The organism is Desulfobacterales bacterium (genome assembly GCA_034003325.1).
GTDB lineage: Bacteria > Desulfobacterota > Desulfobacteria > Desulfobacterales > JAFDDL01 > JAVEYW01.
In genome coordinates this window covers 376,940-423,453 of record JAVEYW010000001.1, presented here as the reverse complement: position 1 = coordinate 423,453, position 46,514 = coordinate 376,940, and the positions used below count along the sequence as shown (strand labels likewise).

General features: G+C 51.4%; 48 protein-coding genes (1 of these 48 cut by a window edge). 18 read left to right on the top strand and 30 right to left on the bottom strand.

Annotation, left to right across the window (positions count from 1 at the left end):
• Nucleotides 1-123: 123 nt before the first annotated feature.
• The 3 genes from RBT11_02065 to RBT11_02055 all read right to left on the bottom strand — a co-directional run bounded on the left by RBT11_02065 (nucleotide 124) and on the right by RBT11_02055 (nucleotide 2,620).
• Complete coding sequence (locus RBT11_02065) at nucleotides 124-1,122, bottom strand: alpha-ketoacid dehydrogenase subunit beta (protein ID MDX9785533.1); 999 nt, start codon at nucleotides 1,120-1,122, stop codon at nucleotides 124-126.
• A gap of 33 nt (nucleotides 1,123-1,155) precedes the next feature.
• Nucleotides 1,156-2,118, bottom strand: coding sequence for a thiamine pyrophosphate-dependent dehydrogenase E1 component subunit alpha (locus RBT11_02060; protein ID MDX9785532.1), 963 nt, complete (start codon nucleotides 2,116-2,118; stop codon nucleotides 1,156-1,158).
• Between the two features lie 247 nt (nucleotides 2,119-2,365).
• Nucleotides 2,366-2,620 (bottom strand): hypothetical protein, encoded by a 255-nt coding sequence (locus RBT11_02055; protein ID MDX9785531.1) that lies wholly within the window; start codon nucleotides 2,618-2,620, stop codon nucleotides 2,366-2,368.
• Nucleotides 2,621-2,922: 302 nt separating this feature from the next.
• Here RBT11_02055 and RBT11_02050 point away from each other — a divergent pair, with 302 nt between their 5' ends.
• A complete protein-coding gene (locus tag RBT11_02050) occupies nucleotides 2,923-4,968 on the top strand; it encodes a methyl-accepting chemotaxis protein (GenBank protein ID MDX9785530.1) in 2,046 nt (681 codons plus the stop codon).
• Between the two features lie 342 nt (nucleotides 4,969-5,310).
• Complete coding sequence (locus RBT11_02045; protein MDX9785529.1) at nucleotides 5,311-5,922, top strand: PEP-CTERM sorting domain-containing protein; 612 nt, start codon at nucleotides 5,311-5,313, stop codon at nucleotides 5,920-5,922.
• Nucleotides 5,923-6,063: 141 nt separating this feature from the next.
• Here RBT11_02045 and RBT11_02040 read toward each other — a convergent pair whose 3' ends face one another.
• From RBT11_02040 to RBT11_02015, 6 genes are all read right to left on the bottom strand, one after another.
• Complete coding sequence (locus tag RBT11_02040; protein MDX9785528.1) at nucleotides 6,064-8,418, bottom strand: tetratricopeptide repeat protein; 2,355 nt, start codon at nucleotides 8,416-8,418, stop codon at nucleotides 6,064-6,066.
• Nucleotides 8,419-8,589: 171 nt separating this feature from the next.
• Nucleotides 8,590-8,892: a hypothetical protein gene (locus tag RBT11_02035; GenBank protein ID MDX9785527.1), complete on the bottom strand. Its 303-nt coding sequence runs from the start codon at nucleotides 8,890-8,892 to the stop codon at nucleotides 8,590-8,592.
• Nucleotides 8,893-9,050: 158 nt separating this feature from the next.
• Nucleotides 9,051-10,298, bottom strand: coding sequence for a hemolysin family protein (locus RBT11_02030; protein MDX9785526.1), 1,248 nt, complete (start codon nucleotides 10,296-10,298; stop codon nucleotides 9,051-9,053).
• 110 nt (nucleotides 10,299-10,408) lie between these two features.
• Nucleotides 10,409-11,863, bottom strand: a complete 1,455-nt coding sequence (locus RBT11_02025) for an RtcB family protein (protein MDX9785525.1) — start codon at nucleotides 11,861-11,863, stop codon at nucleotides 10,409-10,411.
• Nucleotides 11,864-11,905: 42 nt separating this feature from the next.
• Nucleotides 11,906-12,343, bottom strand: coding sequence for an archease (locus RBT11_02020; GenBank protein MDX9785524.1), 438 nt, complete (start codon nucleotides 12,341-12,343; stop codon nucleotides 11,906-11,908).
• Between the two features lie 55 nt (nucleotides 12,344-12,398).
• Nucleotides 12,399-12,932: a tRNA (cytidine(34)-2'-O)-methyltransferase gene (locus tag RBT11_02015; GenBank protein MDX9785523.1), complete on the bottom strand. Its 534-nt coding sequence runs from the start codon at nucleotides 12,930-12,932 to the stop codon at nucleotides 12,399-12,401.
• A 178-nt stretch (nucleotides 12,933-13,110) separates the two neighbouring features.
• Between RBT11_02015 and RBT11_02010 the strand changes: the two genes are divergently transcribed.
• The 8 genes from RBT11_02010 to RBT11_01975 all read left to right on the top strand — a co-directional run bounded on the left by RBT11_02010 (nucleotide 13,111) and on the right by RBT11_01975 (nucleotide 20,659).
• The gene (locus RBT11_02010; protein ID MDX9785522.1) at nucleotides 13,111-13,962 is read left to right on the top strand and encodes an amidohydrolase family protein; all 852 of its coding nucleotides are present in this window, start codon (nucleotides 13,111-13,113) and stop codon (nucleotides 13,960-13,962) included.
• Between the two features lie 104 nt (nucleotides 13,963-14,066).
• Entirely contained in the window at nucleotides 14,067-14,918 is an 852-nt protein-coding gene (locus RBT11_02005; GenBank protein MDX9785521.1) for a protein-glutamate O-methyltransferase CheR, read from the top strand.
• A gap of 65 nt (nucleotides 14,919-14,983) precedes the next feature.
• Entirely contained in the window at nucleotides 14,984-17,242 is a 2,259-nt protein-coding gene (locus RBT11_02000; GenBank protein ID MDX9785520.1) for a chemotaxis protein CheA, read from the top strand.
• A gap of 56 nt (nucleotides 17,243-17,298) precedes the next feature.
• Nucleotides 17,299-17,778, top strand: coding sequence for a chemotaxis protein CheD (locus RBT11_01995; GenBank protein ID MDX9785519.1), 480 nt, complete (start codon nucleotides 17,299-17,301; stop codon nucleotides 17,776-17,778).
• Nucleotides 17,775-18,623 (top strand): HDOD domain-containing protein, encoded by an 849-nt coding sequence (locus tag RBT11_01990; protein ID MDX9785518.1) that lies wholly within the window; start codon nucleotides 17,775-17,777, stop codon nucleotides 18,621-18,623. The genes RBT11_01995 and RBT11_01990 overlap by 4 nt, the downstream gene beginning before the upstream one ends.
• A gap of 103 nt (nucleotides 18,624-18,726) precedes the next feature.
• Nucleotides 18,727-19,152 (top strand): response regulator, encoded by a 426-nt coding sequence (locus RBT11_01985; GenBank protein MDX9785517.1) that lies wholly within the window; start codon nucleotides 18,727-18,729, stop codon nucleotides 19,150-19,152.
• The gene (locus RBT11_01980) at nucleotides 19,109-19,585 is read left to right on the top strand and encodes a chemotaxis protein CheX (protein ID MDX9785516.1); all 477 of its coding nucleotides are present in this window, start codon (nucleotides 19,109-19,111) and stop codon (nucleotides 19,583-19,585) included. Before RBT11_01985 ends, RBT11_01980 begins: the two co-directional genes overlap by 44 nt.
• Nucleotides 19,586-19,609: 24 nt before the next feature.
• Nucleotides 19,610-20,659, top strand: coding sequence for a chemotaxis response regulator protein-glutamate methylesterase (locus tag RBT11_01975; protein ID MDX9785515.1), 1,050 nt, complete (start codon nucleotides 19,610-19,612; stop codon nucleotides 20,657-20,659).
• Between the two features lie 16 nt (nucleotides 20,660-20,675).
• Here the strand turns inward: RBT11_01975 and RBT11_01970 are convergent, their stop codons facing one another.
• Nucleotides 20,676-21,359 (bottom strand): YkgJ family cysteine cluster protein, encoded by a 684-nt coding sequence (locus RBT11_01970; protein MDX9785514.1) that lies wholly within the window; start codon nucleotides 21,357-21,359, stop codon nucleotides 20,676-20,678.
• Between the two features lie 343 nt (nucleotides 21,360-21,702).
• Here RBT11_01970 and RBT11_01965 point away from each other — a divergent pair, with 343 nt between their 5' ends.
• The 5 genes from RBT11_01965 (at nucleotide 21,703) to rpmB (ending at nucleotide 25,399) form a co-directional block, all read left to right on the top strand.
• Entirely contained in the window at nucleotides 21,703-22,809 is a 1,107-nt protein-coding gene (locus RBT11_01965) for a DUF362 domain-containing protein (GenBank protein MDX9785513.1), read from the top strand.
• A gap of 263 nt (nucleotides 22,810-23,072) precedes the next feature.
• Complete coding sequence (gene trxA, locus RBT11_01960; protein ID MDX9785512.1) at nucleotides 23,073-23,399, top strand: thioredoxin; 327 nt, start codon at nucleotides 23,073-23,075, stop codon at nucleotides 23,397-23,399.
• A gap of 12 nt (nucleotides 23,400-23,411) precedes the next feature.
• Nucleotides 23,412-24,338 (top strand): thioredoxin-disulfide reductase, encoded by a 927-nt coding sequence (gene trxB / locus RBT11_01955; protein ID MDX9785511.1) that lies wholly within the window; start codon nucleotides 23,412-23,414, stop codon nucleotides 24,336-24,338.
• 1 nt (nucleotide 24,339) lies between these two features.
• Nucleotides 24,340-25,044, top strand: coding sequence for an outer membrane protein assembly factor BamD (locus tag RBT11_01950; GenBank protein MDX9785510.1), 705 nt, complete (start codon nucleotides 24,340-24,342; stop codon nucleotides 25,042-25,044).
• 163 nt (nucleotides 25,045-25,207) lie between these two features.
• A complete protein-coding gene (rpmB, locus tag RBT11_01945; protein ID MDX9785509.1) occupies nucleotides 25,208-25,399 on the top strand; it encodes a 50S ribosomal protein L28 in 192 nt (63 codons plus the stop codon).
• Here rpmB and RBT11_01940 read toward each other — a convergent pair.
• The 3 genes from RBT11_01940 to ispG form a co-directional block, all read right to left on the bottom strand.
• Nucleotides 25,396-27,543 carry a bifunctional (p)ppGpp synthetase/guanosine-3',5'-bis(diphosphate) 3'-pyrophosphohydrolase gene (locus tag RBT11_01940; GenBank protein ID MDX9785508.1) on the bottom strand — a complete coding sequence of 716 codons (2,148 nt, stop codon included), beginning with the start codon at nucleotides 27,541-27,543 and terminating at the stop codon, nucleotides 25,396-25,398. The two genes, rpmB and RBT11_01940, sit on opposite strands and share 4 nt — an antisense overlap.
• Before the next feature lie 21 nt (nucleotides 27,544-27,564).
• Nucleotides 27,565-29,085 (bottom strand): proline--tRNA ligase, encoded by a 1,521-nt coding sequence (gene proS, locus RBT11_01935; GenBank protein ID MDX9785507.1) that lies wholly within the window; start codon nucleotides 29,083-29,085, stop codon nucleotides 27,565-27,567.
• A gap of 174 nt (nucleotides 29,086-29,259) precedes the next feature.
• Complete coding sequence (ispG, locus tag RBT11_01930) at nucleotides 29,260-30,327, bottom strand: flavodoxin-dependent (E)-4-hydroxy-3-methylbut-2-enyl-diphosphate synthase (GenBank protein ID MDX9785506.1); 1,068 nt, start codon at nucleotides 30,325-30,327, stop codon at nucleotides 29,260-29,262.
• Between the two features lie 188 nt (nucleotides 30,328-30,515).
• Between ispG and RBT11_01925 the strand changes: the two genes are divergently transcribed.
• Nucleotides 30,516-30,947: a hypothetical protein gene (locus tag RBT11_01925; GenBank protein ID MDX9785505.1), complete on the top strand. Its 432-nt coding sequence runs from the start codon at nucleotides 30,516-30,518 to the stop codon at nucleotides 30,945-30,947.
• 41 nt (nucleotides 30,948-30,988) lie between these two features.
• On the opposite strand, the gene RBT11_01920 is transcribed toward RBT11_01925, so the two are convergent.
• The 17 genes from RBT11_01920 to rpmF form a co-directional block, all read right to left on the bottom strand.
• A complete protein-coding gene (locus tag RBT11_01920) occupies nucleotides 30,989-31,615 on the bottom strand; it encodes an MBL fold metallo-hydrolase (protein MDX9785504.1) in 627 nt (208 codons plus the stop codon).
• Between the two features lie 92 nt (nucleotides 31,616-31,707).
• On the bottom strand, nucleotides 31,708-31,974 hold the full coding sequence (locus tag RBT11_01915; GenBank protein MDX9785503.1) for a hypothetical protein: 267 nt from the start codon (nucleotides 31,972-31,974) through the stop codon (nucleotides 31,708-31,710).
• Between the two features lie 5 nt (nucleotides 31,975-31,979).
• Nucleotides 31,980-33,356, bottom strand: a complete 1,377-nt coding sequence (locus RBT11_01910; GenBank protein MDX9785502.1) for a TrpB-like pyridoxal phosphate-dependent enzyme — start codon at nucleotides 33,354-33,356, stop codon at nucleotides 31,980-31,982.
• Complete coding sequence (nusB, locus tag RBT11_01905; protein MDX9785501.1) at nucleotides 33,346-33,831, bottom strand: transcription antitermination factor NusB; 486 nt, start codon at nucleotides 33,829-33,831, stop codon at nucleotides 33,346-33,348. The genes RBT11_01910 and nusB overlap by 11 nt, the downstream gene beginning before the upstream one ends.
• Nucleotides 33,832-33,834: 3 nt before the next feature.
• A complete protein-coding gene (ribE, locus tag RBT11_01900) occupies nucleotides 33,835-34,308 on the bottom strand; it encodes a 6,7-dimethyl-8-ribityllumazine synthase (GenBank protein MDX9785500.1) in 474 nt (157 codons plus the stop codon).
• A gap of 64 nt (nucleotides 34,309-34,372) precedes the next feature.
• Nucleotides 34,373-35,587 (bottom strand): bifunctional 3,4-dihydroxy-2-butanone-4-phosphate synthase/GTP cyclohydrolase II, encoded by a 1,215-nt coding sequence (locus RBT11_01895; protein ID MDX9785499.1) that lies wholly within the window; start codon nucleotides 35,585-35,587, stop codon nucleotides 34,373-34,375.
• Between the two features lie 76 nt (nucleotides 35,588-35,663).
• The gene (locus RBT11_01890; GenBank protein ID MDX9785498.1) at nucleotides 35,664-36,302 is read right to left on the bottom strand and encodes a riboflavin synthase; all 639 of its coding nucleotides are present in this window, start codon (nucleotides 36,300-36,302) and stop codon (nucleotides 35,664-35,666) included.
• Entirely contained in the window at nucleotides 36,283-37,392 is a 1,110-nt protein-coding gene (gene ribD / locus RBT11_01885) for a bifunctional diaminohydroxyphosphoribosylaminopyrimidine deaminase/5-amino-6-(5-phosphoribosylamino)uracil reductase RibD (GenBank protein MDX9785497.1), read from the bottom strand. The genes RBT11_01890 and ribD overlap by 20 nt, the downstream gene beginning before the upstream one ends.
• On the bottom strand, nucleotides 37,389-37,868 hold the full coding sequence (nrdR, locus tag RBT11_01880; protein MDX9785496.1) for a transcriptional regulator NrdR: 480 nt from the start codon (nucleotides 37,866-37,868) through the stop codon (nucleotides 37,389-37,391). Before nrdR ends, ribD begins: the two co-directional genes overlap by 4 nt.
• A complete protein-coding gene (locus RBT11_01875) occupies nucleotides 37,868-38,344 on the bottom strand; it encodes a cytidine/deoxycytidylate deaminase family protein (protein MDX9785495.1) in 477 nt (158 codons plus the stop codon). The genes nrdR and RBT11_01875 overlap by 1 nt, the downstream gene beginning before the upstream one ends.
• Nucleotides 38,345-38,377: 33 nt before the next feature.
• The gene (gene glyA / locus RBT11_01870; GenBank protein MDX9785494.1) at nucleotides 38,378-39,694 is read right to left on the bottom strand and encodes a serine hydroxymethyltransferase; all 1,317 of its coding nucleotides are present in this window, start codon (nucleotides 39,692-39,694) and stop codon (nucleotides 38,378-38,380) included.
• Nucleotides 39,645-40,091 (bottom strand): ribose 5-phosphate isomerase B, encoded by a 447-nt coding sequence (gene rpiB / locus RBT11_01865; GenBank protein MDX9785493.1) that lies wholly within the window; start codon nucleotides 40,089-40,091, stop codon nucleotides 39,645-39,647. The genes glyA and rpiB overlap by 50 nt, the downstream gene beginning before the upstream one ends.
• Nucleotides 40,092-40,472: 381 nt before the next feature.
• The gene (gene fabF, locus RBT11_01860; GenBank protein MDX9785492.1) at nucleotides 40,473-41,780 is read right to left on the bottom strand and encodes a beta-ketoacyl-ACP synthase II; all 1,308 of its coding nucleotides are present in this window, start codon (nucleotides 41,778-41,780) and stop codon (nucleotides 40,473-40,475) included.
• A gap of 197 nt (nucleotides 41,781-41,977) precedes the next feature.
• A complete protein-coding gene (acpP, locus tag RBT11_01855; protein ID MDX9785491.1) occupies nucleotides 41,978-42,208 on the bottom strand; it encodes an acyl carrier protein in 231 nt (76 codons plus the stop codon).
• A 34-nt stretch (nucleotides 42,209-42,242) separates the two neighbouring features.
• A complete protein-coding gene (gene fabG / locus RBT11_01850; protein ID MDX9785490.1) occupies nucleotides 42,243-43,007 on the bottom strand; it encodes a 3-oxoacyl-[acyl-carrier-protein] reductase in 765 nt (254 codons plus the stop codon).
• Complete coding sequence (locus tag RBT11_01845; protein MDX9785489.1) at nucleotides 43,007-44,677, bottom strand: acyl-CoA dehydrogenase family protein; 1,671 nt, start codon at nucleotides 44,675-44,677, stop codon at nucleotides 43,007-43,009. The genes fabG and RBT11_01845 overlap by 1 nt, the downstream gene beginning before the upstream one ends.
• Nucleotides 44,678-44,683: 6 nt before the next feature.
• A complete protein-coding gene (gene rpmF, locus RBT11_01840) occupies nucleotides 44,684-44,866 on the bottom strand; it encodes a 50S ribosomal protein L32 (protein MDX9785488.1) in 183 nt (60 codons plus the stop codon).
• A 241-nt stretch (nucleotides 44,867-45,107) separates the two neighbouring features.
• Between rpmF and RBT11_01835 the strand changes: the two genes are divergently transcribed.
• Together RBT11_01835 and gltX are read left to right on the top strand one after the other, a co-directional pair.
• Nucleotides 45,108-45,242, top strand: coding sequence for a hypothetical protein (locus RBT11_01835; protein ID MDX9785487.1), 135 nt, complete (start codon nucleotides 45,108-45,110; stop codon nucleotides 45,240-45,242).
• A 168-nt stretch (nucleotides 45,243-45,410) separates the two neighbouring features.
• Nucleotides 45,411-46,514, top strand: partial view of a glutamate--tRNA ligase gene (gene gltX / locus RBT11_01830; protein ID MDX9785486.1) — the 5' portion only. Its footprint extends 306 nt past the window's final position; 1,104 of the gene's 1,410 nt are visible here — the first part of the coding sequence; the start codon lies at nucleotides 45,411-45,413; its stop codon lies off the right edge, out of view.

Below are 46,514 nucleotides of genomic sequence, written 5' to 3'. Positions count from 1 at the left end.
GCCGATGGTACTGCCAGGGCAGCTTGGTGGGAGAGTAGGACGCCGCCGAAAAAACTCCTATAAAAGCCCGTAGAGTAATCTGCGGGCTTTTTTTTTGGGTTCTTCTTGTCACAGCGGGGCAATTCATCCGCTTCCCCCGGATTGTGGGACGATTTCTTTTACCGACGAAATCAGGCTCTCCTTGCTGGGAATGTAAAAGCGCTCCAGGGGCGGACTGGCAGGAACGGGGATATCCGGACCGGTCACTCGTCGCAGTGGTGCTTTCAAGCTGTCGAAAGCCTCTTCCATCACCACAGCCGCCACTTCGCCGGCAAAGCCGCCGGTTCGCGTGGCCTCATGCAATACGACCAGGCGACCGGTCTTGCGGACGGAATCAAGGAGAGTCTTCTTATCCATGGGCACAAGGGTGCGCAGATCCACTATTTCCATGTCAATGCCATCCCGTGCTATCTGTTCGGCCGCCTTCAGGGCCACGCCCACCATCTTGGACCATGTGACCACGGTAACATCTGTTCCCTGACGCTTGATGTCGGCCTGCCCGATGGGGATCAGGTACTCCTCGTCCGGAACCGGTCCGGGGACAAAGTAAAGCATCATGTCTTCGATGAAAACAACGGGATTCGGATCCCGGATAGCGGACTTGAGAAGCCCTTTGGCATCGGCCGGCGTGGCGGGCATGACGACCTTCAGCCCCGGGCAATGCGCCGGCCACGCTTCCAGGTTATGTGAATGCTGGCAGCCGGCACCGAATCCGGCACCGCTTTTCATGCGCACGACAAGCGGGAAAGAAGATTTTCCGCCGGACAGGTATCGCAGCTTGGCGGCATGATTCACGATCATATCCGAGGCAAGGGTGAAAAATGGATTGAAAATGATTTCCACCACTGGCCTTAGCCCGGCCACTGCCGCCCCTACCGCCAACCCAGCGATCGCTGCCTCTGAAACGGGAGTATCTTTCACCCGTCCTGCACCAAAATCTTTCAATAAGCCGGCGGTTGGAAGCATCGGGCTGCTATGGATGCTCACCCCGATTCCTTCTCCGGCCAGAAACACATCAGCGTCGCGCAGCATTTCTTCTCTCAGCGCTTGATTTATGGCCTGTCCCATTCCAAATGTCTGCATGCGTTCGTTCCTTTCATTATGGAATGTTCTCAATTAAGCAAAGACATCCTCAAGTGCCTCGTGTGGCTCGGGATAAGGACTCTCCTCTGCAAAGCGTATCGCATCCTGCACAATGGCATCGATTTGGGTTTCCATTTCCCGCAGTTCGTCCTCACTGATAAGCCCCTGGGCAAGCATATCGCCGCGCAGTTTGGGAATGGGGCATAACGCTTGCCATGCCGCAATCTCTTCCTTGGGCTGATAGAGTTGATGGTCAGTTTCGCCATGGCCTCGCCAGCGATACGTCTTGTATTCGATCAGCGTGGGACCGTCTCCGGCAACGGCGCGCGCCCGGGCTTCCAAGGCCGATTCGTAAACCGCCAAGGCGTCATTGCCATCGACCACAACGCCGGGAATGGCATACCCGGCGGCCCGGTCTGCGATGTTTGGCGCGTTGGTATGGGCATCATAACGCTGGGCGCCGGCGTACAGATTGTTTTCGCACACCAAGAGCACTGGAAGCCTCCAGACACTTGCAAGATTCAGCGCTTCGTGAAAGGAGCCCTCATTGGCAGCGCCATCTCCGATAAAACAGACGGTTACACATTTTTCCTGCCGGTACTGCTGGGCAAAGGCATTGCCGGCGGCAATGGGGGGCCCCCCGCCCACCACGGTGGTCGTACAGAGGGCATTGACTTCCGGAACCGCCAAATGAAGGGTTCCGCTTTTTCCCTTATTACACCCGGTTCGCTTGCCAAATATTTCAGCCATCAGCGCTCTGGGATCAGCACCCTTGGCCAGCAGGTGGCTGTGGCTGCGGTGATTGGTGATGATCACATCCTTTGGTTGAAGCGCCGCACATACCCCTGCACCGACTGCCTCCTGCCCCGTGCAAAGGATCATCATTCCTGGAATTTTTCGCTCGATTTTGCACAATTCCGTCAACTGCTCCTCGAACTTGCGGGAAAGCAGCAATGACCGGAGCATTTCCATCTTTTTCTGCTTGGATATCTGCATGGGCCTCCCTGAAGATGAATAATTTGACTGGATAATCAAGGGCTTTGACTGACACAACCCTTTATTTTTTAACACAACCTTAATATTTTTACCACTGAATAAACACAGTACCCCAACGACCGTGTCAGCGTAAGCAAGGAAAGAAGGCTAAATTTTGAAAAAACGTCAGTCTTGTGGTGGAATGCCTTTGGGATAAAAACAGGGTCGGTAGATCCTATCTGGATTTTCATCTCTGGATGCTGTTTGCTTAATCGTTTCGAGTTGTCGGATCGGGAATTATCTCGGCTTGTAATGCATCAAGCCAGGCTTTATTATTTCTCAACAATTCGAAGTCTTGTAAACACTGGCCACTGACAATTCCTTGATGACGCGCATCGATATCGTAGCGTATGTTGGCGCTTGAAAACATCGGCTTGAGCTGGTTTTCCCAGCTCCTTTTTCCCAATCTTTTTGAAATTTTTTTCTTGCGTTTTGCCAGTTTTTTGGAGATATTTCTTTTCACTCAAGAAGCTCCTTTTGGTGTATGAATTTTTAGTAGAAGCAATTCTTTAACGCACTATTTTTAGGGGCATTTCGAGAACTTTTTTACTTACTACGCCTTTAATAGACGCTTATTCTGGGGTTAGCCAGGTTGCAATACGGGGAAGGATGAGTGCCAGTATATAACCCCTTTGTCTTATAGTCGATAAATAAGATATCTCTTTTTGATATAACCAGAACATTTTGGTAGATAAAAGCGCCATACGGGATGACTTTGGGGCGTGATGTCGATACGTTGACATTTTACACCGCACAGGGGGGGGGATGAAGCTTCACATCAAGACTCGCATGATCATCAATGGGGTGGTGTCCGTTCTCGTTTCCATTCTGCTTGCCATGGGCGTTGTGTATTTTCTAGTCCAAAAACAAAGCCGTGCCGGTGCGAATCATCGAATCGAGGAAGCTCGTCGGGTTCTTTCCGGACAACTTCAGAACAAGAAAAAAGCTTTGGAGCGGGCTGCCGGCAATTTAAGCGGCCGGGAGGCGCTCTATACCAAGCTATCGACAATCCAGAAGTTAATATTGACCGGTGAGGAATTTTCATTCACCGGAAAAGAATTGGTGATGGAATTAAGTGAGGCGGTTTCCGTGCTGGGTGTTCGAAAGGCGTTTATATATGGCGCGGATGGGAAATGGGTCGGCGCCATGATGTCTGATGGGAAGCAGATTCAGTTGTTTGCAGCCCCTAAGCCGGGGGAGGCCACGAGCTTGAAAGCCCAAATACAGTCAGGCAAATTTGCGCTGCACAATGACTTCGCCGAGTCGACCGAGCCGCCTCCCTTTCCCTTGAATATACCGCTTCCCTTACCGAAAGAGCCCGTCACCCGTCTTTATTCCAGTGAAAATGAGCTATGGTTGAGCGTCAGCGTGCCTGTCATCAGTCATGAGGGAACTGAAACACATCATGGGCAATTGATGGTGGCCATTGCCTTTGACCAGCAATTTGTCGCCCATGTGGCCACGATTACCGGTGCGCAAATCAATATTTTTCTCAATGGGGCGTTGTCGGCCGGCGTTCTGAGTGCCTATAAAACGTTGGATAAAGACGCCCGATCCTTAACGCCGGGTGCCGAGGCGGACGGCTTTGAAGGGGCTGTGGCCCTTCGGCGGGACTTCTCCCTGGCGGCGGAAAGGTATTTTGAGGGTGTCTATCCATTGGTGGAAAAAGGTGAAAAAATAGGTTCGGCCAGCATTTTGCTTTCAAGGGCCGAAACGGATAAAAACGTTCGTCAGATGCTCTTGTGGCTGGTCACTATCGCGGGAGCCTGTCTGCTGGGTGTCGCACCGATCACCTGGTTTTTTGCCCATAAAATTACAGCCCCTATCAATTCTTCCATTGCCGGCCTCTCAAATGGTGCCGAGCATATTTCGGAAGCCGCCAGGCAAGTTTCGAGCGCCAGCCAATCGCTGGCGGAATCATCGTCCGAACAGGCGTCTTCGATTGAGGAGACGAGCGCGTCCCTTGAAGAGATGTCCAACATGACCAAACAAAACGCCGGGCATGCCCACGAAGCAAAAGCCATGATGGGAGACGCCAGCCGGGTTGTGGACAAAGTCAATTCAAACATGATTGAAATGACCCGCGCCATTGGCGAAATTACCCAAAGTAGTGAAGAAACCGGAAAAATCATCAAGACGATTGACGAAATCGCCTTTCAGACAAATCTGCTGGCGCTGAACGCGGCCGTTGAGGCGGCCAGGGCGGGCGAAGCCGGTGCCGGATTTGCCGTTGTGGCCGACGAGGTCAGAAACCTGGCGATGCGCGCGGCGGCTGCCGCCAAAAACACCTCCGATCTGATTCAAAACACCATGAAGGTGGTCAAAACCGGGAATGAATTGACCCATCTGACACAGCAAGCCTTTCAGGAAAACATCGATATCTCATTGAAAATAAGCCACTTGATCGATGAGATTTCAGAGGCCTCTCAGGAGCAGGCGCAGGGCATCGAGCAGATCAACCGCGCGATTGTCGAAATGGATGACGTCAGCCAGCGAAACGCCGCCAACTCCGAGGAATCCGCCGCCGCCTCCGAGCAAATGAGCGCCCAGGCCATGCAAATCAAAGGGTATGTTCAGGATCTTATCAAAGTGGTGGAAGGCTTTGCCGACACCCAAGCCGCCGAATCCAAAGCGCCCCTAAAGAAAACTCAGCGTACTGACCGTCCAATACCAAGCAGTGCCCGCCCCCGATTGAGCAAACCCGCGGCAAAGCCGGTTCAGAAGGCTGAGCAAGCGCCCCGCACCCAATCGAAAGAAGTTTGCCCGGAAGAAGTGATCCCTTTTGATGAAGATGAATTTAGGGAGTTTTAGTTACATAAAAAAAATTAAAAAGATTTAAATCTGCCTGGGTAGTTTCACTTACAACTGTGTAATCGATGTAATATTATTATGTAATTGAGGTGATAACTTGCGCCGTGCTGCTTGATTGTATCAACACTCTGGAAGGAAATTCCGCTGCGCCTATTTTGATTTATTAACAATAATTACAAATCTATAGTCACTAAAATGAATAAATTTTTCTTGGGATGACCTTTTTTATTGGTTGGCGTGCATTGTTTTTGCATGTTAGGTTTGCACTATTCTCTTCGATTATGTTTATTCGTTTACAGCAGCAGGTTATTTCTTTTGTCATGAGGAATGGAGATTAATAAAATGAAAAAGAAGCTCTTGTTACCGATTTTGGTTTTCTGGTTTATCTTGTGTGGAGCAAATGTTGCGTTTGCGGATGTTTATTTAATGGCTAAGGTTTCCGGGAATACCCCAACAGAAATTAATCCTCTTGGCGGGCCCGAAGTAGATGAAGAGAGAGTAACGGCTTTCTTAAATGCTATTTTTAACTCTGATTATTTTAAAAACAACAATCCGGACATAGACCCGGTAAGAGAACAAATCGAATATTATGCCAAGTTTGATATTGATGAAGAAACGCTTGATAGGGGCAATGCTTACCCGGATGCCGAGCTTACGTTGGATTATTCCAACAAAACAGCCGGCACCTGGCAAACCGGCGATTTAATCAGTTTTTACGCAGTTAAGGCGAATAATAATTATTCACTTTATTACGTTACACCTGCAGATGATTCCGGAACATGGGCAACTGAGGGGCTATTCAATAACAATGGAAAACTCCAAGACATGTCCCACTTTGCTGCCTGGGTATGGAATTCACCAGGAGGCGAGAGCCCTGTACCTGAGCCCGCGACTTTATTCTTAATGGGTGTGGGGCTAATTGGACTTGCCAAATTTCAGAGAAGAAAAAAATGAAACCCCTTTAAAAATTGATGGGATAAAAAAGGCGGGCTGTATGTGCCCGCCTTTTTTATGTCGCAAATTCTGGTTGAGGCGGTTCAATACGCCCGATCAAATGGCATTCAAGAAGACTGCCGGGGGAGACCGTCAATGAGCTCACCCATCGAACAGGATCTTTGCCTCGTCCGCACCGATGAAATTCGGATCGAGTGATAGGGCTTTTTTTATATGAACCCGCGACGTTTTAAATTCTCCTCTTTTATAATATGATAGCCCCAGATGGTAATGGACGATGGCGTTTTGGGGATTTATCGCAAGACTTTGTTCAAACTCCTCAATGGCTTCGACATAATTGCCTTGCAGATGAAATATCCACCCCATGGTGTCCCGGGCGCTGGCATCTTGCGGCATTTTTCGTACGGCCAACTGAGCAAATCGGTATGCCTCGTCCAGTTTCATTTCGTTGCCCGAAAGAATGAACGCCAGGTTGTTGGCAGCCGGACCATGGTTGGGTTTAATGGACAATGCGCGGCGGTAATAGTCTTCCGCTTTTTGGTTTTCTTTTCGAAGGTAATGGATGTTCCCCATCGCCATGACGGCGGCCACGTTTTTCTCATCCAGCCGCAGCACCGTTTCATAATGTGCCATCGCCTGGTCCGTTTTGTTTTCCTCTAAATACAGCCGGGCAAGTGTAAAATGAGGCGTGAGAATGTTTGAATTACCGGCAATTGCTTTTTGCAAAGAATGAACAGCTGCGGGTTTGTCGCCTCGGGCCAGATATATAGTACCTTTGATCGTCTCGAGTTCCGCCAAGCGGGCAGGGTCATTCGATCGGTTTTTTGAATGGGTTTCGCATAGGGTTAATGCCTCCTCGAACCGCTTTTGACGAATATAAATATTAACCATTAACTGAATGGGTTGAATATTTCCTGGCACCGTTTCATGTGCTTTTTTAAACGCCTGAAGCGCATCCGCCGGTCGATTGGTCATGCTGTAAATAGTTCCCAAACGAATAAGCCAGTCGCTATGGTTTTTATTTTTTGCGATGGCTTTTTCACATAGGTCGATGGCGCCTTGCCAATCTCTCTTCAATACCTTAAGGCCGGTTAGTAGAATGATGGCTTTCTCATTGTTGGGGGCTTGGGACAAGGCCGACTCGATTTGTTCGCGGGCCGGGTTTTCTTCCCGACGCCTTAGATAGAGCTCGGCCAGCAGCAATTTCGCATGCAGCATGCCGGGTTCCAGTTCCAATACTCGTTTTAAATTATTGATTGCAAGTTCTGCTTCCCATGCCTCATTGTCGCCGAAAAATCCAGCGGCGGCTTTTAGAAGATCCGATTCGGACGTGAGTCCCGCGTCTTTCCCGGCTATCAGGGATAAGGCTTTAAAATAATATGCCAAGGCATTGTTCGGAGCCGCTTTGATGGCCTGATCTAATCGCTCGATTGCCGCAGCATAGTTACCGTCAAGGAAATAGACTCTACCGCGAATATAATTGGCTTGTTCATGTTGCGGATCCTTTTGAAGCGCCATATCGGCATATTCTTTGGCGTTTTCAAAATGGGTTAAATCAAAATGCGTCTTGGCGATGAAAGAAAGAATAGTAGGATCGTCCGGTTTTTTCCCCAACGCGGAATGCAGCTTTTCCAGCGCTTTGTCGTTCAATTGTCTTCTGGCGTAATAAGTGCCCAGATTCATCAGCGGCGCAGGATCTCGGGTTTCTGCTGAAGCAACCGCCTTTAGGTATACGCTTTCCGCCATCTTCCACTTTTGGTGATGCTCAAAAAATATCCCTAATTTAGCCAGATAGTCATATCTGCGTTTCGAGATTTCGATTAGCCGGTTAAGCAGGGGCGGAACCTTTTCCCATTGATTCCGGTCTGCCGTCAGGCGAATTAATTCCAGGTAGGCAACCGGCTCTGAAGGATCGATGGACAAAACGCGCTGAAACGCTTTTTCCGCTTCCTCGGCGTTACCCTGATCAAGCATCAACCCTCCCAACAGCAGCTGCGTTTCCTTGTTCCCATCGTTGATGGAAACAGCTTTTTGTAACGTCATTATGGCCGCATGCGTATTTTTTTCCTGAATTTGTATGCCGGCAAGAAGGTTTAACACCTCGATATCATCGGGTGTCTTTTCCATGAGCATTTTTACTATTTTTCTTGCTTCCAGAATGTCGCCTCTGGTTAGAAATATCTGCCCCATTTTCATCTGCGCCTGCAGATTTTCCGGGTTGGCGGATACGGCATTTTCAAAGGCTTGGGCTGCCAGGCCCCTCTGGTTTAGGGTTATGTAGGTTTCACCCAGATCATAATGGGCCATATCATCATTCGGATCTATCTGGACGACATTTTTTAATTCAAGCACAGCCTCGTTGTATTTTTTCTCTGCAATAAATTGATGTGCTCTCTCAAGGTGGTTGGCTTTTTGTTGCGACTTATCTCCGCAGCCCAGCAATGCCGCAATGATGATGAGGGCGTATGGGATTGCGAAACATATTCTTTTCTTCAATTTCACCTTCCTTGGTTTAACAATGACATTGTTAAGCACAAAATTTTCCCCGAAATTTCATGATCCGGCCAAAGGCAAAGGCGCCTGACCTATTATAGCGTATACGGATAAAAGGATAGCATGGCTGCGGATTGAAGGTTTATAGGTCGTTAGATATGTTATTGCTGACAGCTAATGAACAACGTTGATTCCGCCTTTTCCGTATGGCGCCCCGGAAAAATCTTCCCCTCCTGTTTCGCCGGATTTTCGGTAATTCGAATCCTGAAAGAAAGTTATTTCCCAGGACCAAGTCACTGAATCATGTCGAAGGATATACACCGATTGATCCACACCCCGAACCTTGAAATATCGGTGATCCGGACCAGTCCAACGGTCGATGATGTCTTTAATTTCAATTCGCCGCTCTCCCAACTGGAAACTGCTGGGAGTCTCTTCACCGCGATATCCGGAATAGCATGAAACGCGAATTTTCATGGCAAATCTCCCGTTCGCTGGAACAATATTGAGTGTAACCCGCGATGCACTATAAAGAAAACAGCCGTTAGTGTCAAATCGGCCTTTGTAACCTCCCGAATCGGTTTATGTTAAACCCTTATCACCTCCAGCTGCCCAGCTTTCAGCAAGGCCGAGGATCAAGGGGTTGACGTTTTGCCGGCTTGGGACTCAGTCCGCTTGACGAGATATTGAAGAATCCGGTTGCCCTCAATTTTTTTGACGACGACAGTAAAGTTATCAAAAGGGATTTCATCTTGCAGGGCCGGAATTTTACCGATTCGATCGAGAATATAACCTGAAAAGGTGTCGTATCCCTTTATATCCGGAATATTCATATCGAGGGTTTCATTGACTTCTTCAATGTCGGTTTTCCCCAGAACAAGCCATTCATTTTCATTTAGCGGCACGATGTGAGGTTCTTCCTTGTCGGTCTCATCGCTGATTTCGCCCACGATTTCTTCAATCACATCTTCCAGGGTAATCAGACCGGACACGCCGCCGTGCTCATCCACAATGACGGCCAGATGTTGTTTTCTTTTTTTAAACTGCCGCATCAAAGACGCCAGTTTTTTGTTTTCGGGAACAAAATAGGGTTTTTTCATCAAGGCTCTTAGATCGGGCGGAGCATCCGATATCGCCCGGTGCATAAAAAGATCCTTAACGTGAAGCACGCCGATGATGTTATCGACGCTGTCTTCGATGATGGGAATCCGGGAATAGCCGGATTGAAGAATGGCTTTTAAATCGATGCAATCGTGCACATCGAGCACAAACATATCCTTGCGGGGGGTCATGATCTCGGATGCGCTGGTATCGTCGAACTCGATAATATTATGAATCAGCTCTTTTTCCTCTTCCTTTATTTCCCCTCCCTCTTCCACGACCTCCACAAAGGTCAGCAATTCCTCTTCGGTCAGGGCAGGCGGCCGCTTAATTCTTCCGGTGATTTTAGGAATAAAATTGAGGAAAATAATGACGGGGAAAAAGATCAGCGAGCACCAATAGACGGGGAAAATCAAAAACCGGGCCAAGAGAAGGTTGTTTCGGGTGGCAAACGATCTGGGTAAAATTTCACCGAATACGAGGATTAAAAAGGTCATCACGCCGGTGGCGACACCAAGGGCTTTCCCGGGAAAAAGTTGAAGGCTCAAGGCGGTTGCAATGGCCGCCGCGCTGATATTAACCAGGTTGTTGCCGATGAGAATCGTCGTTAGCAGCCGATGGGGATCTTCTTTCATTTTGTAAATAAGCCTGTCCGCACGTCGATTGCTCTTGCCGTAATGCCGGGCCTTGACTCGGCTGATGGAAAACAGTGCGGTTTCTGCGGAAGAAAAAAAACCGGATAAAATGAGTAGCAAAAACAACACCAGCAACTGAAAAGTCATAACGCGAGGCGTCTCCAAAATCGTTTGGTTAATGGCCCTAAAGGCTCGTTACTGTCGGATAATATATTAAATTTTTTTGTTACGTCAATAGGGTTGACCCGTTCAAGCGCTCATCCCTTGATGACCGCGATGGGCGAAAGCCGGGCCACCTTTTTGGCAATACCGGCATTGTGAACAATGGAAACCACTTTGTCCACATCTTTATAGGCGATAGGCGCTTCTTCGGCCAAACCCGAAAGACTTCCCGATTGTACGAGAATGCCATCGGCTTCCAGTTTTTTTCTCAATTCGGCGCCCCGAACCATTTTTTTCGCCTGATGACGGCTCATCCGCCGGCCCGCGCCATGACAACACGAGCCGAAGGTCAAGCGCATCGCGGCTTCAGTGCCGAGCAGCACCCAACTGGCCGTTCCCATGGAGCCGGGCACCAAAACGGGTTGCCCGATATCCCGATAATCCGGGGGTACCTCGGGCGCGCCCGGCCCAAAGGCACGGGTTGCCCCTTTTCGATGAACGCAGAGCGTTAGTTTTTTGCCCTCAATGTCATGGGTTTCAATCTTGGCCATGTTATGGGCGATATCATAAATTTGATACACTTTGTGCGCTTGGATTTTGCCCGCCAGCGCCAGGGAGAAACTTTCGCGAATGCGGTGGGCCAAAACCTGCCGGTTGGCAAAGGCGAAATTGGCCGCTGCGTTCATGGCTGCCAGATAATCCATGCCTTCGGGACTGCTCACCGGCGCGCACACCAGTTCCCGATCCGGCAGGTTGATGCCGTATCGGTGTACGACGTTTTGAAACCGCTTCACATAATCACCGCAAACCTGGTGCCCCAGCCCGCGGGAGCCGCAGTGAATTTGAACCACCACCTGTCCGGCAAAAAGACCCATGCGGTCAGCGGCTTTTGAATGAAATATTTCATCAACGACATCGATCTCGATAAAATGGTTGCCGGCCCCCAAGGTTCCCATCTGGTCCCGTCCCCGGTCTTTGGCGCGCGAACTGACCGCTTCGGCCGATGCGCCGGCGAGGCATCCCTTTTCCTCGGTTCTCTCAAGATCGGACGCCGTGGCAAAGCCTTTTCCCAGCGCCCACCGGGCACCCTCATGAAGCACGCGATTCAGCTCCTTGTCGTTGAGACGAAGGATACCACCTTTTCCGACCCCGCTCGGGCAATGGGTATCAATAAGGGATAATAACGGTGAGAGATAGGGAGCTATCTCTTCACGGCTGATGCGGGTGCCGAGCAGACGCACGCCGCAGTTGATATCATAGCCCACCCCGCCCGGTGAAATAACGCCGTCCGGCAGTTGCGTGGCCACGACCCCGCCGATCGGAAATCCATATCCCTGATGAATATCCGGCATGGCCAGCGCGGGCGCCACAACGCCGGGCAACACGGTGGTATTGACCAATTGATCGAGACTGTTGTCTTTTATCAGATCCCCGATCAATGCCGGGTCCGAATAAAACCGGGCGGGAACCCGCATGTCCTTGCGAAACGATGCGGGCACTTCAAAGCAATTCGCATTGATTTGTAAAATATCCCGTTGGGTAACCATCATGCGCTCTCCGTGTTTACGCGTTGGGTTCGCCGGTGCGGCAAATTACACATCAAATACCACCGTGGCTTCCAGTCCCCGGGCGGTTTGCTTGATGGCAAGGTTATGATAGGTGACCGCTTTTATGGTGCGCTTCAAGGGACCGGATAACCGGCCCGAGACGGTGGCGGTCAGGCTGGTTTCCGAAATCGAGTGAATCAAAAAGGAATTAAAAACAGCCCCTTCCGATTCCGCCCAGTAGGCCAGTTCGCTTAACCATTCCACCAGCAGACCTTCCGCATCCGGCGCTGATACCGATACGTCACGACGCTCGGGGACGGATGCAGCCATTGGGGCATCGCACATCAACGCGCTCATGCCGGCCGCAGCATTGCGCATGAGCGCGTCAAGGTCTTTTCCACGAACGCGCAAGGCCAGATCCGCCGTATGAATCATCTCTTTAACGCCACTGGAAGCGTCTTTTCGGTATTTTTTCTGAATCATGGTGACAGGTTTCCGACAAAATGGAACGAGAGGGTAAAAAGCCGCCGAAATTACATCAGGGAATCACCGGTGCATCGGTGGTTACGTAAGCGTGCAACGGCGCGCAAGTGCGCATGGATTCATAGAGGCTGATGCCGACGGCGGTGGACAGGTTCAGGCTGCGAATGGCGGATGTAATCGGTATATAATAAGAACGGTCCGGGTAGCGGGAAAGAATCGTTGCCGGAAGCCCCTTGGTTTCAGAACCGAAGATCAGAAACAGCCGTTGCGGGCTGGGCATGGCCCAAAACGGTTTGGTTCCGATCTTTGAAAACAGAACTACTTCCTCTTTCATAACCGACAAATGCCGGACAAATGTATCGAAATCCGGCCAGATGCCGGGATTCACATGGCGCCAATAATCAAGACCTGCCCGCTTCACCTGTTTATGGTCCAGCGAAAAACCGAGCGGCTCTATCAAATGCAGGCGCGCGCCTCCGCCCAGGCAAGTCCGGCCGATGTTGCCCGTATTCCAATGAATTTCCGGCGCAATCAGGACCACATGGCGTTGCATGGCGGGTTCTGGTGACTGATATGAAGATGGCGCCATTAAAGAAAAAACCTCGAAAGATATGCTTGCGTAATATCCGAATTATCGGCACAATGCAACCATCGAATGCTGCAGCGGACCGATCCATTGTTGAAAATATTCCAAGCCGGTCTTAAAACTGTTTCAGGTTACGCTGCCATCCATCAGAAGCAAAAGACCGGGTGTAAAGAGGCCGCCAATGATCATCGACTTTCATACGCATATTTTCCCAAAGGAAATCAGAACCCAACGGGGCGCATACTTTGATGGTGAACCGGAATTCAAACTGCTTTATGATTCCCCGAAATCAAGTCTTGTCGGTGCCGACGAAATCATCGCGGCCATGGACCAAAACGGGGTGGATAAATCGGTAGTGTTCGGTTTTCCTTGGCACCAATCAAAACATTTCATTCGGCATAATAATTATATTCTGGAGGCGATTTCCCGCTACCCGGACAGACTGATCGGCTTTTGTTGTTTGGATCCGTTTCATCAGGGGGCTTCCGCCGAGGCGGCGCGTTGCCTGGCGGCCGGGTTGAGCGGCATTGGTGAGCTGGCCTTCTACCAGACGGGGTTTGACCCCGAAACCGTGTCGCGATTGGCGCCGCTCATGGCACTTAGCCTGGAGAACAACACGCCCGTATTAATTCATACCAATGAGCCGGTCGGCCATATGTATCCAGGCAAAGCGCCCGTCCAGCTAAGCCAAATTTATCAAATGGTGAAAGCCTTTCCGCAAAATCCCATCGTTTTGGCGCATTGGGGCGGCGGTATCTTTTTTTATCAGCTGATGAAAAAGGAAGTCAAAGACGTATTGGCGAATGTCTATGTGGACACGGCGGCCTCTCCCTTCCTTTATGATCCGGCCGTTTTTGAAATCGCCGTTCGGATTATCGGCGCCGGGAAAATTCTTTTCGGCAGCGATTTCCCGCTGCTGCCGCCGGCAAGATACTTCAAGGCGCTTGATCCTCTTGAGTTAACTTCGGCGGACCGGAAGAAAATCTGCGGCGCAACGGCTGCAATGCTTTTGGGATTGAAAGAGGAGGTTTAAATTCGAAAATTGCTGCGCCAATAATAAATTGACAAGCCTTTTCATTATGCTTTATTAATCATCCCACCAATAACGGATTCAGATCAAAGGGAAAAACCACCACTTTGAATTTTCGCCCCGCCATGACCTATTCAAACCTCACTGAAAAAGAATTTCTGCTATTTAAAAATCTTGTGTACGACAAATGTGGCATTAATCTGCATGAAGGCAAAAAAGAACTGGTTCGAGCGCGGCTTGGAAAACGGCTTCGGGAACATAAGTTTACCCATTTCAACCAGTATTATCAGTTCCTGATGGAAGAAGATGACTCCGGTCAGGAATTGGTGAGAATGCTGGATGCCATTTCAACCAATTTGACCAGTTTTTTCAGAGAATCCAAGCACTTTGATTTTTTACAACGGGAGGCGTTACCGGATTTGATGAACACCTCCCGAGCACTTTCCTCAAAAGGCATCCATCTGTGGAGCGCTGGCTGTTCCAGCGGTGAAGAGCCTTATACGCTCTCTATTTGCCTGCAGGAGCACATGGCGGCAACGCAGGTTTTTGACTATAAAATTCTGGCAACTGACATTTCAACCCGGATGCTTTCCGTGGCCGCGGCAAGCGTATACCATCAAAACCAAGTCGGCAATATGTCTAAGCAGTTATTACAAAGATATTTTCAGCGGGGCCAGGGAAAATGGCTTCAGCATGTTCGGCTGAAATCCGATATAAGAAAAACCGTTGAATTTAAGCGGTTCAACTTGATGGAACCGTTTCCGAACAAGAATTTTTTCCACATCATTTTTTGTCGGAACGTGATGATATATTTTGATAAAAAAGTCCAAGAAGCCGTGGTTAATAAATTTTATGATGCACTTGCGGATGGGGGCTATTTATTTATCGGCCACTCGGAAAGCTTGATGGGTACCCGCCATCAATTTCAATATATCAAGCCGACAATCTATAAAAAATAATTGGCACTTTTGATCTAAAAAATTAAAGTTCCGGCGGCACTTGGCATACACTCAGGAGTGAGAGAATGGAAAAAATCAAATTAAATCTTGAAAAACTTGCGTTGCGCGTCGTTACCCTTGAAGCCGGGGATATCCCGGCCATGGGAGAAATTTTAAATTCTCTTGCATCACTAAGCCAAGAGGCGCCATCTTTGAACAATGATCAATTTTTATGTATTCTCCTTGGCTTAAAGGAATACACGGAACGTCTTATCCTGGACCAGGAGAGCGATGTGAAACCCGTCGAGGATGGGATTACGACCCTTCAGGAAATCTATCGGGCCGTCGAAAAAGGGGAAGATTATCGTCAGGACGCAGAGGCGTTGCTAAATCGGTTGGGCGTATCAATTTTGCCGCCGCCGGCAAAGACGGATGCGGAACTCAAAAACGCCGAGTCACAGATTTTCTCCACGCCGGACAGCCTGGAGAACGATATTGCCGCTGAAAAGGAGGCGAGCCGCCAGCGAGCGAATTTGAATGAGGAAGATATTCAAATCCTCGGTGACTTTGTTTTGGAATCGATGGAAAATCTTGAAAGTATAGAAATTAATCTGGTCGACCTGGAGCAGGATCCGACAAACTCGGAAACGATCAACGCCATCTTTCGTCCTTTCCATACCGTGAAGGGTGTTTCAGGGTTTTTAAATCTCAAAAAGATCAATAGGCTATCCCATTGCACCGAGAACCTGCTCGATAGTGCTCGGCAAGGGGAATATAAAATTAACGACGCGATTGTGGATGTGATTCTTGAATCGGTTGATTTTCTCAAACGACTTGTCAATCAAGTGGAGGCAAGCGTTGCGGAAGGCTCTTCAGACCTGGAAGGCGGTATCGATGTTGAGGGGATTATCGTTAAGGTCAACGATGCCCATAAAGTGGCCGTATCGGAAAATATTCCGCTTGGCGAGCGACTGATTCAAAAGGGCGTGGTGAAAGAAGAGGCCGTTGAGACCAGTCTGGAAAAGCAAAAGACCGAGCCCCAAAAAAAGATCGGGAAAATCTTAATCGAGGAAAAATCGGTTGCATCCAAAGAGGTTATCTCTGCGCTTCGGGACCAGAAAAAAGCGGGCATCATCGAGCATCAAGTCAAGGTGGATACGCATAAGCTCGACAACCTGATCGATCTGACCGGCGAGCTCGTTATTTCCCAGTCGATGCTGCGGCAAAACACTTCGATTCAAGGGCTTGCTGATCAGCAGCTTCATCAGAACTTCAGCCAGTTGAACCAGATCGTATCGAGCCTGCAAAAAATTACCATGTCCATGCGAATGGTGCCCATCAAGAATACGTTTCAGAAAATGGTGCGCCTGGTTCGAGACTTGGCCAGAAACAGCGGCAAACAAGTCAACCTCGAAATGACCGGAGAAGAAACCGAGATCGATCGAAATGTCGTGGAGGAACTTTATGAACCCATGGTTCATATGATTCGAAATTCGGTGGACCATGGCCTGGAGACGCCTGCGGAAAGACGGGCGATGGGTAAAAATGAAAAAGGATTGGTCCATCTGCGGGCTTATCATAAGGGCGGCAATATTATCATTGAGATTGAAGACGACGGCCGGGGGTTGAATAAAGAGCGAATCATCGAAAAAGCAATCAGCACCGGATTGATCGAATCCGAAGCCGGCATGTCGGATTCCGAAATTTTCGAGCTTATCTTTCATCCGGGCTTTTCCACTGCCCAGCAGATCACGGATGTTTCCGGCAGGGGCGTCGGCATGGATGTGGTGAAAAAAGGAATCGAAAAACTGCGCGGACGCCTGGATGTCCAGTCGACTCAGGGTCAGGGAACGACGGTGATCATCAGCCTGCCGCTGACACTGGCGATTATTGAAGGCATGCTGGTTCGGGTCGGAAAGGAACGCTATATCCTTCCGACCATGGCCATTCTTGAATCCTTTAAGCCGAAAAAGAAGGACTATTACACGGTTAAAGGCAAAGGCGAGATGGTGATGGCCCGGGGAAAGCTGATTCCGTTGATACGAATCGATTCCTTGTTCGGCATCGAGGGGGACGCAAAAGATCCGTGGGATGGCTTGGTGGTGGTGGTGGAGAACAAGGAAGAGCAGCGGGGGTTGCTCCTTGACGAGCTTTTGGGGCAGGAAGAAATTGTGATCAAAAGCCTTGGAGAGGCGTTGAAACACACCAAGGGGCTTGCCGGCGGCGCGATACTGGGCGATGGGCGCGTGGGATTGATTCTGGATATGGCCGGACTCTTCGAAATTTCAGAAAAGCAGCCGTGGAATGAACTTGTTAAAAAGGCCAAAGTTTCGACAGCGGATTAAGGTAAAAGGCGCAGGCAAATGATGGGCTTGGCGAAGAAATCAAGCGGGGAGTTTTAGTGAACATAATCGTAGGTGTTTCAGATATGAAGGCCAGCAAGGATCCGGACGCCGTGCTGGTGACTTACTCGCTCGGCTCATGCATCGGGGTGGCGGTTTATGATCCGGTCGCGAAAGTCGGCGGTCTTTTGCATTATATGTTGCCTGAAGCAAGCCTGGATGAAGAAAAAGCAAGGAATAACCCCTTTATGTTTGCCGACTCCGGAATCCCGCTTTTGTTTAAGACAACCTATCAGTTGGGCGCGGCAAAACAGCGCCTGCGAGTGGTGGTGGTGGGGGGCGCCCAGATTCTGGATCAAAAAGGGTTTTTTAATATCGGCAAGCGAAATCACATGGCCCTTCGAAAGTTATTCTGGAAAAACAAGGTGATGACCGATTACGAAGAAGTCGGCGGCAATGTCAACCGAACGATTCGGTTGAACATCGGCACAGGGGATATGCTGTTGAAGGTTTCAGGCCAAGAGGAAAAAAAGATATGACCGCTATTCAAGAGTTGATTAAAGAAATCAAAAGCTTGAAGCCAATTCCGCAAATTGCCAATCAAATTATGCAAATTGCGGAAGATCCCGATGCTTCCCTATCGGAAATCGCGGATATTATATTATTTGACCCGATTATTACGGCCAACCTGTTGCGGACCTGCAACTCGGCGTATTTTGCACTTCCCCGCCGCATCGATTCCGTTCATGAGGCGGTGTCATTGCTCGGCCTTGAGCAGATTGTGGATGTGGTGCTGCTCAAAAGCGGGGTGGAAAATTTAAAGAACAAGCAGGAAGGTTACGGCTTAAATGAAGGCGATTTATGGCGCTATTCGGTTTCTTCGGCGTTGATCGCCAGGGAAATCGCCACACGCAAAGGTGTCAAGAACAAACAACTTATTTTTACGGCGGCGCTTTTAAAGGATATCGGCAAGGTGATTCTAGACCGATTCGTGGCCGGTGCGTTTCACAATATACAGGAATTGGTTCAGCAAAACGGTTATAGTTTCATGGAAGCGGAAAAGAAAGTAATCGGCGTGGACCATGCCGAACTGGGCGGCCTTGTCGCGAGCAGCTGGAATTTCAGTGAGAAAATGGTTTACATCATTCGCAACCACCATCTGGCAAATGAAGCGGCCCGACAGGATTTGGAGTGCAGCATTGTATACCTGTCGGACATTCTTTGCATGATGATGGGCATTGGCGTCGGTTCGGACGGCCTTGCCTACCGGTTTCATGATGATGTCATCAAATCGCTCGGGTTTTCGGAAAAGGAGTTGCTGGAAATCATTGCCGGCTTTGGCGAAAATATGTCCAAAGTCGAAGATCTTATTCGTTCGGTATAGTCGGGAGCCCCTGGTCGAAGGGGTGTAATGGAGATGAACATGCGGCGGTTAATGCATATCCTGAACACATATGAAAAATTGGCAAGCAAGTGCGGGGGAAGCTATGGCATTTAAAATGTTGGTGGTCGATGACTCGCTCCCCATGCGGTCGATTGTTATTCGCACAATCAAAGCATCGGGTTTTTCGGATGCCGAATTTTTACAGGCCGGCAATGGGAAAGAGGCGCTGGAGATATTGGCGAACGAATGGGTCGATCTGGTCGTAACCGACTACAATATGCCGGATATGAATGGCATGGAGCTTATCCAGGAGATGAAAAAGGATGATATCCTTCATGCCATACCGGTGTTGGTGGTCACCACCGAAGGCAGCCAGCAAAAGGCGGGGGAGTTTATCGAAAAGGGAGCGGCGGGCTATGTCAAAAAACCGTTCACGCCTGAAGCGATCCGCGACCACATTACCAAGATATTAGGAGAAGTGGGAGATGAAGGAAGCGCTGAAGAAGGCGATGACGACCTCGATTTCTGAGGTACTGGAAACGATGTTTTTCATGACCATTGATGTCAATGAAAACGCCGCGACGGAGGCATTTCTCGGAAAACCGGGAGAGCATCCGTTTGCCAGCAGAATATATTTTCAGGGTAAATTGTCCGGATATTTTCTTCTCATGATACCGGAAGAAATTCTTCGGGTGATGACCGAGACGTTTATGGGGGTGGATGCGGCCGATGTTACAGTAACGCATTTGAACGGCACGATTCAGGAAGCCATCAATATGATTGCCGGCAACACCTTCAGCACCTTTGACAACACCGCCGTTTTTGATCTCGGCATTCCGGAATTAATTGATTTTAATTTAATTCCAAGCCGTTGTCCGAAAGAGACCCCGGAAGATCATTTCTTATTGGTTGAAACCTTTGCCGGCAACCTTGGCCTGAAAATCTGTTTCACGACCGAATGACGTTTACGGATTTTGATGGGGCATATGGAAAAAAACATAAAAGTATTAGTGGTGGATGACTCGGCCATCGTGAGAAAGGTGTTTACCGAAGAGCTTTCCAAGGAAAAAGGTATCGAGGTAATCGGTTCGGCCCCGGACCCTTATATCGCAAGGGATAAGATTGTGAAGCTGAGGCCCGATGTCATTACCCTGGACATCGAAATGCCACGAATGGACGGAATTACGTTTTTAAAAAAGCTCATGCGGTATTTCCCGCTGCCGGTCATCATTGTCAGCTCTCTGACCCCCAAAGGCAGCAAATTGGCGCTGGAGGCGCTCGCCAGCGGTGCGCTGGAAGTGGTCTCGAAACCATCGGCATCTTATTCCGTCGGTGATATGAGTATTCAACTGGCGGATAAAATCAGGGCTGTGGCCCAGATTAAGGTGGCGGCCAGAACCGCCGAGGCGGCGGCGTCCACAAAGACTTCGGAGCGCAAGGTCGCTGTCCATGCAATGCTGGAAACAACCAATAAAATCATTGCGATCGGCGCCTCAACGGGCGGAACGGAAGCGCTAAAAGCCGTTTTGCTTCGGCTGCCGTCCACGACGCCGGGCATTTTGATCGTTCAGCACATGCCGGCCAAATTCACCACCTCGTTTGCCGAACGGTTAAATGATCTGTGTGACATGACGGTAAAAGAGGCCGAGGATGGTGATTCGGTATCAAACGGCGTGGCGCTGATTGCTCCCGGAAATTATCACATGCTGCTCAGGCGAAGCGGCGCACGGTATTATGTCAATGTCAAACAAGGCCCTCTGGTTCACCATCAACGGCCGTCCGTGGACGTGCTGTTTCAGTCGGTCGGTGATTATGCGGGCAGCAACGCCCTGGGGATTATTCTGACCGGCATGGGCGCAGACGGTGCGGATGGCTTGCTGCATATGAAAAATTGCGGCGCCCGGACCATTGCGCAGGATGAAAAAAGCTGCGTTGTTTTCGGCATGCCGAAGGAAGCCATTAAACTCGGTGGTGTCGACAAGATCGTGCCGTTGAATGATATCGCTCAAACCGCAGTCAACATGCTGGCCGGCTGATCGAACCGGCTTCTGTTTACCCGATCCGCTGTAACGTCGCGATAATATCTTTCAGCGCCTCGCGGTGTGCATCCGGAACCATGAGGCAAGGCATGGGCCGGTTTGCGATCAGTCCCCCCTCGTCACCGGAAAGCATCGCGGATTCGTATTTTTGGCGATTGGCCTTTTCGGCCATCCATGGGATTAAATCAATCAGGTTTCCGGTCAGTCCATTCCGATCCGCATGTTCAATGACCTGCATGAACACCGTGTTGACCGTCAGCACAAAGGAGGGGATTTCCGCGCATCCGATAGCACTGCATTTTTGGCTGGAAAGAAGACACCGGCACCCGAAGGGGCGAAGGGAATAGATCGAGCAGGCCGCCTGGTGAAGAAACGGGCATTTACCCCATGACGGGTCGCTTTCTTCCTCGGGGACCGGCTCCCCCCGCAGGCACAATTGGGCTAACCGGTTGGTGGTGATGGTGGGCCGAAAGCGTTTTTGCCCTGATAGCGATTCTAACTTATGAAATAAGGTTGTATCCCCTTTTCCCGTCAAGTGTGCGACAAGTGAATACGCTTCCAGGGTGGTCAGCGTCACATTACAGGTGCAGCAATCCGAGCAATATTTTTCGCAAACCATGTTCAGTGTGGCGGTAAACTGATCGTACACCGCATAAATCCGGTTCAGTATCTTTATTTTTTGTTGGATGGGCGCCATTTCATCTCCATGAAGGGGGCCTTGCTTTCATCGGGACTTCTCCGCAGGGCAATCGCATGTAACCCCTAGCCCGCTTCAGCCTTGAGAAAAATCGGATTCCAACTGCGGCAAACTCACGCGGCAACGCGTTCAAACAGTGCCGCAGCTTCCATCCGATCCCCCTCAAGGCTTTCGCTCCCGGCAGTCCATTTCTGCATGCGATTGCCCTGAACTTCTCCGGCAATCGTCTTGACAAGCCTATCCCTGGCCCATTACAAAACAAAAGGGCTTTTCGCCTTTATAGCATGTTTGCCTGCATACGCAACGCATAACGCTTTATCACCCTTAATAACCGGAGGTCGGTATGACGAGTCCCGTGTATTTCATTGATTTACGCGCCACTTACCAGGAAAATGTATTGAATAAACTCGGCCGTCTGATGGAAACCGCCGGACTATCGAAGTGTCTTGCGCCCCGGGATCTTGTGGCCGTAAAACTCCATTTCGGAGAGCCGGGCTGCACCGCGTTTGTCCGTCCCGTCTTTGTCAGAAAGATCGTGAGTGTCATTAAGGAAAATAAGGGCGATGCCTTTCTCACGGACGCCAACACGCTCTATGTCGGAAAGCGCAGTCTTGCGCCGGAGCACTTGACCTCAGCCGTTCAAAACGGGTTTTCTTATTCCGTGGTGGAGGCGCCGCTCATTATTGCCGACGGGTTGCGCGGTAGCAGCGAAACGGCGGAGCCCGTGTCGGGAAAGCATTTTAAGCGCGTTTATATCGGTGCGGAAATTGCGAACGCGGATGCGCTCGTTTCCGTTGCACACTTTAAAGGGCACGAACTCACGGGCTTTGGCGGCGCACTGAAAAACATCGGCATGGGCAGCGCCAGCCGACGGGGCAAATTGGCTCAGCACGCCGCAGTAGCGCCCAAAATCAAGCCGAAAAAATGTGTCGGCTGTGGTGATTGCGTGGTTCATTGCGTGTCCGGCGCCATTTCGCTGGTGAAAAAGAAGGCTGTCATCGATCCCGAAAAATGCATCGGCTGTGGCCAGTGTATTATCGTGTGCCCGAACGAGGCGCCCGCGATTCAATGGGATGCGTCCATGGCGGTGTTTCAGGAAAAGATGATCGAATACGCATGGGGGGTTCTCAATAGGAAGAAAAACAAGGTGTTATGCTTGAATTTTTTAACTGATATTTCGCCGGCTTGCGATTGCGTGCCGTTGAGCGATGCGCCGATCGTCAAAAATATCGGCGTGCTGGCAAGTACGGACCCGGTGGCCATCGACCAGGCGTCTGCGGATCTGGTCAATGGCGAGCCGGCATTGGCAGGCACCTGCCTGGAAAAAAACCATCCGGCGGGAGCGGATAAATTCAAAGGACTATATCCCGAGATCAACTGGGAAATTCAGCTCGACTACGCTGAAAAGATGGGCTTGGGAACACGAACCTATCAACTGAATAAAATATAGTGATGCAACCGTTGGAAATTGCATCCTGCTTGTCCGCGGCACGAACCAGAATTACGCTCGGATATTCCGCATTCGTTGCAGCGAGGGTGGCACCTAAATCCAAATCGTGAGCAAATATAACATATCCATACTGCCATCTCTTTGCTGTGCGCATGGCCGGCGATTAACTTTGACGGAATCCCGGTGTTCCTGTTGACAATGCGCCGGTGAACGCTTATAACCTACACAATTGAGAACTTATTTAACTGAAAGGGATATTCACAATGGCGGAAGGTTTGCTTGAAATTGATGACGCGAGTTTTGATTCAGAGATTCTTCAATCTGACAAACCTGTATTGGTAGATTTTTGGGCGCCGTGGTGCGGCCCCTGCCGGGCAATTGGCCCTATCGTTGAAGAACTCGCCGGCACTTACGGCACACAGATAAAATTCGCAAAATGCAATGTGGATGACAACCCTGTTACACCGGGCAAATATGGTATCAAAGCCATTCCGACCCTGATCTTTTTCAAAGGCGGACAGGTAAGTGAACAAATCACCGGCATGGTCGCCAAATCAAAGCTGGAAGAGGTTATCACCAAACTGATTTAACAAATGGATTAAATGACACAAGTCGAATACGATCTGCTCATTATCGGCGGAGGTCCGGCCGGACTAACCGCCGGTCTTTATGCGGCTCGCGCCCGGTTGAAGGTCTTGCTTATTGAAAAGCTCGTTCCGGGCGGCCAAATGGTCATCACCGACCGAATCGATAATTATCCGGGGTTTCCCGAAGGCATTAGCGGCCCGGAATTATCCCTGCTTATGAAATCACAAGCAGAGCGCTTCGAACTGAACATCGAAACCAACGAGGTGCTTTCCCTTGAAATAACCGGCCAGGTCAAAACGGTGCGTGTCAGCGATCGGGCGATTAAGAGCAAGGCGATCATTATTGCAACGGGCGCCTCGCCGAAGCACCTGGGCGTACCCGGAGAAGCTGAGTTTTGGGGAAAGGGTGTTTCCACCTGTGCCACCTGTGACGGGCCGTTTTATACAGGCAAAACGGTGGTCGCAGTGGGCGGCGGCAATACTGCACTGAAGGAAAGTGTTTTTCTGTCCCGGTTTGCGGAAAAAATCTATCTGGTTCATCGCCGGAATAGCTGGCGGGCTGAAGCGATTATGCAAGAGCGTGTCCGTGCTATTGACAAAATCGAACCGATCTGGAACACCGTATTAACCCGAATCGACGGGGAAGGGATAGTAAAAAGCGCCACTGTAAAGAACCTGACCACCGGCGATACGCGGGCGCTGAATGTCTCTGCTTGTTTTATCTGGATCGGCATAAAACCCAATCTCTTTTCCGTTGGAAATGTGATCGGTACGGATAAAGCGGGTTTTATTTTAACGGATCCGCTGATGAGGACCTCTTTGCCCGGTATCTTTGCCGCGGGAGATATTCGGTCGGTTCCCACGCGCCAAATCGCCGGGGCCGTAGGCGATGGTGCCATGGCGGCGCATTCGGCACAACAATATATCGAAGGTAATGTGTAATATGACAAAACGCTTAATGGCGCTATGCCTTACATCCCTGCTGGTTTTCACCGGTTGCGGATCAAGCCAGCCAAAACCTGAGGAAAGAACCGCCGCCGAGCTTTATGATGAAGGCATCGCCGAATTGGAAAGCGGCGGCTATCAACTCTCGATAGAACTTTTTACCAAAATCAAAGACTGGTATCCTTTCAGCAAACACGCCGTAACGGCTGATCTGAAAATAGCGGATGCCCACTTTGGTTTGCAAGCCTATGACGAAGCGGCAATGGCCTATGAAAACTTTGCCAGCCTTCATCCTCGAAACGAGGCCGTGCCATATGCCATCTATCGGATCGGCAACTGCTATCTTGAACAGGTGAACGGGATTGATCAGGATCAAACCTACGCCAAAAAGGCGCACGATTCGTTTCAGCGCCTGCTGAATCAATTTCCGGACAGCGAATATAAACACCCTGCTGAAGCTGCCATTAAAATTTGCCGCAAAAGCATTATCGCAAATGAAATATACGTTGCGAAATATTATCTGAAAATGAAAAATTACAAAGCGGCGTTGATTCGGTTTAAAGATGCCTTGAACATGTATCCGGATATCGGCGCGCAGTTTGACGCACTCGGGTATATCGCCTCGTGCGAAACCGCGCTGGCCCAAGCCAAATCGGAAGGAACACCTGCGGAGGCATCCCCGGAAGCACCGCAAACCAATTAGATTTCACGGGCTAAAAAAACCTTTACAGGCTTGGTTTTTTAATGTAAAAGCCCACATCCTCGTTCAGCTGGTTGAATCTCTGTGATAATTCTCGGTGAATGGTGGACAACTAATTGATAACACAAAAAAACGATTCCCATTCGGGAATTCAAGGAGATAAAAAATGTCAAAACAATGTGATATTTGTGGGAAAAAGCCTCTGGTCGGTTGCAGCGTAAGCCATGCCCATAACGTCAATAAGCGCCGGTTTAACCCAAACCTTCAGCAAGTTCGCGCCAATATTAACGGACACGCAAAGAAAATCACCGTTTGCACCAACTGCATTCGTTCCGGTCGCGTGACAAAAGCGGCCTAACCGGCGATCCGGTTGACGCGCTGCACCTGCTTGACCCGTCTAATTGCCGCCATCACCGATTCCAGTTGTGCCGTATTTTCCACTATAACGGTAAAATCGAGCACCACCGGTCCCATGCCGCGAGAACCGGCATCAGCGGCCAGAATATCGGCACCCTGCTTGCTGATAACTGCGGCCACATCCGCCAGCAGGCCGATTCTGTCCTCTGAACGAACCCTGATTTTTACCGGATAGGTTTCCCTGGACTGCCCGCTCCAGGAAACTTCTATTCGCCGATCCGGGTTCATTTTCATGGCGTTCACACAACCGATCCGGTGAACGCTCACCCCATGGCCTTGCGTTATATATCCCACGATGTCATCCCCGGGGACCGGCCGGCAGCATTGGCCGAACCGGATCAGAATATCATCGATCCCCTTAACCAACACACCGGATCTGTCCTTTTTCTTTTTGACCGGGCGGTTGAGTTTGTTTAAAAGGGTTGGGGCTTCTTCCTCAAGCGTCTCTTTGGGTTCAAATTTTCGCACCACCTGCAACGGCGTGATTTTGCCATACCCCACGCCGGCAATCAGATCCTCGACTTGCTTGAACCCGAACCCGGCAACCACTTCCGCCATTTTTTCCGATTTCACCAGGGTATTGAAATTCAGCCGCTGTTTTCGAAAGGCTTTTTCCAATATCTCCCTGCCCAGTGTCAGACTTCGCTCCATATCCTGGGTTTTGATCCATTGGCGGATGCGGCTTCGGGCCTTAACGGTCTTTACGAAATTCAGCCAGTCCTTGCTGGGATGATGGCCCTTGGTCGTCAAAATGGACACCATCTCGCCGGTTTTCAGCTCATATTGCAGGGGCACCATGCGCCCATCGACTTTCGCACCGGTACAGGTATTTCCCACCTCGCTGTGAACCATATACGCAAAATCAACGGGGGTGGCGCCCTTGGGCAATGTCTTAATCTCACCGTCCGGCGTGAACACATACACTTCGTCCGGGAAAAGATCGATTCGGACATTTTCGAGAAACTCGACGGGGTCTTGAAAATTCGCCTGATTTTCCACCAGATTTTGAATCCAGCCGAACACGCTGGTCATTTTTTCATCGGCCGGTTTTCCCTCTTTATAGCGCCAATGCGCGGCGATCCCCGATTTGGCGACCTTGTCCATCTCCCAGGTTCGAATCTGCACTTCCAGCCGCTCGCCGTAAGGACCGATCACCGTAGTGTGCAGTGACTGGTACATGTTGGGTTTGGGAAATCCGATATAATCCTTGAATTTTTTGGGAATCGGTTTCCACATGGCGTGAATATGCCCCAATACCTCGTAACATTGGGGAATTGTGTCCAGAATAATCCTTAAGGCAAAGATATCGTAAATCTCTTCAAAGGGCAGGTTCTGAGTCACCATTTTATGGTAGATGCTGTAGAAATTTTTGTATCGGCCCTGTATTTCGCACTTCAGGTTGTTTTCCCGCATCTTGTGTTGAACCAGGCCTTTGACTTTCCGAATATATTTCTCCCTCTCGGAAAGATCCTTATTGATCCGGCTTTCAATATCCGCGTAGACATCTGGATGAAGGTATTTAAAGGCCGTGACATCCAACTCGTTTTTGATCCAGTATATGCCGAGCCGGGCGGCAATGGGCGAATAAATATCCCGTGTTTCAGATGCCATGCGAATTCGTATGGGTTCGTCGTAATACGGCAGGGATCTCATATTGTGAAGCCGGTCGGCCAGCTTGACCAGAATCACGCGAAGATCATCGGCCATGGCCAAAACCATTTTTCGAATATTTTCAGCCTGTCTGGCCCGAAGAGAGTCTCCAAGGGGCAGGCCGCTGATCCGGGTGACGCCCGAGACGATGCGCAACATTTCCGGACCAAACATCTCCCGAAGCGTTTCAGGAGTGGTGCGTGTTTTTTCCAGCACATCGTGCAGCAACCCGGCCGCCACGCTGATCGCATCGAGATTCATCTCCGCCAGAATTCGGGCAATCTCCAGGCAGTGCGACAGGTAAGGCTCGCCGGACACACGCGTCTCGCCTTCGTGAACCTTGGCCGCAAAGATGTAAGCGCGCTCCACCAGGGCAATATCGGTTTCCGGAAAATTCTCAAGCAACCGATCGGTTATCTCTCCAATTCGAACCATGAATCAGGCGTCTTTCAATCGTTAATAGGCTTTTGCGAAAATCACCCGGCCGGGGCTGGGTTTTCCGCAGTAAATGCAAGTTCCCGGTATTTTTTGAGCCGAAAAGGGGAGGCACCGGATGGTGACGCTCAAGTCTTCCTTGATGGCCGCTTCACAGGCGCTTTCCCCGCACCAGTGAGAAGACGCAAACCCGCCGTGAATTTCGGGCTTTTCCTGGTTTTTCGGTGTAAAAAAATCGTAAAACAAGCCGCGCTCATCAATGTCATGCGTATTGTTTTTAAGAAAACCGGCTGCCCGGTTAAAAAGATTCTTCTGAATGTCATTCAGAAGATTCGCGATGTCGGCAACAAACTGTTCCCGTTTCATGCTGGTCTTCTCTCGAAGGCCTTTATCTCGTCGGGCAAAGAAGACCGCGTCCTCTGCCATGTCTCTCGGGCCCACTTCCACGCGCACCGGAACCCCTTTTTTAATCCATTCCCACCCCCTGGCGCCACCGATCTCCCGGTCATCAATTTGCACCCGGACCGGCTGATCATGATACCGTTGCGCTTTTAGTTCCTCGGCCAGCCGCGTCACATAGGCTATGACATCGGCCCGCTCCGTTTCTTTTCTGACGACGGGTAACAGCACGATATGGGCGGGCGCCACCCTTGGTGGCAATATAATCCCGTCATCATCCGCATGCGCCATGATCAGCCCGCCGATCAGTCTGGTGGAAACACCCCAAGAGGTGGTCCAGGCGAATTCTTCCTTGCTGTCCGCGTTCTGAAACCGAATATTGGACCCCTTGGCGAAGTTTTGGCCCAGAAAATGGGATGTCCCGGCCTGAAGCGCCTTTTTATCCTGCATCATGGCTTCAATACAATAGGTGTCCACGGCGCCCGGAAACCGCTCGGAAGCGCTTTTGGCTCCCGGAATCACGGGAATGGCCAAATAGTCTTCCGCCATCTTTCGATAGACTTCGAGCATCATCAGCGTTCGTTGTTCGGCTTCTTCGGGGGTGGCATGAACCGTATGGCCTTCCTGCCATAAAAACTCGCTGGTTCTTAAAAAGGTTCGCGTCCGCATTTCCCAGCGGACCACATTGGCCCACTGATTGATGAGCAGGGGTAAATCCCGATAACTGCCGACCCATCTGGAAAACGAATCCCCGATAATCGTCTCTGAAGTCGGACGCACCACCAATGGTTCGGCCAGCGGGCCGGCCGGGACGAGTCCGCCATCGGGTCCCTTTTCCAGGCGATGGTGCGTCACCACGGCGCACTCTTTGGCAAAGCCCTCCACATGCTCCGCTTCTTTTTCCAGGAAACTCAAGGGAATAAACAACGGGAAATAGGCATTTTGCACACCGGTTTCCTTGAACATGCCATCCAGAATTTGCACCATGTTTTCCCACAAGGCATAGCCCCACGGCTTTATGACCATGCATCCGCGCACGGCGGATTTTTCGGCCAGATCCGAGGCCTTTACCACTTGCTGATACCACTCCGCATAATCTTCCATCCGCGTCGGTGAGATGGCTGTTTTTTCCTGATTTCCCATAGTTGTTCCCGTCCCTTTTTCCCTGTATGCGTATCAAAATCTAATATGATCCGATGTCATCAAACCCGTATCGGACATATGCAGTAACTGCAATCAATAGCCAATCCGAAACAATCTGCTATCAGCTATCAGCTATGAGCTATCAGCTATGAGCTATCAGCTATCAGCTATCAACTACCGTGCCTTCTCCTCAAGCTTTTCAATTTCTTCCAACAACACGTCCACTATCTTCTCCTGAGGAAACTTTTTAACCACGTTTCCCTTTTTAAAGAGAATGCCCATGCCATCACATCCGGTCACACCGATATCGGCCTCCCGCGCCTCGCCCGGTCCGTTGACCACACAGCCCATAATGGCCACTTTTACCGGGAGGGTCTTGGTCATCAATGCGTTTTCAGCCCGCGCTACGATATCAAATAAATCCAGGCTGCATCGGCCGCAAGTAGGGCAGGATATAATTTCTACCCCGCGGCGACGAATATCGAGCGCCCGTAGAATCTCATAGCCCACCCGAACTTCCTCCACCGGATCCCGGGTGAGACTGACACGAATCGTGTCGCCGATGCCTTCGGCCAGTAGCATGCCGATGCCGAGGGAAGATTTCACAATTCCGGGAAAAAGCCCGCCGGCTTCGGTAACGCCCACATGCAGGGGCAGGTCGGTCCGGGTGGACAGCAGCCGGTACGCCGCTACGGTTCGGTAAACATCCGATGCCTTGATAGAGATTTTAATCTCATGGAAATCCTGGTCCCGAAGCAGCGCCACATGACCCAGCGCGCTTTCCACCATGGCCTCGGCCGTCACGCCACCATATTTCTTCAAGAACTCTTTTTCCAGCGACCCGGCATTGACACCGATGCGAATGGGGAGTCCTCGCGCTTTGGCGCAATCCACCACCGCCTTGACCTTTCGGGTGCCGCCGATATTCCCCGGATTGATGCGCAGCCCGTCCGCTCCGGCCTCGGCGCTTTCGATGGCCAGCCGGTAATCAAAATGAATATCGGCGATCAGCGGAATACGAATCTCTTTTTTAATCCCCCGAATCGCCAGCGCGGCCGCTTGGTCCGGCACCGCGACCCGAACGATTTCGCAACCCGCCGATTCGAGCCGCTTGATCTGCGCCACCGTGGCCGCAACATCCTGCGTTTGCGTATTGGTCATGGACTGCACGCTAATCGGCGCCATATCCCCGACCGGAACACCCCCCACCATGATTCTTCGTGTCTTTTTACGCATTTCCATCGTCATTTTTTTTCAGGTCTTTCGATTCCATCTGCCTGCGCACTTAACTCCTGACTCTCAACTGTCTTCTTCTCTCTACCAAAGCCATCATCGTTATTCAAGGCGCTCGACACAACTTGTATTTCAGCTGTTTTCCTGTATAATTTTTTTCAACGTCACCCCATTCCCATGGATAGGAGAAAAACCGGATGAAACAGGAAAATGACAAGAACTTCGCCGATAAGCACACGGGCAAGACCCCGAATGCGAGAATCGAGGCGGAGATAACAACCAAGATCATCAACGGCGAATTACCCTGTGTTCTTGCATTTGATATAGCGACCCGGCTGAACATTAAACCGGCTGAAGTGGGCGTCACCTGTGATTTGATGAACCTTAAAATTTCAAAATGCCAGCTCGGCCTTTTTGGTTATCACCTGGAACATAAAGTGGCTAGCGGTAAAAAAGAGCCGGTCGCACTGCTGAAAGACGCCCTGATGGCCGCTCAATTCAATCATCGCATCACCTGTGAAACCGCCTGGAATATCGCGGCGGAGCTGAAGGTCGGAAAAATCGCCGTGGGAAACGGGTGCGAGGCCTTGGGGATTAAGATTAAAGCCTGTCAACTGGGCGTATTTTAGCAGCAGGGGCGGCCGGCCGGTCGCCCTTGCGTTTATGCGTATTACATCATCCTTACAAAGGGGTTATATCGTTTTTCCTGCCCGATGGTGGTTTTCTGATTATGTCCCGGCAGAACCTGCGTGTCATCGGGCAACGCAAACAAGCGGGTTCGTATACTGCGGATCAGCGTGTCGTAATCGCCGCCCGGCAGATCCGTACGTCCGATAGAGCCGGCAAACAAGGTGTCGCCCACAAACACACAGCCATTTAACAACAGTGAAATGCCGCCGAGCGTATGCCCCGGCGTATGAATCACCTTGAATGACAGCTTGCCGACTTCGACGGTGTCGCCATCGCTGAGCACTCGATCCGGCTTCGGGGAGTCTTCCGCATCGAGCCCCCAAGCTGCGGCCGTATCAGCGACTCTGTCCAGAAAGGGCACGTCCAGCGAATGAATCATCAGCTGTGCGCCGGTTTTCTCCTTCATGATCCGGTTGGCGCCCACATGGTCAACGTGTCCGTGCGTATTCATAATAACCTTCACCGTAAGGTTATTTTTTTTAATCACGTCCAATATGCGAGCGGGGTCCGCCCCCGGATCAATCACCGCCGCTTCTTTGGTTTCTTCACAGCCCACGATAAAACAGTTGGCCATAACCGGGCCTACCACCAACATTTTTATTATCAAAATGAACCTCCTTCCGGACGGCCGACAGCCGACTTTCGCCGGTTTTTTTCATTTCCTGTTGCAGGAGATACCTGTAACCCGTCAACCGCCGATTATTCTTTCAATCGGCTCTGCGCCTGTGCAATCAAGTCCAGCAGCTGGACTGCTTTGGGTTTCGGTGCCGCCTTCATCAGGCGGGCTACCCGGTCTTCCGGGAAATTTTCCCGAATAAACCGCACGATATCAAAATCCTCCCACCAGCAATCGATGAGTTTAAAGCAGGCCTCCACCCCATCCCCGCTCGTCCGGCAATACTTAAAAGAAACCGCATGCCCCAGACGGGGGCACCGCCGCTCGTTTTTGTCTTTGCTCTCATCCATGACCATCACCGGCTTTTCAGCATGGCCGGCTTTGGGTAATTTTCGAAAACCTTTTCCGCCCGTTCGATTTCTTCGTCCCCCAGATGGAAATTGGTCACATCCCCTGAGAAGTATTTCTCATAGGCACCTAAATCAAGCAGGCCATGACCGCTCCAATTGAAAAGGATCACCTTTTCCTTGCCTTCTTCCTTGGCCTTTTTCGCCTCTATAATGACCTGGGCCAGCGCATGGGTCGTCTCCGGCGCCGGTATCGTCCCTTGCGTGCGCGCAAACATGAGCCCGGCCTCATAACAGGGAAGCTGAAGGGCCGATTTGGGGGTCGCGAGACCTTCCGCGACGACCTGGCTGACGGTCGGCGCCATGCCGTGATAGCGCAACCCGCCGGCATGAATCGGCGGCGGCACGAAGTTGTGGCCAAGGCTGTACATGGGCAGCAGCGGCGTATAGCCCGCTGAATCGCCATGATCATAGGCAAAGGGCGCCCGTGTCAATGTGGGGCACGCCGCGGGCTCCACCGGATAGATTTCAATTTCTTTTCCGTTGATTTTATCCAGAACAAACGGAAAGGCGAGACCGGCAAAATTGCTGCCGCCGCCGGCGCAACCGATGACGATATCGGGGTATTCGCCCACTTTTTCCAATTGTTTTTTTGCTTCCAGTCCGATGATGGTCTGATGGAGGCACACATGGTTCAGCACACTGCCAAGGGAATAGCGGGTCTGGCCGGTTGTATCCGCCACCGCCGCCTCGATGGCCTCGCTGATGGCAATGCCCAAACTGCCCGGCGTGTCCGGATCCCGCGCGAGCACTTCCCGCCCGGCGGCGGTTTCGGGGCTCGGGCTGGGAACACATTTGCCCCCCCAAACTTCCATCATGGATTTGCGGTACGGCTTTTGCGAAAAACTGATCCGAACCATGAACACCTTGCACTCCAGGCCGAACTGCGCACAGGCAAAGGAAAGCGCGCTGCCCCACTGACCGGCGCCAGTTTCCGTGGTGATCCGTTTAATTCCGAACTGCTTGTTGTAGTAAGCCTGCGCGACAGCGGTATTGGGCTTATGGCTTCCCGGCGGGCTGACACTCTCGTCCTTATAATAAATCCTGGCGGGGGTTCCCAGCAGTTTTTCCAGATTTCGGGCGCGAACCAATGGAGAAGGGCGCCAGAGCCGAAGCACGCCGAGCACCTCTTCTGGAATATCGATCCAGCGTGCCGTGCTGACTTCCTGCTCAATGATATTCATCGGAAAAACGGGCGCCAGGGCGTCCGGTGAAATCGGTTTACCATCCGGGCCCAATGGTGGATTCATTTTAATATCCGCCAGAATATTATACCACTGGGTCGGCATCTCGTCTTCTCTGAGCAAAATTCTTCTATTCTCCATTGTCTTCTCCTTGAACTTGAATTTCGATAAATTCTTCCGGTAAGGGGCCGATCTCGATTTGAAGACCTTCGGTCTCCATCGCCAGACGAATGCTGTCCAGAATTCCGTTTATAAACGCGCCGGAGTCTTCGGTCCCATATTTTTTCCCGATATCAATGGCCTCATTGATGGACACCTTCGCGGGAATGTCCTGGCAGCAAAATAACTCGAAAACCGCGATGCGAAGAATATTTCGATCGACACAGGACATGCGCCCGAGCTTCCAGTGACTGGAAAACCGTATCAGCAGGTTGTCTATATCGGCCTGGGCGCAGACGACACCGCCTACCAGCTTCATGAAAAAGGGACGCGCCACCCGGGGCGGGGTAAACGTATCGCAAAAATGCCTCAATGCGGTTATGGCATTTTCCTTGCTCGCATCAATGTAAAAGAGCGCCTGTAAGGCCAACTCCCGTGACTTGCGGCGATTGCCCATGCATCACACCCGGTTAATGGCGTCCACCACATTGGCCATCTCCACGGCACTCATGGCGGCACTCCATCCCTTGTTGCCCGCTTTGGTGCCGGCCCGCTCAATCGCCTGCTCAATGGTATCGGTGGTAACGATACCGAAGATAACCGGGGTGCTGGACTCGAGACTGACCACAGCGATTCCCTTGGTAACCTCTGAGGCCACATAGTCGAAATGAGGCGTCGCGCCCCGAATGACCGCGCCCAGGCAAATAACGGCATTATATTTTTTCTTTTCCACCATTTTCTTTGCGATAAGCGGAATTTCAAAGGCTCCCGGCACCTTTACAATATCGATGTCCTCATCTTTTCCGCCGCAACGAACCAGGGCGTCGATGGCGCCCCCCACCAGTTTTTCGGTGATGAAATCGTTAAAACGGCTCACCACGATCGCAAACTTCTTGCCCGAGGCAAGATATCCCCCTTCATATACGTTCGGCATTCCTCATTCCTCTCTTTGTAACCGTTGCCATTCCGACGTGCCTCCATTAACGGACCAACCGGATTCACGGAACCGTATCCACATTCAACAAATGCCCCATCTTCAGCTTTTTGCATTCCAGATAGCATTTGTTGTATTGATTGGGTTCGATTTCGATGGGCACCTGCTCCACCACCTTAATGCCATAGCCTTCCAACCCCACCATTTTCTTCGGGTTGTTGGTCATCAGCCGCATTTTTCGGACCCCGAGTTCCGCCAGAATTTGGGCGCCAATGCCGTAGTTTCTCAAATCACCGCCAAACCCGAGCTTCTCATTGGCTTCCACCGTATCAAGCCCCTTATCCTGAAGGGCATAGGCCTTGATCTTATTCACGAGCCCTATCCCGCGGCCTTCCTGACGGACATAGAGCACGATTCCGGCGCCCTCTTCTTCGACCATTTTCATGGCCTTGTGAAGCTGTCCCCGGCAATCGCAGCGCAGGGAACCAAAAATATCACCGGTCAGACATTCGGAATGCACTCGGACCAGTACCGGCTTATCCGGTGAAATCTCCCCCTTGATCAGCGCAATCTGAAGCAAATCGTCCACATCGTTTTCATAAACAATGCACCTGAATTCCCCGGCAATGGAGGTGGGAATGGTGGTTTCGGCGGCTTTATGCACAAAGCTTTCAGTGCGCATTCTGTATTCGATCAAATCAGCGATGGTGCAAATGCCGATGCCGTGTTCCTCGCTAAATTTTTCAAGTGCCGGCATTCTGGCCATGGTGCCGTCCTCATCCATGATCTCGCAAATCACGCCCGCAGGCTTTCTACCGGCCAGTCGGGCCAGATCCACGGACCCTTCGGTTTGACCGGTTCGCACAATCACGCCGCCCTTTTTGGCCCGAAGCGGAAAAATATGCCCCGGCCGCACCAAATCAGTGGGTTTTGCGTTATCGGCCACTGCCGCCTGAATGGTTCGCGCTCGATCCGCCGCTGAAATCCCGGTGGTAACCCCACATCGCGCCTCGATGGACACGGTAAATCCGGTCTGGAATTGCGACTGATTGTTATACACCATGAGTGGCAAGTCCAGCGAATCACACTTTTCACCGGTCATGGAAAGGCAAATCAGTCCCCGGCCGTACTTTGCCATGAAATTGATTGCTTCGGGCGTTACGGCGTCGGCCGCCATGGTTAGATCGCCTTCGTTTTCGCGGTCTTCATCGTCGGTCAGGATGACCATCTTGCCGTCCCGAATGTCTTTAATCGCTTGTTCAATTGAAATTGTCGGCATAATAAAAATTCTCCCACTGTATCTAATCCGGCCTCAACGAAAGGCTGTTGAGTTAAGGCCGATGAAAAATTCATATTCAAAGAAAACCCGATGTTGCAAGAAACTGCCTATCGATGCCCCCGGCGGGTTTTCCCCGCATAAATCGTTCCACATATTTACCGATCATATCGGTTTCGATATTCACCGGGTCCCCCGGTTTTTTAAATCCAATGGTCGTGAGCATGGCGGTATGCGGAATAATGCTGATTTCAAAAAAATCATCGCCACAGGCATTAATGGTCAGGCTGATGCCGTCCACGGCCACAGACCCCTTCTGAATCATATACCGGCCCAAGGCCGGTGGCACGGATACTCGAATCAAAACGGCGTTCCCCAATGTCCGGCGGCTTTGAAGGGCGCCCACCCCATCCACATGTCCCGAGACCAGGTGCCCGTCGATCCGATCGGATAACCGAAGCGCTCGCTCCAGATTCACCCGGTCGCCGATTCGAATTCCGCCGAAAACGGTTTTGGACAGCGTTTCAGGGGACACATCCGCTTCAAACCGGCTTCCGTCTATCACAATGGCTGTCAGGCAGGCCCCATTAACGGCAATGCTGTCCCCGATACGGCTATCGGCCAGCGAAAAACCCGCATTAACGGCAAACCGCTTGCCCTGGCCGGACGGCCGAATCCCCGCCACGGAGCCCATGCCTTCAATTATTCCCGTAAACATAGCCTTCCAGCATCACATCCTCACCGAAACGGTGAACTTCCAGGTTTTGCACCGATACGCAATCTGCCATTTTTTCCGGCCCCGGCCCGCAGCATATCGGAACCCCGTCGTCACCCCCCAAAATTTTAGGGGCGTAGAAAAACATGATCTTATCGGCAACCTTCGCCGCAAGCGCCGACGCCAGCACCCGAGCCCCGCCTTCCACCAGCAGGCTCGTCATGCCCAACCCGCCCAGAAGCGGCATCAGAGCGACCAAATCAATTCGGTTTTCTTTCAGAGGCGCTTTAAGCACCCGCACCCCGTTTTGCCGCGTGAGTCGGTCCACTTTTTCGTCCGGTGCCTCAGAACCGCAGACAATAATAGTATCAGAATCGGATTTAAGCCGCAACACATTCGCCGTTTCCGACAGACTCAGTTTTGAATCCAGAATAATCCGCACCGGATCACGGCCCGTTCCGTTTTCAAGTCGCGTTGTCAGGCTGGGATCATCGGCCCGTACCGTGCCGATACCCACTAAAATGCCGTCCAGCGCATGGCGTAACCGGTGTACAAACTCCCGGGAAGCCGGCCCGGTGACCCAGTGGGCGTCCCCAGTGCGGGTGGCAATTCGGCCATCCAGCGTGGCCGCGCATTTTAACACCACAAACGGTAGCCCGGTAAGAATGAACTTGGTGAAACTTTCATTGAGCTTTGCTGCGCGGGCTTCACACACCCCCGTTATCACCTCGATGCCTTCGGCCCGCAGCCGTTCGATGCCGCCGCCGGTCACGCGGGGGTTCGGATCGCTCATGGCCACCACGACCTTTTTAATCCCGGACCTTAGTATTTTCTCGGTACACGGCGGGGTTCTGCCCGTATGATTGCAGGGCTCAAGGGTCACATAGAGCGTCGCGCCAACGGCTTTTTCCCCGGCATCGTTTAACGCATTCACTTCGGCGTGGGCTTTTCCGACCGCCTCGTGATATCCCTTTCCGACCACAACCCCGTCTTTAACGACAACTGCACCCACCAGGGGGTTGGGGGACACATACCCGGTCCCTTTTTCGGCGAGCGCCAGCGCCATGGCCATGTAGTCGTTATCCGTCATCATTTTGCGTCTATCGTCGAGCTCTTTCCCACGCTGAGCAGACTCTTGAGTTCTTCCACGAAATCGTTCACATCCTTAAATTCCCGATAAACCGAGGCAAATCGGACATAGGCCACATCATCCATTTTGTGAAGCGCTTCCATCACCCATTCACCGAGCATGCTCGAAGAAATTTCCTTTTTTCCGGTTTCCCGCAGATCACGCTCCAACTCATCAATGCTCTCTTCGATCACGTTCATGCTGATGTTTCGCTTTTCACAGGCCCGCTGCATGCCCGAGCGCACCTTTTCCCGGGAAAAGACCTCCCTGCGCCCGTCCTTTTTGACAATCATGATGGGGATTTCCTCGATATGCTCATAAGTGGTGAACCGTCTTTCACATACAAGGCATTCCCGTCTTCGACGAATCACATTTCCGTCCTTGCTCAGCCTGGAATCAATGACCTTGTTATCAAGCTCTCCACAAAATGGGCATTTCATTAGGCCTCCTGTTTTTCCGGCACGTTCAGTTGAATCAATTCAACCCCCGCTTCCGCCAGCAACCCGATCGACATTTCATCCGCGTACCCGGATTGATAAAATATTTTTTTGATCCCCGCGTTGATGATCATCTTGGCGCATATCGCACAGGGCAAATGGGTGCAAAAAAGCGTGGCGCCCTTGACACTCACCCCATGGTAGGCTGCTTGAATGATGGCGTTCTGCTCGGCATGGATGGCACGGCAAAGCTCGTGACGCTGGCCCGAGGCGATATTCAGCTCTTCGCGCAGACATCCGATATCAATGCAGTGGCGGGTGCCGGTGGGTGCTCCATTGTAGCCGGTGCTCAAAATTCGTTTGTCTTTTACGATAATTGCGCCCACGGCGCGACGACGACAGGTGGAGCGTTTGGCCACAAGTGTGGTGATCTCCATAAAATACGTCTCCCAAGACGGCCGTGTCCGTCCCTCCGGCATGTTCATGCCTCCTATCGCGCTAAAGATGGAAACTTACGCATATAACGGAAATGCGGCGCAAAGCGCTCGCACCTTTTCTCTCACGCCAACAATGCGCGCCGTATCTTCGGGATGCGTTAAAACGTCCATAATAAAGCCTGAAATATCGGCCATTTCCGGTTCCTTCATGCCGCGTGTGGTAATCGCCGGCGTACCGATGCGAATGCCGCTGGTCACAAAGGGGCTGAGTTTTTCTCCGGGTATCGAATTTTTATTCACCGTAATGCCGGCCCGATGCAGCACGATCTCTGCATCTTTTCCGCTAATCTTCAGGCGGGTCAAATTCGCCAGCATTAGATGGTTATCCGTCCCGCCGGACACAAGATCAATTCCTGCCGCCATCAAGTGGCCGGCCAGGGCTTTCGCGTTTTTCAACACCTGCTGCTGATAAACCCGAAAGGAATCCAAAAGGGCTTCCTGAAACGCCACCGCTTTGGCGGCAATTACATGCATGAGCGGCCCCCCTTGAATGCCCGGGAAAATCTGTTTCCCGAGTTTTTCTCCATACGCGGTTTTGGACAAAATCAACCCGCCCCGAGGTCCCCGCAGGGTTTTGTGCGTGGTGGAGGTCACGACATCGGCCATGGGTACCGGCGAAGGATGCAGCTCTGCCGCCACCAGCCCCGCGATATGGGCCATGTCCACCATCAGAAAAGCGTCCACGGAACGCGCAATGCGTCCGAACGCCTCAAATTCGAGAATTCGAGGGTATGCGCTCGCACCGGCAACAATCATGCGGGGCCGGTGCTGCTTTGCTAAGGCGGCAAGCGCCTCATAATCAATGATACCGGTGTCGGGATTGACGCCGTAATGCACGAACTTAAACAGCCGCCCCGAAAAACTGACCGGACTGCCGTGCGTCAGATGGCCGCCGTGGGAAAGATTCATTCCCAGCACCACATCTCCCGGCTCCAGAAGGGCAAAATAGACCGCCATGTTAGCCTGAGAGCCGGAATGGGGCTGCACATTGGTATATTCGGCATGGAATAGTTTCTGCGCACGCTCGATGGCCAATGTTTCCGCCACATCCACGTTTTCACAGCCGCCGTAATATCTTTTCCCCGGATAACCCTCGGCATATTTATTGGTCATAATGCCGCCCTGAGCCGCCATGACTGCGGGACTGGCGATATTCTCCGACGCGATCAGCTCCAGCGTCGTTTCCTGCCTTTCGGTCTCATCCGCAATGGCCCTGGCAACCGCAGGGTCAACTTTTTCAATTATGGATAAATTCGAGTTCACGCTTCTCGCCTTTATGGTGTTATAGTTGGTTAAACTTATCGAGCCGGCGCTGATGCCGTCCCCCTTCATAGGGCGTCTCCAGCCAAATATTCAAAATTTCCATCGCCAGTATATCCCCGATGACCCGGGCGCCCATGACCAGCACATTGGCATCATTATGCTGCCGGCTCATTCGGGCCGAAAACAGATCGTTGCATAACGCGGCACGCACATTTGAAAACCGGTTTGCGACCATGGACATGCCGATGCCGGTGCCGCAAAGCAAAATCCCCCGACTAAATTCACCCGATGAAATCAATTGGGCCAGCTGAATACCGAAATCCGTATAATCCACAGAGGCCTCCGAGTACGTGCCGATATCGTGAACCGTCATTCCGCGGGATACTAAATAGGCTTTAATTTGCTCCTTTAACGCAATGGCCGCATGATCACATCCGATAACAATGGCCGTTTCCTTATTTTCCATTTTCCCCCCTGGGCGGGCCGTGGTAGAGCCGCCGAAACGGATTAGCATTCGCGAATTCGACCGGTAGCACTATTTGCGCCCATCAATCGCGTAAACTTTTTTAATAGTCTGATAATTTTGATATCGCAAGAAAAAAACTTATGTTTTACCCGACGGGAAGAGGCGCATTGGCACGGGGCTTGAGGGGGGGGGGATTCTGTGGCGGGCAATCATTATCGAGCGGCGGAGCAGCACCCGTGCTCCGCCGCATCAACCTAATCCGGCAAAGCTGGATGCTGGAAGGCTTGGATGCTGGGAGGCATAAAAACCATCTTTCACCTTCAGTGAACATACACGCAAAAACGTGCATGTTTCTGATAAAGGGCTAAAGCGTGATCCGGTTCAATCCGTCACTTTTCGAAGCACCAGACAGGCGTTGGTGCCGCCAAATCCGAAGGAATTGCTCATAACGGTTTTCACCTCCGCCTTTCGGGCCACCTTGGGCACATAATCCAGATCGCAGTCATCATCGGGGTTATCCAGATTAATGGTCGGCGGCAGAATCCCCCGATCAATGGCAAGCGCGGAAAAAACGGCTTCAACCCCGCCGGCGCCGCCCAACAGATGCCCGGTCATGGATTTGGTGGAACTGACGGGGACGATCTTGGCCCTGTCCTTATATACGGTTTTAATCGCCTGCGTTTCATAATAATCGTTGAGCTGCGTGGAGGTGCCGTGAGCATTGATATAGTCTACATCCCTGTAGCCAATCCCCGCGTCATCCAGCGCGGCTTGCATACAACGAGCCATGCCTTCGCCGCCCGGCGCGGGTGCTGAGATGTGGTGCCCGTCCCCGCTCATGCCGTAACCGATAATCTCCGCATAAATTTTGGCACCCCGTTCCCGGGCGCTATCGAGGGGTTCGATAATCAAAATGCCAGCGCCTTCGCCCACCACAAATCCGTCCCGATCCCGGTCAAAAGGTCTTGAGGCCTTTTGCGGCTCATCGTTCCGGGTGGAGAGGGCTTTCATTGCATTAAACCCTGCAAAACAAGTCTGCGTGATCACGGACTCCACCCCGCCGGTGATCATGGCATCGGCCACACCGTATTTCACCAATTTATAGGCATCCCCCACTGCGTGCGTGCCGGCGGCACATGCCGTTGCAATCGACGCATTGGGTCCTTTGGCGCCGAATTGAATGGATACCATTCCCGGCGCCATGTTGCCGATCATCATGGGAATAAAAAACGGCGATACGCGATTCGGCCCTTTGGTGTCGAGCGTGCGAAGGCTGTCTTCCATCATCGCCAGTCCACCGAGCCCGCAGCCCGTCAAGACGCCGACCCGGTTCGCATTTCGCTCATCGATCACAAATTTTGAATCATCAAGCGCCATTCGGGTGGCGGCAATGGCGTAACAGATGAACAACTGCGTTCGCCGTGCCTCCTTTTTCGAAAGAAAATCAGCCGGGTCGAAATTTTTGACCTCTCCGGCGATCTTGGTGTCAAACGCGGAAGCATTAAACCTCGTCACTTCGGCAATTCCCGATTTTCCGGCGCACAGCGCCGACCAAGTTTCCTCAGTCCCAATTCCCAACGGCGTCACGAGTCCGACACCGGTAATAACCACCCGCCTGTCCAAACAGACCTCCTCATACAGTGCCCGGAAAGCCCTTGCGATGATTCCATGGACTTTAAAAAATCCCATTCAAGCGTTCCCGCAAAAAGGAAGCGCTTTCAGCTTCTCGGCATCAGACATTCCAAATGTAGCACACCGGCGCCTTCTTGAATGGGAAAAAGGAATAATAAAGACTCACGGCCAGCGATTGCCCAAACCGGCCCGGGCTTCAGTAAAGCACGGCGTTATGCCGCCAATCCGGGCAATCCGTTTTCCGAACGCATTAATTATGAATTAGCCAATACGTAATCGATCGCGTCTTTGACCGTTACCATTTGCTCCGCTTTTTCGTCAGAAATTTCAATGTCGAATTCTTCTTCCATGGACATGATCAGCTCCACCAGATCCAAAGAATCAGCCCCCAAATCATCCACAAAGGAAGCTTCGGGCACAACTTCTTCCAGATCGACACTCAGCTTTTCGGCAATTATTTTTTTTACTTTATCCTCAACGGACATGGATCTACTCTCCTTCTTTTTTCTAAATTGATGATTACATATACATACCACCGTTGACATGAAGCACCTGACCGGTAATGTAAGCCGCGCTCTCGGAAACGAGAAACGCCACCGCCTTGGCGATATCTTCCGGCGTGCCGCCCCGTTTCAACGGAATTTGTTCGATATAGGCATCTTTGACTTTATCCGAAAGCACCGCCGTCATATCGGTTATAATAAACCCCGGCGCCACAGCGTTGACCGTCACATTTCGACCTGCCAGCTCCCGGGCTGAAACTTTCGTCAAGGCAATCACGCCGGCCTTGGATGCCGCATAATTGGCCTGCCCGGCCGTGCCGAGGACGCCGCTGATGGAGGCAATGTTGACGATGCTGCCGCAACGCTGAGACATCATGACTTTTGCGGCCAGTTGCGTACAGCGAAAAACCCCCTTGAGGTTAATGTCGATGACACTGTCCCAGACATCTTCTTTCATTCGGGCTATTAGACTATCCCGAGTAATGCCGGCATTGTTCACCAACACATCGATGCGGCCGGTACCCTCCACCACCTTCTTAAAAAAAGCCGCCAGGGCCGCGCCGGAAGTCACATCCACACTTTCGCTGTAAGCCGTTGCGCCGAAATCCATCACGATTTTTTCCGTTTCGGCGGCGGCCGCTTTTTCGCCTTCCGGGTCCCCGGGGTTAAAATAATTGAAGTAAATGAAAACGCCATCGCCGGCCAATTCCCTGCAAATGGCCCGCCCAATCCCTCTGGAGCCGCCGGTGACGACTACGGTCCGTTTTGTCTGATCGCTCATCATTTCCTCGCAAATAATTTATCCGCCACCAGGTTCATATCCGCCAAACTGCCCTGCTGGCATGATACCAGGGCATCCAAAGAAACCGCCGCTTTAAATTCGGCGATAGTCGCCTCATCAATGGCATCCGTTCCGAGCAGTATTCCCATGGCATTTTTGGTTATCAACTGAGCAGTTTCCCGCGCAAAAATTCGCGACATGGCCGCAAACTTTTCCGCCGCAGCATCCCCGGCGCGGGTGAGTCGAGCCGCTTTTCTGGCCAGCGCAGCCCCCACTTCGACATAGGTCATCATATCCGCCAACTGGAACATGAGATACTGCTCACGGGTGAGCCGGTGATGGTGCGCAAGATCGATGGTGGCATTGAGCGCATGCGCCGCCAGTCCGCAGAACCGGTAGCCGCCGTTGCCCAACTCCGTTTCAAGCGCCAGCATTTCATCACCGATTTCCCGGTAAAAAGCACCTTTGGTTTTTCGCGTGTTTTTCCACCGAAAGGTGCTGATGATGTTTTGCTGAATTTCGCTCGTGCCTTCGTAGATTGTAGTGATCTTGGCATCCCTGCGAATCTTTTCCACCTCATATTCACAGATGTAGCCGTATCCGCCCAGTGCCTGCACCGCATCGTCGGCGGCTTTATTGGCTGCCTCGGTACAAAAATATTTGTTGATGGAGCCTTCCACCTGAAGATCGTATTCCCCGCTGTCCAACCGGGTGCCGATCTCATCCAGATGCGCGGAGCCGGCTTCGATGCGCACTGCATTGGGAACAACCAGTTTATGCGTATACCCCTGCTTTTCGGATAGGGGACCACCGAACTGAATCCGCTCCTTTGCATACGCAATCACAATCTCAAGGGCTTTATCCGCAGCGCCCAGGCCCATGGCGCCCACCATCAATCGCGTATAGCCGAAGACCTTGTTGGCCTGCTGAAGCCCCTTGCCCGGCACACCGCCGACAATGTTTTCCACCGGCACGAACACATCGCTGAAGTAAAGCGGGGAGGTGTTGGATGCCCGGATACCATGCTTTTCCTCGCCCTTGGCCTGTTCAAAACCAGGCGTTCCCTTTTCAACAACAAAAAAGGTGGGGCCTTCCGGTGTGTCGGCCAGCAGCGTGATAAAATCGGCGTACCCGCCGTTGGAAATGAAAATTTTGCTTCCGTTCACTTTATATCCGGTGATCTCGCCGGCATCATTTACCACGGGGTTGGCCTGGGTCGTTAACGCCGCCAGGTTGCTGCCAGCTTCCGGCTCAGTCACGGCATAGGCCACCAGCGCTTTTCCATCGGCGATCATGCCGAGCCATTTGGCCTTTTGTTCTTCGGTACCCCCCACAAGAAGCGGATCCGCGCCTAGCTGAATGGCAAAGACCCCCGTGGAGATGCCGAGGCATATTTTAGATACTTCCCGAATCACCTTACAGCAATCCCTCGTCCCGGCGCCAACCCCGCCGTAGGCCTCGGGAATAAACAAGAGTTGCAACCCCACATCCGGTTTCAACATGCGCCGGATCGTTTTTTCCGGAAATGTTTCCGTTTTGTCGTACTCCAGGATATTTTCTTTGGTCAACAATCGTTTTTTCAGATCTTTAACCGTATCCAAAACCATCTGCAGCGATTGCGCATTCAACCCCTGCAATGAAGCCTGCGTTCCCGGCGTCCTTCCTGACATAAGCGACTAGTCCTCTTTGGTTTCTATTACAGTTCTTCCTTTATATTCACCACACTCCTTGCAGGCATGATGCGGCAGCTTGGCCTCGCCGCACTGGGGGCATGTGGAAACATTTGGGGCGTCCGTTTTCTGGTGCGTTCGCCGCATGTCCCGCTTCGACTTGGATTTCTTTCTCTTTGGTACCGCCATGAGTAATCTCCTAACTATTTGTAATTATTTTTAAAGCATCTGCAAAGGATTCACTTATCCCGATGCAGCCGTTTTAGTAATTGAAAACCGCTCGAAAGTCAACCCTTATCTGTCATTTTTTTATTTCATCGGTTGTACTGTCCCGGGCTCTGTGCTATGGAAGGCAACAGGTTATGGCGCCAAAGCATATATAAACATAACTTATTAAAACGATATAGTATCTTAAGCGATGGAATCAAAAATGAATGAGGACGAGCCGGTACAGTACCCAGTAAAACGCCATTTTTTTGATGGTATGGCATCGGCTTTTCCCGTCACCGGCGCAGGCGTCAGTCGGTTTCATATTGCTTATTTAATCTTTTACAAATCAGAGTAAAAAAAGCTAAATATATAATAATATAAGTTTGTTAAATTGTATTTTTGCTATACATTAATTACTATCAAGCTATTCCCGGCGGCCCTGTTCAGACATCAGGCAGAACATTAATTGCGATTTCCCTTCCGCGACTCGACCCCGGCTTAGCAAATTAAGGTGACACAACCCATGAAAAAAATCATTACCAGATTTCCACCCAGCCCCTCTGGGTTTTTACACTTAGGCGGCGCGCGCACGGCCTTGTTCAACTGGCTTTACGCCCGGCACATGAAGGGCGAGTTTGTGCTCAGAATCGAGGATACGGACGCGGCCCGAAGCACGGATGCTTCCGTGGACGCCATTTTTGAAGCGCTTGAATGGCTCGGCATCGAATGGGATTCCGGACCGTTTTTTCAATCCAAACGAACCGATATTTATTTGGAATATATTCAAAAGCTGCTTGACAGCGGACATGCCTATTACTGTACCTGTTTGCCCGAAGAAGTAGAAGCCATGCGGGAAAAGGCCAAGGCAGAAGGAGGCAAACCCAAATACGACGGAACCTGCCGCAATAAAAATCTGAGCAAAACCGACAAGGCCGTGGTGCGGTTTAAAGCGCCCGAACTTGGCACCACCATCTTGCCGGATGTCATCAAGGGCAATATCGTATTTCAAAATGCCGAACTGGACGACTTCATCATTTGCCGCAGTGACGGAAGTCCCACCTACAACCTGGCTGTGGTCGTGGACGATATCACCATGGGAATCAACACCGTCATTCGGGGCGATGATCATGTTAACAATTCGCCTAAGCAAATTCTTCTTTTTAAGGCCCTGGGCCACCCCTTGCCGACCTTCGGCCATGTGCCCATGGTTCTCGGTCATGACAAGACCCGCCTCAGTAAACGGCACGGCGCCACCTCGGTCACGGCCTACCGGGACGAGGGCATTTTGCCCGACGCCATGATCAATTACCTGGTGCGCCTTGGTTGGTCTCACGGGGATCAGGAATTCTTCACCCGAGCCGAACTGATTGAAAAATTTTCCATTGAAAATATCGGCCGCTCTGCCGGTGTATTCAATCCCGAAAAGCTACTCGCCCTCAACGCCGATCATATTCAGGCCGCTTCCCCGGCCGCGTTAACGCCCCATCTCATGCCTTTTTTGCTTGAAAAAGGCTATGATGCCCTACCTGGAGAATACCTCGAGGGGGTCATTGAAACCCTTCAGCCACGCAGCAAAACGCTGAAGGAAATGGCGGAAATGGCCGGGTTTTACTATCGGGAAATCACA

Excerpts from the sequence above, each read along its gene's own strand:
- RBT11_02065 (MDX9785533.1), bottom strand. The coding sequence starts at position 1,122 with ATGCAGACATTTGGAATGGGACAGGCCATAAATCAAGCGCTGAGAGAA.
- RBT11_02060 (MDX9785532.1), bottom strand. The coding sequence starts at position 2,118 with ATGCAGATATCCAAGCAGAAAAAGATGGAAATGCTCCGGTCATTGCTG.
- RBT11_02050 (MDX9785530.1), top strand. The coding sequence starts at position 2,923 with ATGAAGCTTCACATCAAGACTCGCATGATCATCAATGGGGTGGTGTCC.
- RBT11_02045 (MDX9785529.1), top strand. The coding sequence starts at position 5,311 with ATGAAAAAGAAGCTCTTGTTACCGATTTTGGTTTTCTGGTTTATCTTG.
- RBT11_02035 (MDX9785527.1), bottom strand. The coding sequence starts at position 8,892 with ATGAAAATTCGCGTTTCATGCTATTCCGGATATCGCGGTGAAGAGACT.
- RBT11_02030 (MDX9785526.1), bottom strand. The coding sequence starts at position 10,298 with ATGACTTTTCAGTTGCTGGTGTTGTTTTTGCTACTCATTTTATCCGGT.
- RBT11_02025 (MDX9785525.1), bottom strand. The coding sequence starts at position 11,863 with ATGATGGTTACCCAACGGGATATTTTACAAATCAATGCGAATTGCTTT.
- RBT11_02020 (MDX9785524.1), bottom strand. The coding sequence starts at position 12,343 with ATGATTCAGAAAAAATACCGAAAAGACGCTTCCAGTGGCGTTAAAGAG.
- RBT11_02015 (MDX9785523.1), bottom strand. The coding sequence starts at position 12,932 with ATGGCGCCATCTTCATATCAGTCACCAGAACCCGCCATGCAACGCCAT.
- RBT11_02010 (MDX9785522.1), top strand. The coding sequence starts at position 13,111 with ATGATCATCGACTTTCATACGCATATTTTCCCAAAGGAAATCAGAACC.
- RBT11_02000 (MDX9785520.1), top strand. The coding sequence starts at position 14,984 with ATGGAAAAAATCAAATTAAATCTTGAAAAACTTGCGTTGCGCGTCGTT.
- RBT11_01990 (MDX9785518.1), top strand. The coding sequence starts at position 17,775 with ATGACCGCTATTCAAGAGTTGATTAAAGAAATCAAAAGCTTGAAGCCA.
- RBT11_01985 (MDX9785517.1), top strand. The coding sequence starts at position 18,727 with ATGGCATTTAAAATGTTGGTGGTCGATGACTCGCTCCCCATGCGGTCG.
- RBT11_01980 (MDX9785516.1), top strand. The coding sequence starts at position 19,109 with ATGAAGGAAGCGCTGAAGAAGGCGATGACGACCTCGATTTCTGAGGTA.
- RBT11_01975 (MDX9785515.1), top strand. The coding sequence starts at position 19,610 with ATGGAAAAAAACATAAAAGTATTAGTGGTGGATGACTCGGCCATCGTG.
- RBT11_01970 (MDX9785514.1), bottom strand. The coding sequence starts at position 21,359 with ATGGCGCCCATCCAACAAAAAATAAAGATACTGAACCGGATTTATGCG.
- RBT11_01965 (MDX9785513.1), top strand. The coding sequence starts at position 21,703 with ATGACGAGTCCCGTGTATTTCATTGATTTACGCGCCACTTACCAGGAA.
- trxA (MDX9785512.1), top strand. The coding sequence starts at position 23,073 with ATGGCGGAAGGTTTGCTTGAAATTGATGACGCGAGTTTTGATTCAGAG.
- trxB (MDX9785511.1), top strand. The coding sequence starts at position 23,412 with ATGACACAAGTCGAATACGATCTGCTCATTATCGGCGGAGGTCCGGCC.
- RBT11_01950 (MDX9785510.1), top strand. The coding sequence starts at position 24,340 with ATGACAAAACGCTTAATGGCGCTATGCCTTACATCCCTGCTGGTTTTC.
- rpmB (MDX9785509.1), top strand. The coding sequence starts at position 25,208 with ATGTCAAAACAATGTGATATTTGTGGGAAAAAGCCTCTGGTCGGTTGC.
- RBT11_01940 (MDX9785508.1), bottom strand. The coding sequence starts at position 27,543 with ATGGTTCGAATTGGAGAGATAACCGATCGGTTGCTTGAGAATTTTCCG.
- proS (MDX9785507.1), bottom strand. The coding sequence starts at position 29,085 with ATGGGAAATCAGGAAAAAACAGCCATCTCACCGACGCGGATGGAAGAT.
- ispG (MDX9785506.1), bottom strand. The coding sequence starts at position 30,327 with ATGGAAATGCGTAAAAAGACACGAAGAATCATGGTGGGGGGTGTTCCG.
- RBT11_01925 (MDX9785505.1), top strand. The coding sequence starts at position 30,516 with ATGAAACAGGAAAATGACAAGAACTTCGCCGATAAGCACACGGGCAAG.
- RBT11_01915 (MDX9785503.1), bottom strand. The coding sequence starts at position 31,974 with ATGGATGAGAGCAAAGACAAAAACGAGCGGCGGTGCCCCCGTCTGGGG.
- RBT11_01910 (MDX9785502.1), bottom strand. The coding sequence starts at position 33,356 with ATGGAGAATAGAAGAATTTTGCTCAGAGAAGACGAGATGCCGACCCAG.
- nusB (MDX9785501.1), bottom strand. The coding sequence starts at position 33,831 with ATGGGCAATCGCCGCAAGTCACGGGAGTTGGCCTTACAGGCGCTCTTT.
- ribE (MDX9785500.1), bottom strand. The coding sequence starts at position 34,308 with ATGCCGAACGTATATGAAGGGGGATATCTTGCCTCGGGCAAGAAGTTT.
- RBT11_01895 (MDX9785499.1), bottom strand. The coding sequence starts at position 35,587 with ATGCCGACAATTTCAATTGAACAAGCGATTAAAGACATTCGGGACGGC.
- RBT11_01890 (MDX9785498.1), bottom strand. The coding sequence starts at position 36,302 with ATGTTTACGGGAATAATTGAAGGCATGGGCTCCGTGGCGGGGATTCGG.
- ribD (MDX9785497.1), bottom strand. The coding sequence starts at position 37,392 with ATGATGACGGATAACGACTACATGGCCATGGCGCTGGCGCTCGCCGAA.
- nrdR (MDX9785496.1), bottom strand. The coding sequence starts at position 37,868 with ATGAAATGCCCATTTTGTGGAGAGCTTGATAACAAGGTCATTGATTCC.
- RBT11_01875 (MDX9785495.1), bottom strand. The coding sequence starts at position 38,344 with ATGCCGGAGGGACGGACACGGCCGTCTTGGGAGACGTATTTTATGGAG.
- glyA (MDX9785494.1), bottom strand. The coding sequence starts at position 39,694 with ATGAAGGGGGACGGCATCAGCGCCGGCTCGATAAGTTTAACCAACTAT.
- rpiB (MDX9785493.1), bottom strand. The coding sequence starts at position 40,091 with ATGGAAAATAAGGAAACGGCCATTGTTATCGGATGTGATCATGCGGCC.
- fabF (MDX9785492.1), bottom strand. The coding sequence starts at position 41,780 with ATGGGATTTTTTAAAGTCCATGGAATCATCGCAAGGGCTTTCCGGGCA.
- acpP (MDX9785491.1), bottom strand. The coding sequence starts at position 42,208 with ATGTCCGTTGAGGATAAAGTAAAAAAAATAATTGCCGAAAAGCTGAGT.
- fabG (MDX9785490.1), bottom strand. The coding sequence starts at position 43,007 with ATGAGCGATCAGACAAAACGGACCGTAGTCGTCACCGGCGGCTCCAGA.
- RBT11_01845 (MDX9785489.1), bottom strand. The coding sequence starts at position 44,677 with ATGTCAGGAAGGACGCCGGGAACGCAGGCTTCATTGCAGGGGTTGAAT.
- rpmF (MDX9785488.1), bottom strand. The coding sequence starts at position 44,866 with ATGGCGGTACCAAAGAGAAAGAAATCCAAGTCGAAGCGGGACATGCGG.
- RBT11_01835 (MDX9785487.1), top strand. The coding sequence starts at position 45,108 with ATGAATGAGGACGAGCCGGTACAGTACCCAGTAAAACGCCATTTTTTT.